Raw genomic sequence first — 41,615 nt, forward strand, 5'->3', positions numbered from 1 at the left:
AAAAAGTGCGGTCAAAATTGACCGCACTTTAGGAATTTAATCTTCTTTAAATTCTCTCATCATTTCTTCTGCTTTTTTCACCATTTCAGCTGAGCCGACGAAAAGTGGCACACGTTGGTGAAGCTCAGTTGGTTGAATATCTAAAATTCGATTGTAACCATCAGAGGCAATACCGCCGGCTTGTTCTGCTAAGAATGCAATTGGATTGCCTTCATAAAGTAGACGAAGTTTACCATTTGGATAGTTGGTTGCGCTTGGGTAAATATAGATACCACCTTTTAATAAATTACGGTGGAAGTCAGCTACTAATGAACCGATATAACGTGAAGTATAAGGGCGGTTAGTCGCTTTATCTTCCTCTTGGCAGTATTTAATGTATTTTTTTACCCCTTGTGGGAATTTGAGATATTGTCCTTCATTGATGGAATAGATTTTGCCCTCTTTTGGCATTTGCATATTTTCATGAGAAAGACAGAAGGTACCGATTGATGGGTCATAAGTAAAACCATTCACGCCGTGGCCTGTGGTGTAAACCAACATAGTGGACGAACCATACACGATGTAACCCGCAGCCACTTGTTTATTACCCGGTTGCATAAAGTCTTCTAAGGTAACTGGTGAGCCAATTGGGGATACACGACGATAAATAGAGAAGATTGTCCCAACTGAAACGTTTACATCAATATTGGATGAACCATCAAGAGGATCGGTCAAAATAATATATTTCGCATTACGAGCACGTTCAGTATCAAAAGCGATAAAGCTTTCTTCTTCCTCTGAAGCAAAACCCGCCACTTCTTCACGTGACATAAGGGCTGCATTCATGGTGTTATGGGCGAATAAGTCCAATTTCATTTGGCTTTCACCTTGTACGTTTTCGATACCAGACTGACCAAGGATATTGGTTAAACCAGCTTTGTTAATATCACGATGAATGATTTTTGCTAATAAACGAATAGAAGACAAAATACCACTAAGTTCCCCTTTGGCGTTTGGGTACTCTGCTTGGCGTTCAACAATAAATTCACTCAATGTTTTCATTTTTATTCCTTTTTTATCATTGTTAAGTAACAGATATTTAAATTATACGCTATTTCATAATTTTGATTGAGATCAAAATATGAATAATGAGATCTGCATCACACTTTATTTTCAATACAAAGCCTTGACAAAAGCTATAAATATCCTTTAAAAGAGAAGCGTAACAAAAAAATAACAAACAACACAACATCACAATACAAAGGGTATTCTATGAATATAACCCCGATAAGCGAGTCAGCGGTGGTTTGCTCTTTACCGCCCCCAGCTTCACTCCAACAACAACGCCAACTCTGGGCGTTTGCCAATCAACTACAGTCTGAGCAAGATATTGTAGAAGTTGTCGTGGGAATGAATAATCTTACGGTCTTCACTGATTTTTATATGGATTTTGGTCCGTTTATTCAACGCTTGGAACAACATTGGACAGAATTGAAAGTATCCACTTTTCAAGGTCGTCATATTGAAATTCCGGTAATTTATGGCGGTGAATTAGGTCAAGATTTATGTGAGGTCGCCAAATTACATAACACCACACCGGAACGGATCGTTCAAATGCACAGTGATCCTATCTATACCGTGTATATGATTGGTTTCCAACCTGGCTTTCCCTATTTAGGTGGTTTGCCCAAATGCTTACACACACCTCGTCATGCTACACCAAGAACACTTGTTCCCGCAGGTTCAGTCGGCATTGGTGGAGCTCAAACCGGCATCTATCCCTTTGCTTCTCCAGGAGGGTGGCAATTAATCGGTCATACCAAGCTAGCACTCTTTGATAAAAACCAAGCTCAACCCACTTTATTGCAAGCAGGTGATACGGTGAAATTTGTCGTGGAGGGCATTGAACTATGATTCATGTTATTGATGTGCAATCCCGTGCCACAATTCAGGATTTAGGCCGTTTTGGTTTACGTCGATTTGGCATTAGTCATTGTGGGGCGATGGATAAATTAGCATTACGTGCAGGTAATATTTTACTCGGGAATGCTGAAGGAGCCCCAGCAATCGAAGTGCCTTTAGGTGGCATTACATTACAATTTCATCAAGATATGAATTTTTGTGTCACGGGGGCATTTTATGAAATGACTTTAGATGACAAACCGATTTTTGCCTATTGGCGTTATCAGGCAAGAGCAGGGCAAGTTCTGAAAATGGTACGTGCAAAAATTGGTATGTATGGCTATTTATGTGTTCAAGATGGTTTTATCTTGCCCCAAGAATTGAACTCTTGTAGTACGGATCTTAGAGCTCAAATAGGTGGCATAGAAGGGCGTTGTTTACAAGTGGGCGATCAATTGCAAACGGTAAATGATCCTATTTTGCGTAGTGAAATTGGGATTGCACCCATTCCACTTAAGCATACGATCCATGCGTTACCGTCCTCTGAATATCAAGCGTTTAAACGAAAATCTCAATATTATTGGTGGCGAAGTAAATGGACGTTGCAAAGCAGCAGTGATCGCATGGGCTATCGTTTTCAAGGGCAAAAATTAGAATTAAAGCAACCGCTGGAAATGCTGTCTCACGCGATTCAATTTGGTAGCGTACAAGTTCCACCAAGTGGTCAACCAATTATTTTGATGGCGGATGCACAAACTACGGGCGGTTATCCAAAAATTGCCAATGTGATCGATGCGGATCTTGGTGCGTTGGCACAGGTACGTTTAGGATCAACCATTCAATTCGAGGCTGTTAGTTTAGAACAGGCCGCAAAATTACGTCGTAAAAATGAGATATACCTCGATCAAATTAGGAGAATTGTCGATGAAAAAAATTGATTTAAATGCCGATATTGCCGAAGGTTTTCCTTTTGATGAGGCATTATTGAGATTACTTTCTTCTGCCAATATTGCTTGCGGTTTACATGCCGGTGGAGCAAAAGAAATGCAAAGTGCGGTCAGATTTGCGAAAGAAAATCAGGTACGTATTGGTGCTCATCCTGGCTTTCCAGATCGAGAAAACTTTGGGCGTACTCAGATGGATTTACCTGAGCAGGAATTAATTGCGCATTTGCGTTATCAGCTTGGCGCATTAAAAGCGATTTGTGATGGGGAAGGGACGGAAATTAGTTATGTTAAGCCGCACGGTGCTTTATATAACCAAGCGGCAAAAGATGAAAAGCTTTCTCGCCTAATAGCTCAAACCGTTTATCAATTTGATCCAAATTTAAAATTAATGGGATTAGCAGGCAGCTTAATGTTACGTATAGCGGAAGAAGAAGGTTTGCAAACTATTTCAGAAGTATTTGCAGATCGTCATTATATGCCTGATGGGAGTTTAGTGCCTCGTTCGCAACCGAATGCAATGGTGGAGTCAGATGAGGAAGCCATTCAACAAGTGTTACAAATGGTAACAGAAGGTCAAGTCAAAGCCATTGATGGAAGCCTTGTGCCAGTAAAAGCAGAAAGTATCTGTTTACATGGCGATAATCAACATTCTCTACAGTTTGCGGCACGCATTGTGGAAGAATTAGAAAAAAATCATATAGCAATAACGGCATAAGCCGAATAAACATAACACACAACATCAACTTAACAAGGGAGGTGCTTTATGGCATCAATCAGTCACCGTAGAAATGCGGTGCTGGGGGCGGCATTTTTAATGGCGACTTCAGCAATCGGTCCAGGCTTTTTAACTCAAACGGCAACATTTACAAACACCTTATTAGCCAGTTTTGGCTTTGTGATTTTATTATCAATTTTGTTAGATATTGGTGCTCAGCTTAATATTTGGCGAATTGTGGTGGTATCAGGAAAGCGAGCACAAGATATTTCTAATGCAGTTTTCCCTGGCGCAGGATATTTCCTTGCTGCACTTATTGTGATGGGTGGACTCGCGTTTAACATTGGTAATGTGGGTGGCGCAGGCCTTGGTTTAAACTCGATGTTCGGTATTGCTCCGGAAACGGGTGCCATCATTAGTGGTATTATTGCCATTTTAATTTTCTTGCGTAAAGAAGCGGGATTATTAATGGATCGATTTGCCCAATTAATGGGTTTTATCATGATTGCACTCACATTTTATGTCATGTTTAAAACGGAGCCGCCTGTTGTTGAGGCTGCATATCGTACCTTTATTCCTGAACAAATTGATCCGATTGCTATTGTGACATTAGTTGGAGGGACCGTAGGGGGCTATATTACCTTTGCAGGAGCGCATCGTTTATTAGATGCCGGTATTCAAGGTGAAAAAGCCATGGCAGAAGTGAGTCGCAGTTCTGTCTCGGCTATTTTGATCGCCTCAACAATGCGAATTGTGTTATTCCTCGCGGTACTCGGCATCGTGGTAAAAGGCGTTCCACTTAATCCTAAAAACCCCGCTGAAACACCTTTTGAATATGTGGCAGGCAATTTCGGTCAAGTGTTATTTGGCGTCGTGATTTGGGCGGCTTCGATTACATCAGTGATTGGTGCGGCTTATACTTCAGTTTCCTTCCTAACCAGCCTTTGTCCAACTATTGAACGTAACCGTAATCGTTGGATTATCGCCTTTATCGTGATTTCTACGGTTGTTTTGGTGACAGTTGGAAAACCTGCAGCGGTATTAGTCTTTGTGGGTACATTGAATGGTTTAATTCTCCCAATAGCACTCGCATTAATTCTACTAGCAGCTTACCGAAGTGACATTGTTGGAAATTATAAACATCCAATTTGCTTAGCTTTTGCGGGCTGGTTTGTTGTGATTATCATGGCGATATTAAGTGGAAAAACCATAATTTCTTATGTGTCTAGTTTTCTTAGCTAACGATAAAATACCCGCGAAAGTGCGGGTGTTTTTTTTATTTATTTCTTGATTACATGGCTTGCGCAAACGTTTGCTTTTTAGCTTTCTTAGTATTAGAATGCCTCGATTTTTTTATTCGGAAGGAGACTATTTAATGAGTTCAGAAAATTTTAGTTTAAAACCCGTTCCCCATAATGAGCGAAAAGGTGCGATAGCATTAACATTTGTTATGTTAGGTTTGACATTCTTTTCAGCGAGTATGTGGACGGGAGGAACATTAGGGACATCGTTAACTTATAATGATTTCTGGCTTGCCGTTATTTTAGGTAACTTAATGTTAGGTATTTATACCTCTTTTCTTGGTTATATCGGGGCTAAAACAGGGTTAACTACGCATATTTTAGCGCGATATTCATTTGGTATTAGAGGTTCGTGGTTGCCCTCTTTATTACTTGGTGGCACTCAAGTTGGTTGGTTTGGTGTTGGCGTGGCGATGTTTGCAATCCCAGTGAATAAAGTAACGGGTATTGATGTGAATTATTTAATTCTTGGCTCAGGTTTATTGATGACGATTACGGTCTTCTTTGGTATTTCAGCGCTGACGATTCTTTCAACTATCGCAGTGCCTGCCATTGCTATATTAGGTTCTTATTCGGTTTATCTTGCCGTTACGAATGCCGGTGGTTTAGAAGTATTGCAACATATTGTGCCAAAAGAAAATATTTCTCTCTCAATGGCTATTACATTAGTTGTAGGGTCCTTTATTAGTGCAGGCTCATTAACTGCCGATTTTGTTCGATTTGGTCGAAAAGCAAAGCAAGCAATCATTATTAGTATGATTGCTTTCTTTTTAGGTAACTCATTAATGTTTATTTTTGGTGCGGCAGGCGCAGCAGTGACAGGAATGGCAGATATTTCTGATGTGATGGTTGCTCAAGGCCTTATTATTCCAGCCATTATTGTGCTCGGTTTAAACATTTGGACGACAAATGATAATGCGCTTTATGCTTCGGGTTTAGGTTTTGCGAATATTACGGGATTAAGTAGCCGCACTTTATCTGTCGTTAATGGTATTATCGGAACTTTATGTGCTTTGTGGTTATATAATAATTTCGTCGGCTGGCTGACTTTCTTATCTTCAGCAATTCCTCCTGTTGGTGGTGTTATTATTGCTGATTATATTTTACGTCGTAAAGCCTATGAAAATTTTGAACAAGCAAAATTCTTAAATATAAATTGGACTGCTATCGTTTCAGTTATTGTTGGTGTGGCTTGTGGTAAATTATTATCAGGCATTATCCCTGTGAACGCGGTGATTGGTGGGGCAGTTACCTATTTGGTTTTAACACCATTACTCGGTAAAAAATTAGCGATGAAATAAGGAAAAAGAATGTTAGTTAAAAATGTACATATTCATAATCGCGAAGGGTTATGGCAGATTTTAATTGAAGAAGGAAAAATTAGTCGAATTTTTTCTCAAAATGAGGTTTTTAATTATTCAGGTGAGATACTCGATGGTGAAGAAGGTATTATTTATCCTCCATTCGTAGAGCCTCATATCCATTTAGATGCGACACAAACCGCAGGACAGCCTAATTGGAATCAATCGGGTACTTTATTTGAAGGGATTGAGCGTTGGGCTGAGCGTAAATCATTATTAAGCCATGAAGATGTAAAATCTCGAGCATGGAAGACATTAAAATGGCAGATTGCAAATGGGGTTCAGTATGTTCGTACTCATGTTGATGTCTCTGATCCAACATTAACAGCATTAAAAGCCATGCTTGAAGTCAAAAAAGAAATCGCCCCTTGGGTAGATTTACAGATTGTAGCGTTTCCACAAGAAGGTATTTTGTCTTATCCAAATGGCGAGAAACTATTAGATCAGGCTATGGAGATGGGCGCTGATGTTGTTGGCGGTATCCCTCATTTTGAATTTACCCGTGAATATGGTGTAGAGTCGATGCATATCGCTTTTGATATTGCTCGCAAGTACAACAAGCAGATTGATATTCATTGTGATGAAATTGATGATGAGCAGTCTCGTTTTGTGGAAACGGTCGCGGCATTAGCTTTGAAATATGACATGGGTGAAAAAGTGACAGCAAGTCATACAACGGCGATGCACTCATATAATAATGCTTATGCATCACGCCTTTTCCGATTACTAAAAATGTCAAAAATTCATTTTGTGGCAAATCCATTAGTGAATATTCATCTTCAAGGGCGCTTTGATACCTATCCAAAACGTCGTGGTGTAACACGAGTAAAAGAGATGCTCAAAAATAATATCAATGTTTGTTTTGGGCATGATGATGTGTTTGATCCTTGGTATCCACTCGGTACAGCGAATATGCTACAGGTATTACACATGGGATTACATGTTTGCCAGTTAATGGGATATGGTCAAATTAATGATGGTTTGAAATTGGTCACTGAAAATAGTGCGAAAGCATTAGGTTTAACAGATTATGGAATCCAAGAAGGTAACAGTGCAAACTTTATTGTATTGCCTGCAGAAAATGGCTTTGATGCCGTACGCCGTCAAGTTCCTACACGTTATTCTATTCGTCATGGTAAGGTGATTTCTGAGACACAGCTAGCAAAAACTACCATTCATTTATCCGATAGCGAACAAGTAAACTATCGTTAATTACTGAAAGTGCGGTCAAAATTTAAGAGAAATTTGAACCGCACTTTTTCTTTTTAAATGTTATATCAATTCCATTCATATAAAATCACAATAAAATTCACATCCATCTAGACGTCTAAATCTTTAATGAAGACGTTAATTTTGTTACACTCAGTCCATCATTAAGATGAATTAAATATAGGAAAGCAAAATGAGTAAACTTTTTCCAAATGCCACTATTCGTACTTCTGCGCCATATCGTTTTGATATTGTTGGCAGTTTTTTACGTCCAGAGACTTTAAAACAGGCTCGTTACCAATGCAGCTGTGGTGATATTTCTTGTGCTGATTTAACGCAAGTTGAAGATGCAGAAATTGCTAAATTAGTTGAGCATCAAAAAAATGTCGGATTGCATGCAGTGACCGACGGCGAATTTCGTCGTACTTTTTGGCATTTAGATTTCTTAGCTGCATTAGATGGCGTGAAAGAAGTGGATGCTGAAAAATTTTCAGTGCAATTTAAACACGATAATGTACGCCCAAAAACGTTAAAAATTGTGGATAAGATCGGTTTTTCAGAGAGCCATCCATTTGTTGAACATTATCGCTCATTGCAAAAAATGGCAGGGGAGACTGAAGTCAAATTAACGATTCCTTCTCCGTCAATGCTGCATTTAATTTGTACAGTACGTGCCACAGATTATCAGCCGATTGAACGGTATAAAGATAACAATCAGTTATTATTAGATGATATTGCTGAGGCTTATATTGATGCGATGAATATCTTCTATAAATTAGGCTGCCGTAACTTACAGTTGGATGATACCAGTTGGGGCGAGTTCTGTGCGGAAGATAAACGTAAAACCTATACTGAACGCGGTTTAGATTTAGATCAAATTGCTAAAGATTATGTGTATATGTTAAACAAAATCGTGGCTGCGAAACCAGCTGATTTAGCGATTACAATGCATATTTGCCGTGGTAACTTCCGTTCAACTTGGTTCTCGGCAGGTGGTTATGAGCCTATCGCAGAAACTTTATTTGGTCATTGTAATGTAGATGGTTTCTTCTTGGAGTATGACAGTGATCGTGCAGGCGATTTCAAACCTTTACGCTTTATTAAGAATCAACAAGTAGTGTTAGGATTAGTAACCTCAAAATCGGGTGAGTTAGAAAACCGTGATGAAATTATTGCTCGTATTAAAGAAGCGGCACAATATGTGGATATCAATCAACTTTGCTTAAGCCCACAATGTGGTTTTGCTTCAACAGAAGAAGGCAATATTCTGACTGAAGAACAACAATGGAAGAAACTCGACTTTATCCGTAGTATCGTGGAAGAAGTTTGGGGTAAATAATCTAGCTTAGAATGTAAAAGAGATAATCGTAAAGGCGGTTATCTCTTTTTTTTCATGAAAGTGCGGTTAAAAATGACCGCACTTTTACACAATAAAAAAGGAAGTCTATCGACTTCCTTTTATGTTATTTCAACTTAATTATTTTTGACGCATCGCAGGGAATAGGATCACATCACGGATAGATGGTGCATTAGCATAAAGCATTGCTAAGCGGTCGATACCTAAACCTTCACCTGCTGTTGGTGGTAAACCGTGTTCAAGTGCCACAACGAAGTCATCATCTTTAAACATTGCTTCATCATCACCCGCTTCTTTTGCTGCAACTTGTGCATCAAAACGTTCGTTTTGGTCTTCGGCATCGTTTAATTCTGAGAAACCGTTACCAATTTCACGTCCGCCGATGAACAATTCAAAACGGTCTGTCACTTCTGGGTTTTCATCATTACGACGTGCAAGCGGAGAAATCTCAGCTGGATGTGCCATTAAGAAGGTTGGTTGAATTAAGTGATGTTCAGCCACTTCTTCAAAGATCGCATTCACGATAGAGCCTAAGCCCCAAGATTTTTGTACTTCGATACCCAAGCGTTCAGCGGTTGCTTTTGCACGATCGAAGTCATAAAGATCTTCTTTTACGATACCTTTATCTGCACCGTATTTAATGGTTGCATCATGTAATGTGATACGCTCAAATGGTTTGCCGAAGTCAAATTCTAAATCACCGTATTTCACAATGGTTGTACCAAGAATATCAATCGCTAATTTACGTAATAATTCTTCGGTATTATCCATTAAATCGTGATAATCCGCATAAGCTTGGTAGTATTCAAGCATGGTGAATTCTGGATTATGACGGACAGAAACCCCTTCATTACGGAAGTTACGGTTTAATTCGAAAACACGTTCAAAACCACCAACCACTAAACGTTTTAAGTAAAGTTCTGGCGCAATACGAAGATACATATCAACGTCTAATGCATTGTGGTGAGTGATAAATGGACGAGCAGATGCACCGCCTGGAATCACTTGTAACATTGGAGTTTCAACTTCCATGAAACCTTTAGAAATAAAGAATTCACGAATACCTGCAACGACTTTTGAACGAATAATAAACGTGCGGCGAGATTCTTCATTAGAAATTAAATCTAAGTAACGTTGGCGGTAACGCGCTTCCATGTCTGTTAAACCATGGAATTTGTTTGGTAATGGACGAAGTGCTTTGGTTAAAAGTTGAACTTCCGTTGTTTTAATGGTTAATTCATTGGTTTTGGTTTTGAAAAGTGTACCTTTCACCCCAATGATATCACCTAAATCCCAGTTACCTACATCTTCAGCATAAACGCCTTCAGGAAGGTTATCACGAGCAACGTATAATTGAATTTTGCCACTCATATCTTGCAAGGTAATAAAGGTGGCTTTACCCATTGCACGACGAGTCATAATACGACCAGCAACGGTCACTTCAATGGCTTTTTCTTTTAATGCTTCACCATCTTCAGCTTCGTACTTATCATGTAAATCTTGGGCAAGGGCGTCACGACGAAATTGGTTTGGAAATGCATTACCTTTTGCGCGTAATGTGGCTAATTTTTCACGGCGAACGAGCATTTCACCATGGAGATCTAATTCTTTTACTTCTTGCTCTGACATATCCTTTACCTCGTTAATTTTTACTTAGAATGTGATTTATTTAATAATAAACAGAATTTTCCTATTCTACCTATAGCATTGTTTTTTGTTAAGCCTTTTTTAATTAAGTTATCCTTTTTATCCAGAAAGTTGTCGAAATTGGAGTGGTAGAGATGGAATAGTGCTACTTTTTCACATAAGATAATTTTATCTTTGGCTCTTGAATCCGGTTTACCGTGTATGTAAACAAAAGAGCGGTCAATTTTCCAAAGGTTTTAAACTCTGAAAATACTGACCGCTCTTTACGTAGAGTGATTAATTAAAGATCGAAATCGCCAAAATCATTAGTATCGACTTTAGAGTCAATTTGACCAACAAGGTAAGAACTTACTTCAACTTCTTGTGGCGCCACTTGTACGTTGTCAGAAACAAGCCATGCGTTAATCCATGGAATTGGGTTAGAACGCGCGCCAAATGGTAATGGAAGACCAACGGCTTGCATACGGATATTGGTGATGTATTCTACATATTGCACCAAGATGTCTTTGTTCAAACCGATCATCGAACCGTCTTTGAACAAGTAATCCGCCCATTCTTTTTCTTGCTCTGCTGCGGCTAAGAATAAATCATAGGCTTCTTGTTTACATTCTTCCGCAATTTCGGCCATTTCAGGATCGTCTTGACCTGCAGCCATAATATTTAAAATATGTTGCGTACCGGTTAAGTGTAATGCTTCATCACGTGCGATAAATTTAATAATTTTCGCATTGCCTTCCATTAATTGACGTTCCGCAAAGGCAAAGGAGCACGCGAAAGACACATAGAAACGAATGGCTTCAAGCGCATTGACGCTCATTAAGCAAAGGTAAAGTTGTTTTTTCAAATTACGCAATGTGACGACGCATTCTTTGCCATCCACGGTGTAAGTGCCTTCGCCGTACAGGCTGTAAAGTTGGCTGTCGCGGATTAAATCGTCATAGTAAGAAGAAATATCGCGTGCGCGTTTGATGATTTCTTCGTTCGTCACGATGTCGTCAAACACAATAGACGGATCGTTCACAATGTTACGAATAATGTGGGTGTAAGAACGAGAGTGGATGGTTTCGGAGAACGTCCATGTCTCGATCCAGGTTTCTAATTCCGGAATCGACACTAACGGCAACAACGCCACGTTCGGGCTACGACCTTGAATAGAATCTAATAAAGTTTGATATTTTAAGTTACTGATGAAAATGTGTTTTTCATGTTCAGGTAACGCGGCATAGTCGATACGGTCTTGCGACACATCCACTTCTTCTGGACGCCAGAAGAAAGAAAGTTGTTTTTCAATGAGCTTTTCAAACGTCTCATATTTTTGTTGATCGTAACGGGCAACGTTAACGTTTTGACCAAAGAACATCGGTTCTTTTAATTGGTCGTTTTTGTTTTGTGAGAAAGTGGTGTATGCCATTTTTGTTTGTCCTTTAATCTTATGAGTAAAGTGCGGTCAGTTTTTAAAATGTTTTTTCATACTGGCGCAAGCGTCTTCGCTTGTGCCTTTAGTTTATTTACTTAGCACAAGTGTGGACGCTTGCGCTATCGGCTGGGATTGCGATACATTGATATTTCAATTGATACTGGATTTTTCCCTAACTCGTTATTTATTTCTATGAATTTCTGATTAAATTTTTTCAAATAATATTTTTTTACAAGAGGACATTTTTTATATAAAAAAGCATAAAATTTCCATTTTCCTCCTAAATATTTAGACAAATACTTAACAAAAGATTCATCCTTTAAATTTGGTGCTTTGTCTATTCTAATTAGTTGCAAACCTTTAGAGCCGAATCTAAGCAAATATCTAGGATCATTATTCTCAAAAAAATCTTGTGAACCATTGTAATCATATAATATATTTGCTTTTTTTTCGTACACTCCCTCCTCAGGTCGGAGTATATTAGATATTGCTCCTGAATAATTAAATATCAAGTATGAGTCTCTATTTCTAATTTGATGGTTATTTACTTCGCCTTTATTTGGTAAAAAGTTAATTCCTGCATCGTAGTAGTTACTACAGATCTTTTCATCATTACCTCCTCTTAAAGAGGCTTCAGTATAGAATATTTTATCTTGTAGAATAGACAAAGAATTATAAAAAAATGTTTTATGTTTTAATATCATAATTTTCTCTTAGTCCTTAAATCTTACAGGCACCACCTGCACAGCCATCATCTAAATCTTCCTGGCTGTCTTCAGCACCATCACGAGTGTTTTGATAGTAGAGGGTTTTTAAGCCGTATTTGTAAGCGGTTAAAAGATCTTTTAACAACACTTTCATTGGCACTTTACCATCTTCAAAACGTTTTGGATCGTAGTTGGTATTTGCAGAGATTGCTTGATCCACGAATTTTTGCATAATGCCTACTAAGTGTAAGTAGCCATCATTGCTTGGAATATCCCAAAGTAATTCGTAGTTGTCGCTTAAGTTCTCATAATCCGGTACGACTTGTTTTAAGATACCATCTTTTGACGCTTTAATACTTACATGACCACGTGGTGGTTCGATACCATTTGTTGCGTTAGAAATCTGTGAAGAGGTTTCTGACGGCATTAATGCGGTTAAGGTCGAGTTACGTAAACCAAACTCTTTGATTTCTTGACGTAACGTTTCCCAATCATAATGCAATGGTTCTTGCGTTAAGCTATCGATATCGTTCTTATATGTATCGATTGGTAAAATACCTTTTGCGTAATTGGTTTCATTGAAGTATTCACATGCACCTAATTCTTTTGCTAAGTTCATAGAAGCTTTCAATAGATAGTATTGAATCGCTTCAAACGTACGGTGAGTTAAATCGTTCGCTGAACCATCAGAATAACGTACGCCATTTTTCGCTAAGTAATACGCATAGTTAATCACACCGATACCAAGTGAACGACGACCTAATGAAGAACGTTTCGCCGCAGGAACAGGGTAGTCTTGGTAATCAAGTAATGCATCTAATGCACGTACTGCGAGATCGGCAAGATTTTCTAACTCATCTAAATCATCTAATTTACCCAAGTTGAACGCAGAAAGTGTACAAAGCGCAATTTCACCATTTTCATCATGGAAATGTTGTAATGGTTTAGTTGGCAATGCAATTTCTAAACATAAGTTAGATTGGCGCACTGGTGCAACAAGCGGATCAAACGGTGAGTGAGTATTACAGTGATCCACGTTTTGGATATAAATACGACCAGTTGATGCACGTTCTTGCATCAATAAAGAGAATAACTCAACGGCTTTTACAGAACGTTTGCGGATATTTGGATCCTGTTCGTATTTCACGTAAAGTTCTTCAAATTTATCTTGATCAGCAAAGAAGGCTTCATAAAGTCCAGGCACGTCTGAAGGGCTAAATAAAGTAATATCTGCGCCTTTAATTAAGCGTTGATACATTAATTTATTTAACTGTACGCCGTAGTCCATATGACGCACACGGTTATCTTCCACACCACGGTTATTTTTCAATACTAATAAGCTTTCAACTTCTAAGTGCCAAATCGGGTAGTAAACTGTCGCCGCACCACCACGTACGCCACCTTGTGAACAAGATTTTACAGCACTTTGGAAGTGTTTATAGAATGGAATACAGCCTGTATGGAATGCTTCACCACCACGAATAGGGCTACCTAACGCACGAATTGCACCTGCATTCACCCCGATACCTGCACGTTGTGAAACGTATTTTACGATTGCTGCAGAGGTAGCATTGATAGAGTCTAAGCTGTCACCACATTCAATCAATACGCAAGAGCTGAATTGACGCGTAGGCGTACGAACCCCCGCCATAATAGGCGTTGGTAAAGAAATCTTAAAGGTTGAGGTTGCATCGTAGAAACGACGAATGTAATCCAAACGGGTTTCTTGTGGATATTTTGAGAATAAGCTCGCTGCAACTAATAAATAAAGAAATTGTGCAGATTCATAAATCTCACCAGTTACACGGTTTTGAACTAAGTATTTTCCTTCTAATTGTTTCACAGCAGCATAAGAAAAGGTCATATCACGCCAGTGATCAATAAACCCGTCCATTTCATCCCATTCTTCACGAGTATAGTCGGCTAAAAGGGCAGGATCATATTTGCCCATGCGCACTAATTTTTTCACATGATCGTATAAACGAGGCGGATCAAAATGGCCATATGCTTTTTTGCGTAAATGGAAAACCGCAAGACGTGCAGCAAGGTATTGATAATCAGGGGTATCTTTGCTGATTAGGTCTGCTGCCGCTTTAATAATCGTTTCGTGAATATCAGACGTACGAATGCCTTCATAAAATTGAATATGAGAACGCAATTCAACTTGAGAAACAGAGACGTTTTCCAAGCCTTCAGCCGCCCAAGTAATCACACGGTGAATTTTGTCTAAATTGATTTGTTCAAGCGTACCATCGCGCTTCGTAACCATTAATCCTTTGTTCATGGAAGATAAACCTACTAGAGAAATGAATTGAATAAAACACAAGATATAGTGTTATGGAAAATGACGCTGCACAAGATAGAGTGTTTTAAAATTGAATTCAAGCAGTAAATTTTTTACTTAGATTATTGACAAAAGATAAGTCATTTAAAATAAATAACTTATCTTTGAAGTGATGTTTTTTTAGGCGGGATCTTTTTTGTAAATTTTTGTAAAGAAAAAAGTGCGGTCAAAAACGAGATGATTTTTGACCGCACTTCAACGTTCGAAAATTTAATTAATTCAAGTATTTAAATACTTTGACGACTTTTTGAACACCAGAAACTTTACTTGCAATTTCTGCGGCTGAGTTACCTTGTGATTGAGTCACATTACCCAGTAAGAATACTTCACCATTTTCGGTGATCACTTTCACATCTGTGGCTTTTACATTATCGCCAACGAAGAGTTTTGATTTGATTTGTGTGGTAATCCAACTGTCTTTAGTAATTTGACCAAAGTTAATTTTATTGCCTACACGTAATTCATTATAGACGTCATTCACACCGTCCACGCCTTTTGCAAGACTGGTTGCGGTTTCTTTGACGCTTTCACTCGGCACTTGACCAATTAATAATACACGTCCGCTATAAGAAACGGCATGTACACGACCTTCTGATTTAATTTGTGCATCTTTATCTAATGCATTTTCAACTTTTACTTCTAACGTTTCATCATCGACTTGCGTACCCATTGTGCGAGGATCCGTTGCAATTTTTGCGCCTGCCGCTGCACCACCAAGCACTGCAGCCACACAGCCTTGTAACATAATCGATGCACCAAGTACGAAGGCGAGTTTTTTAAATGGGGTTAATTTCATTATTAATCTCCTTTTTATAAATGAGTGAGTTAACTAGTTAGTCAATTAATTTTAGAAATAGTTTGGTTGGAAAAGCCTTTAATGTCAAGCTCTTGGGAAAAGCGTGCTATCAACAAGCTCACACAGTGCATTTATGACGAATAAATGATTTTCCAAAATGCGCGCTTCTTTCGTCGCGGGAATAGAGATTTCTAAATCCGCTTCAGCTAATACACCTTGAATCGCATCATTGTTTGCACCGGTTAAGGCAATGACCTGAATTTCTTTGTTGACGGCATTCGCAATCGTATTCAGTACCGCTTTTTCTGTTCCAAGCGGCGCAAAGGCGATCAATAAATCGCCAGGCTTCGCGATAGCGTTAAATTGATGCTGATACAGTTGATCGATAGGTTGATCAAAAACCAGTGAAGAACCGACCGCACTTTCAAGGCTAAGGTGTACGGATGGCAAACTAGGGCGCTCAAAATCATAACGATTAAGCAAATTTGACACTAAGAATTGCGCATTCGCGTAAGAGCGAGCGACACCACAGGCAATCACTTTATGACCACTTAACAAACATTGCATCACCATTTGTGTGGCTGTTGCAATATTTTCTGATAATAGACTCGAAGCAGAGATTTGAATCTGAATACTTTCGCTATAAATATCTTTAACTTTTTGTAACATAATCGGAAAAGGTTAATCGAGAAAATTAGGAATCCATTGGATATCACTGGCGGTTTTTCCAAAGGCGATAAGATCAAAACGACAATCCGCATCTTCAAGGCTTAGGTTGCGTTGGGCAAGCCATAAATTTGCGGCATTTAGCCATTTTTGTTGCTTTTGCCAATCCACACTTTCAACAGCGGATCCGAATGCTGAGCTGGATCGTTGACGAACTTCAACAAATACAATGGTTTGCCCGTCTTGCATAATGAGATCTAATTCACCGCATTTAAAATGTTGATTCGCTGCGATGAATTTAAGCCCCTTAGCCTCTAAGAAAAGGCGGGCTTGATGTTCAAAGCCCGCCCCTTGTTGACGTTTTAATGAAAACATGGATTAGTTCGCAACCGCTACCACGTTACCATCTTGTACTTGATACCATGTCATATCGCGGTCCACATCACAGTTTGAATCCGCGCTAAGCTGACCGGTTAAACCGCTTAAGGTATAACCTGGTACTTGGCGTAATTCATTAAAGTGATTGATGAGCAACCATGCATCAGAACCCATTGCATATAAACGCATTAATTGGAATTCACCACCGGTTGAGCCAGCCACTTTTTGATATTGTGAAGAATCGCTTTGTTTAAAGAATGGAATATCGCTAAATTGAACGCCATTCATTTTTGCATAGTATTCCGGTGTATTACTTGCCGCGTTAGAACGAGAGCTTGCATAGATACGGACATTCGGATTGCTGGTATCTAAATAACCTTTGATTTCAGCCAATTCATCTGGTGAAGAGATGACATAAAGTGCACTTGTATCTTGCGGCGCACCTTGGAAGAAGTAGGTAATATCAGCCGGTAAGTTATAGTAGCGAATATTCGCATCTGTACCTGCTAAACGTTGCCAACGTACGTTGAACGCATTACCCACACGTTGTCCTAAATCATTTTGCGGCATTGCCACAATTGGGTTACGAACACCATCTTTCCACATTTTGTTCGCCGCAGATTCTGCTTCATCTTCCGGCGATAAACCGTAATAACAGACTTTGTTAATCGCTTGTGTATTTGCTGTGGCATTTAATGTGAGTACATCCATGCCTTGCACAGCACTTGGATTCGCAATGATGGCATCGACGTTTTGTTTAAGTAATGGACCTACTAACGCTTTAATACCCGATGCTTTTGCTTGTGCAAGAATGTCATTAATCGGGGTCGTTGATGAGTCAAACACTTGTACTGGAATGGTTGAATCACCTTTTGCATCATTGAAACCTGATTGAATCGTTGTACCTAAAATTTGGCCATCACCGCTTAAAGGTAAGACTAAACCAATTTGAGCTAAATTCGTTTGTTGGAAATTCAACAAGCTTTCTAGCTCTTTAGGGAAAAAGGTTGACGCAACGTGATTTGGATAAGCGGATTTCCAGCTTTGTAACGCTTGACTTAATTGTACCGGCTGACGAATATTGTCATTATAGGCTTTAATTAAGGCAAGCCAACCGCCTAATGCCACGCTACCTTCATCTGAGGCATTATTGATAACAGCAGTATTTGCAGAACGGAGTAACGACCAAGTTTTATCAACATTATCTTTACGACGTTGCATGTCTGTTAAGTTTTCATCCATTTTGATACGCGCTTTCACCGCTTCAATCACGTCTTTACGATTTTCAGCTGTTTGAGCAAAGGTTTCGTAATAACGAGATTTTTGTGATGGACTTAATTTAGTCAGATCGAGTGCACGCAATTTACCTTCAGCAACATCATTATTGCCTTTTGCTGCGGCGATGTGGGCTTCAATTAACGTACGATCTAATTGTTGTGCTTCGTTTAAGTCAACTAACTCCGTTAATAGCTCTTCCGCTTGGGGTACTTTATTTTCAGAAATTAATACACGCGCCGCTAAGAGTTTGTAAGTTTGTTGATCTTCTTTATCCTGTGTTTGCCCTAATTTGTTTATATAAAATTCAGAACTCGCATTGGCATCACGCTGTAATGTTTGGGTAAAGCTGCTGCCAAATAAGTTAGAACAACCTGCTAACGCAACAGACAATAAAATTGGCATTAAACGTTTTTTAAAACGACCGCCTTGTAATAGAATAGACATATTCGCTCCATAATGAATAAATCAATAATGGGCGATCTTACTTATCTCACAATGTAAAAGCAAACAAAAATGAATGATTTAACCGGAATTTTATATATTGTCGCTACGCCAATCGGGAATTTACAAGATATTACACAACGTGCTTTAGAGACTTTTTCGCAAGTGGATTTAATTGCCGCGGAAGATACGCGCCACAGTGGTTTATTGCTTAGTCATTATGGTATCAAAAAGCCTTTTTTCGCTTTGCATGATCACAATGAACAAGAAAAAGCTCATATTTTGGTAGAAAAGCTAAAACAAGGTACGAATATTGCATTAATTTCAGATGCGGGAACCCCTTTAATTAGCGATCCAGGTTTTCATTTGGTGCGTCAATGTCGTGAGGCAGGCATTAAAGTGGTGCCACTACCCGGTGCTTGTGCGGCAATTACGGCATTATGTGCATCGGGCATCGCATCTGACCGTTTTTGCTTTGAAGGTTTTTTACCTGCGAAAACCAAAGCGCGTAAGGATAAGTTAGAAAACGTTGCGGAAGAAGGCCGCACTTTAATCTTCTATGAATCAACCCACCGTATTTTAGATACCCTTGCTGATATGCAAGATGTATTAGGGGGTGATCGTTATGTTGTGCTTGCCCGTGAAATTACGAAAACGTGGGAAACCATTGCAGGAGATAAATTAAGTGATCTTCGTCAATGGTTAAGTGAAGATCCGAATCGCACGAAAGGTGAGATGGTGTTAATTGTGGAAGGTAAACCAAAATCAGAAGATAGTGACGAATTTTCACCACAGGCAATTAAAGCACTCACTTTGATTGCTAAAGAACTTCCTTTAAAAAAGGCTGCGGCGATTGTGGCAGAACTTTATGGTTATAAGAAAAATGCCTTATACCAATTTGGATTGGATAATTTAGGTTAGTCAAAAACTATCCCCCTATTTAGCAAAGAGGGGCGAGGGGAGATTTAGCAGAATTAATTTTTATAAATTTCGGAGAACAAATGTTAAAACAGGTTTCAGATACCTTACTTGCACCAAGCAATTTATCTCATCAATCATTGCTTAATATTTTTGATGTGATGTCACATCGTCATATTGATTATGCAGATCTTTATTTTCAATTAAGCCAAGATGAAAGCTGGGTATTAGAAGACAGCATTATTAAAGAAGGTGGCTTTCATATTGATCGCGGTGTTGGTGTACGCGCAGTTTCTGGCGAGAAAACAGGCTTTGCGTATTCTGACCAAATCAATTTAGCGTCATTACAACAATGTGCAGAGGCCGTAAAAGGTATCGCACAAATTAAAGAAGGCAATTTAATTTCGCCTCAAGCATTTAATGCGGTGAATGCAGTTCAGCGTTATGCGGCGATTAATCCGTTAGAAAGTTTAAGCAAAGAGAAAAAGATCGAGTTATTGCACCTCGTGGATCGCACGGCTCGAGCTGAAGATCCTCGTGTCACTCGTGTCTCAGCTGCATTAAGTTCAATTTATGAAGAAGTATTAGTGGTCGCAACAGATGGTACACTTGCCGCAGATATTCGCCCGCTTGTGCGTTTATCCATTTCGGTTCTCGTGGAAGAAGATGGTAAACGTGAGCGGGGTAGTTGTGGTTCAGGTGGACGCTTTGGCTTAGATTGGTTCTTTGAAGTAGTAAATGGGGATATTCGTGCCGTTAATTTTGCAAAAGAAGCCGTTCGTCAAGCTCTTGTGAATCTAAGTGCAGTCGCGGCACCAGCAGGATTAATGCCGGTGGTATTGGGAGCCGGCTGGCCCGGTGTGTTGCTTCATGAAGCAGTAGGACACGGTTTAGAAGGGGATTTCAACCGTAAAGAAAGTTCCTTATTTACGGGTAAAATTGGTGAGTTAGTGACGTCGCCATTATGTACGATTGTGGATGACGGTACATTACAAAACCGCCGTGGTTCTTTAACCATTGATGATGAAGGTGTACCAAGTCAGTGTAACGTTTTAATCAAAGATGGAATTTTGCAAGGCTACATGCAAGATAAACTCAATGCACGATTAATGGGCGTGAAACCAACGGGGAATGGCCGTCGTGAATCTTATGCGCATTTACCAATGCCTCGAATGACGAATACCTATATGTTAGCGGGGCAAAGCAAATTTGACGATTTAATTGCTTCTGTGGATCGCGGTATTTATGCACCGCACTTTGGTGGTGGGCAAGTGGATATTACCTCAGGTAAATTTGTGTTCTCAACTTCTGAAGCTTATCTCATTGAAAAAGGTAAAATCACGAAACCCGTTAAAGGTGCAACGTTGATTGGTAGCGGTATCGATGTGATGCAAAAAGTTTCCATGGTCGCAGATAAAACCGATTTAGATCTTGGTATTGGTGTATGCGGCAAAGATGGCCAAAGCGTGCCGGTCGGCGTTGGTCAGCCAGCCTTGAAAATAGATGAAATCACCGTTGGTGGAACCAATTAAACATAAGCCCGATAATCATATCGGGCTTTTTATTTCCTTCGTATCTAAGTGCGGTCTGTTTTTTATCTATTTTTGATTAGTCAGTTTCTGATGAATAATCATTGCGTTAGGTTAAAAGTTAAACACAGCTCACATTTATCTCGATTCTTTTATGATCCCTATCACAATATCTTGTAAAACCAGTTAAAAAAATTCCCCAAATAACCTTAATAAGTGATACATTTACCGTCGCATGACTTTTTGTCATTTAAGAGACAGGGACAGGCGTGAGTTTGTCTGAAATTTCATCAACCAGAGGGAAACATTTATGTTAATTGGTGTACCTAGAGAACTGCTTGATAGCGAAAATCGTGTGGCGGCGACGCCAAAAACGGTTCAGCAGATCTTAAAACTGGGCTTTGACGTCATCGTAGAACACGATGCGGGATTCAAAGCAAGTTTTGAAGACCAAGCATTTATCGACGCCGGCGCAAAAATTGGCTCAAGTTCAGAAGTGTGGCATTCGGATGTGATTTTTAAAGTGAATCCACCAACGGATGCAGAAATTGATCAAATGAAGGAAGGTGCAACACTTGTGAGCTTCATTTGGCGCGCACAAAATCCGGATTTAATGAAAAAACTCACGTCGAAAAAAATTAATGTATTAGCGATGGATTCTGTGCCACGTATTTCCCGTGCACAAGCGCTTGACGCATTAAGCTCTATGGCGAATATTTCTGGTTATCGTGCGGTGATTGAAGCAGCTCATGAATTTGGTAGTTTCTTCACCGGACAAATTACTGCAGCAGGTAAAGTACCACCGGCAAAAGTGTTAGTTATTGGTGCGGGTGTTGCAGGTCTTGCTGCTATTGGTGCAGCGAATAGCCTTGGAGCGATTGTACGTGCTTTTGACTCTCGTCCTGAAGTAAAAGAACAAGTACAAAGTATGGGCGCGTCTTTCTTAGAAATTGATTTCAAAGAAGAAGGCGGTAGTGGCGATGGTTACGCGAAAGTAATGTCAGAAGAATTTAACCGTCGTGCGATGGAGCTTTATGCGGAACAAGCGAAAGAAGTGGATATCATTATTACCACTGCAGCGATTCCGGGTAAACCAGCCCCTCGCTTAATCACAAAAGAAATGGTTGATTCCATGAAACCGGGTTCTGTGGTGGTGGACTTAGCCGCAGCAACAGGCGGTAACTGTGCTTACACTGAAGCTGGCAAAGTGGTCACCACTGAGAACCAAGTGAAAGTGATTGGTTACACCGATTTCCCAAGCCGTTTACCAACACAATCTTCCCAACTTTACGGTACAAACTTAGTTAATTTATTAAAACTACTTTGTAAAGAAAAAGACGGCAAGATCAATATCGATTTTGAAGATGTGGTATTACGCGGTGTGACAGTGGTTCGTGATGGTGAAGAAATTCCACCAGCGCAAATCCAAGTGTCAGCACAACCAAAACAAGATGCGAAAGCAGCACAAAGTGCGGTTAAAAAAGAGGAGGAAAAACCAGCAGATCCTCGCATCAAATACGGTGTGATGGCAGGTGTAGGTGTGTTATTCCTCTGGCTTGCGTCTGTGGCGCCTGCTGCATTCCTTTCTCACTTCACCGTATTCGTATTGGCTTGTGTAGTCGGTTACTACGTGGTTTGGAACGTTAGCCACGCTTTACACACTCCACTTATGGCGGTAACCAATGCGATTTCAGGTATCATCATTGTGGGTGCATTACTACAAATTAGACAACCAACAGGCAACTTCTTTATTGATGCATTAGCCTTTGTGGCAATCTTGGTGGCAAGCATCAACATCTTTGGTGGTTTCCGTGTAACCCAACGTATGTTGGCGATGTTTAGAAAAGGTTAAGGAGAAGACGATGTCTGAAGGTTTAGTACAAGCAGCCTATATTATCGCTGCATTACTTTTCATTATGAGCTTAGCCGGTCTTTCTAAACATGAAACGGCAAAAGCTGGTTGTTGGTATGGTATTGTCGGTATGACAATAGCCCTTGTTGCAACCATTTTCGGCCCGCAATCAGAAGGTACATTATGGATCATTATTGCGATGATCATCGGTGGCGTGATTGGTGTTCAACGCGCATTAAAAGTTGAAATGACTGAAATGCCTGAACTCGTTGCGATCCTTCACAGCTTTGTAGGTTTAGCAGCAGTGCTCGTAGGCTTTAACAGCTACGGCTTAACACTCGAAACTGACCCTGTGTTAATGAATATCCATAACGTTGAAGTATTCTTAGGGATCTTCATCGGTGCGGTAACATTCACGGGTTCTATCGTCGCATTCGGTAAATTAAGCGGCAAAATCAATTCAAAAGCGTTAATGTTGCCACATCGCCATAAATTAAATTTAGCAGCGTTAGTAGTATCTGCTTTATTGATGATAGCCTTCTTAAATAATCCAGATAGTATCTTCCCAGTGTTACTCATGACAGCGATTGCACTTGCATTCGGTTGGCACCTAGTGGCATCTATTGGTGGTGCGGATATGCCGGTTGTGGTTTCAATGCTTAACTCTTATTCTGGTTGGGCAGCGGCTGCAGCGGGTTTCATGTTGAGCAATGACTTGCTTATCGTCACCGGTGCATTAGTGGGTTCTTCTGGTGCGATTCTTTCTTACATTATGTGTAAAGCGATGAACCGCTCATTTATCAGCGTTATCGCAGGTGGTTTTGGTAATGATGTTCAAGTATCTTCTGATGAAGAACAAGGTGAACACCGTGAAACGACTGCAGAAGAAGTGGCTGAATTACTTAAAAATGCAAGCTCTGTGATCATCACGCCAGGATATGGTATGGCGGTAGCACAAGCGCAATATCCAGTAGCTGAGATTACGGCGAAATTGCGTGAGCGTGGCATTAACGTGCGTTTTGGTATTCACCCTGTTGCAGGTCGTTTACCGGGTCATATGAACGTACTTTTAGCGGAAGCGAAAGTGCCTTATGACATCGTGCTTGAAATGGATGAAATCAATGACGATTTCGCGGATACTGATGTGGTATTGGTGATCGGTGCAAATGACACTGTAAACCCAGCTGCAATGGAAGATCCAAACAGCCCAATCGCAGGTATGCCAGTGTTAGAAGTATGGAAAGCTCAAAACGTTATCGTATTCAAACGCTCTATGGCGGTAGGTTACGCAGGCGTTCAAAACCCATTATTCTTCAAAGAAAACACTCAAATGCTCTTTGGTGATGCAAAAGAACGTGTTGATGACATTCTTACTGCATTAAACAAATAAGCAAAAACTGAAGTAAAACTGACCGCACTTTGAGAGATTAAAGTGCGGTTTTTTGTCTATTGAGTTTTTCTCATAATTATTTAAAATCATTCAGCATTTTATTTTTTTAGAGATTTTCATGAATAAGCACATCCTTTTTCTATTCCTTTTTTCTTTTTCAACTTCTACTTTAGCACTATTTCCAATTGAGAATGATTGGGCAAAGCATCACTTACAAGGAAAAGTGAAATCAATTAAATCTAAGGAAGAAGGTAATTCAGCCTTACCAGATAATCGAAGTATAAGTTATCTGGATGTCTTCTATAATGAACAAGGTTTTTTAATTAAAGAAAAGGAGCAGGGCGTTCTTTTTGACAAAGAAAAAATCACAATGCGTCACTATAAGTATGATGCTCAGAATCGATTATTGGAAATTCAAGATGACAATGTAACTGAAACCAATCCTGAGCTGAAAACTTTTAGCGCATTTTATCGTTATGTAGATAACCCAGATGGTAGTGGTGTCGTGCAGTTTGTAGAATATAAGAACATACCTGATTTTTCATCATCATATAAAGAACGTTTTTATGATAAAGCGGGTACTTTGCTCAAAACTCAAGAGTATGATGTAGAGAATAAAACAACATCAGATATAAAAAAATACGATTATGAAAATGGTAAACTGAGTAAAATATGCCGTATTGAAAATAATGTAGAAAGGGATTGTGATACTTATCATTACGAAAATGATGGTTCATTTACCGAATCTTTAAACGTTTTTATCAATAGTGTGAAAAATTATTTTGATAAAGATCATCGCTTATTAAAAAGTGAAATTTTTAGTGTTGGAAAACGCATCAACTGGGTAACCGTATCATACCAATTTGATAAACATGGCAATGTTATTGAAGAGATAATCTATAACAAAGATGGGGCATGGAAAACCAAAAAGACTTATCAATATGAGTATTATGAATAGGATTCAATATAAGCGCTGACAGTAAAAATGGGGTTGTTTTTTATCCGATGTGTCTTACTAAAAAAATATAAAAGTGCGGTCAAAATTGACCGCACTTTTTTACATTAACGTTGAATCAAATAGCGTAATTTGGTGCCATCTTGTTCTACGCTTAATAGTGTGTAACCGTGGTTTTTCGTATCAACAGGAATGTTGTTGATAGATTGGGCACAGTCACTTAATAGCTCTAAAATTTCGCCTTTTTGTAATTGTGGCATGGTTTCGAGCATCACGATCGCTGGATATGGGCAAGGTTCACCTAGCGTATCTAACGTGTAATCTGGGGTGATGTCTTTTGGATCTTTATCTAATTTTTGAACAACGGTAAATGCCATAATAATATCCTCTTTTTTGAATGAATTCGTTAATATTTAATTAGCAACCACAAGCTTGTGGATTCACTGCCGCAATTTTTGCTTTGGCTTTTTTCAAGAAGTGGCGTTCCCACCAAACGACAGCGATTAAGCAAACAATAAGCAAGCCGTAATTCACTAATAAACCGCCAACAGGGCCAAAGGATTTCAATAAGTTAAGTTTTTCGTAATCTAACGCAAGCACAGGGGCAAGATCGTCCCATGCGTAGGCTAAATAGGTTGAGCCAACAACATTACCCACGCCTACCCACATAAAGTGAACTTGGCCTTCCATTGAACGATACATCCAACCGGTTTCACATCCGCCGGCTAACACAATACCGAAGCCAAATAATAAACCACCGATAATTGCATTTGGACCCGCCCACATGATTTTGGCTGGCACGCCTAATTGAATGTAGCTGAATACGCCAAGCGTACCCACAAGAATACCGAAGATGATGGCTTTTGCCATATAAGCACGGCCCGTTACCCATAAATCACGAAAGGCAGAAGTAAAACAGATTTGAGCACGTTCAATTAATAAGCCGAAAGCTAATCCACAAAGCATCGCAAAACCCAGTTTGATGGAGTTTGTCATCACATAAAGTGAAGCAATTAGGTAAGCAAAAAAGACCATCATACCAATCCAAAAACGACGAGTCGCTTGTTTGGGATCCGTTTCTTGTAATTTTGCCGCGCCTTTTTTCAATTCTAATTTCACGCGAAATATCGGAAGTAAGGTGACTTTTACCCCCGCGTAAGTGCCAATGGCTGTCGCAATCGTGAAGAACCAAGCGTGGACAGAAAATTGTGGAATACCGGTGAAGAGAGATGCAAGGTTACAACCCATCGCTAAACGTGCACCAAACCCCGCTAATGCACCACCAATGAGGGCTTGAACAATACGACGTTTGTGTGGTTGATTACGCCATTTTACGTTGTTTGCCCAAAGTGCGGCAGAAATACAACCCGCGAACATACCTAAAATCATCACGCCATCAATACGGGTGAAGATCGTACCTTGCATACCGATAATTTTATAATAGCTCCAGTCGGACACATCGATGCCTAGTGCTTGTAAAGCATGACCGCCCCAACGGGTAAATTCCCCCGTAACCGCCCAATAAGTGCCAGTTACCCCAAAGTAATAAGCTGAAATGAGCCCCGCAGCAATAACTGCGGCAACAGGATTCCAGTATTTAATCAGATAATTTTGTTTGAATTGTTGCAAAATCTCTTTCATGAGTGAGTTAATCCTTAAACTGAAATAATGATTTGCAAGTGCGGTATAAAATGAAGAGATTTTTGAAGTGTCTGCCATTTTCCTATACACAAAACTTGCGATATAAGACAAATGAATTGTCGAGCAAAATAATAACATTTGTTTTTTAGTAATGCACGAGGGAAGAGATAATTATTTTGGATAATTTGCGCGTTAAGATGGAAGAATAAAGTCAATTTATAGCACTTATTTTTCCCTCAATATCAATTTTTCAATTAAAAAAACGAAGGCTATACTAATAAGCATCGTAAGCCCACCTGAAATGATGGCTAATAAACAAATTATCCAAGTAGACTTGTCTATATTAAGGAAGGTAAAGAAATATAAACCAAATAGTAGGGAAAATGCACACCATAATCTCCAACTTAATTTGGGATATTTATTGAATAGAAATTCAAATAATCCTTCAAAAAATAAACGGAAAAAACATTCAAAGATAATATTACCCATAGTTTTTTTCAATGATAAGTCATCATAATGATTCGTTTAGATAAACTTTATATCAGCCCAAATGTTAAGAGAAAGTTAAACAGGCAATTTCATTTCTCGGATACGCATGGTTAATCCATCGATCAACAACAAGCGTCCACATAAATTTGAACCGATTTTTAACCGCACTTTGAGCGCTTCTAAGGCTTGAATTGAACCCACAATCCCTACAATTGGCGCCAGTACGCCTGCTTCTACACAACTTAAAACATTTTGTCCAAAAAGTTGGCTGAGTTGGCGATAGGTTGGCGTATGGGGTTCGTAAGTAAAGACAGAAACTTGTCCTTCTAAACGAATCGCCGCACCTGAAATTAGCGGAATCTTCGCTTTCTCACAACCACGATCGAGCGCATTACGAATATCCACGTTATCGGTACAATCGAGTACCACATCAAAGTGCGGTATGATTTCCGCGAGTTTTTCTTCGGAAAGTTGTGCATTGATGGTTTCAATTTCGACGTGAGGATTAATCTGTTGTAACGCAATTTTTGCCGATTCCACTTTAGGCATATTTAATCGGCTATCGGTATGCAACACCTGACGTTGCAAATTAGAAAGCGATACGGTGTCGAAATCCAATAAGGTTAAATGACCCACGCCAGCGGCTGCAAGATATTGGCTTGCAGCACAGCCTAAACCGCCCAGGCCGACAATTAACATTCGGCTGTCTTTCAGCTTTTCTTGTCCGTCAAAATCGACCGCTTTTAAGATAATTTGGCGATTATAACGCAGTTCTTCTTCGTAGCTTAATTCAGCCATTATTGCCCCAATAGGTGATTAAACGGTTCAATGGTGACGATTTCGCCCGCAGCGACATTGCCGCGATCTTTTTCGAGGCGAATAAAACAGTTACTTTTCACAAAAGAACTGAATAAATGCGAGCCTTGGAAACCCACAGGTTGCACTTCGAGTTGACCATTTTCATTGATTTGATAGAAACCACGTTGGAAATCTAAACGTCCTGGTGATTTTTTCAAATTAGTTTGGGCAATCGCTTGAAAGTGCGGTTGTTTTTTCGGGTGTTTTTTACCGCTTAATTTGGCGATAGCCGGTTGAACTAATTGATAGAATGTCACTAATGCAGAAACGGGATTGCCAGGTAAACCGCAGAACCAAGCATTTTCTAATTTACCGAAAGCAAATGGCTTGCCGGGTTTCATTGCGATTTTCCAGAAGTTCACTTGACCGACTTTTTCTAAAACAGTTTTAGTGAAGTCAGCTTCACCCACCGAAACGCCACCGCTCGTGATAACAAGATCAGCTTGCGCTTGTGCTTTCACAAAAGCCGCTTCAAATTCGGCTTGGTTATCAGGCAGAATACCAAAGTCGAGCACATCACAATTTAATTTTTCTAGCATTAATTTCACGGTGAAACGGTTGGTATCGTAAATTTGTCCCGCTTGTAACGGTTGGCCGACAGGAACTAATTCGTCACCGGTTGAAAGCACAGCCACTTTTAAGCGAGGATAAGCTTTGACTTCAGGAATGCCTAATGAAGCAAGTAAAGGTAAAGATACGGCATTTAACTCATCGCCTTGATGTAATACCACATCGCCTTTTTTTACATCTTCACCAATGCGGCGAATATTTTGATTGGCTTTAGGTAAGGTAGAAAAGGTAACAGAACCATCTTCATTGACGGTGACATCTTCTTGCATCACTACCGCATCAGCACCTTCAGGAATCATTGCACCCGTCATAATTCTGACCGCACTTTGCTCTACCCATTCCCCTTGAAACGGATTACCCGCAAAGGATTTTCCCGCAACAGAAAGTGTCATAGATTGCTGTAAATCAGCTAAACGAACCGCATAACCGTCCATCGCGGAATTATCAAAAGAAGGCACGTTAATCGGAGAAATCACATCTTCCGCACACACTCGATCTGCGGCTTCAGTTAAAGCCAGTGTTTCAGTTTTTGTTGGGAAGGGAAGTTGGTTGAGCATTTGCGCCAAGGCATCTTCAAGTGGCAACATAATCAATCCTTTGGGTTAAGCGAAATAAAAGTGGATATATTGTAGCCCGAAATACAATATGAAGGAAATTAATAAATTAGGGTGATTTTTCGCATTTTACGAATAATTCATCTTTTGTTAAAATGTCGCATTATTTTTTTATAAATGGAAAGTGAATGGACGCGATTTCACCTGATGCGGAAAATGTCCGCCGAGCCTTGGTAGCCAAAGGCATCGAAACACCAATGATTGATCTGACTCAATGTAAAGATGAGCGCCGTACGGCGATTGCTTCGCATATGCGTGAAGTGATGAAATTGATTGGGTTAGATCTGCGTGATGATAGCTTAGAAGAAACGCCAAGTCGTTTAGCTAAAATGTTTATTGATGAAATTTTCAGTGGAATGGACTACGCCAATTTCCCGAAAATGACGAAAATCAAAAACCAAATGAAAGTGAGCGAAATGGTGCAAGTGAATGACATCACGTTGACCAGTACTTGTGAACATCATTTTGTGACGATTGATGGCAATGTCGCCGTTGCATATTATCCAAAAGATTGGGTAATTGGCTTGTCTAAAATCAATCGCATTGTGGCGTTTTTTGCGCAACGCCCACAAGTACAAGAGCGTTTAACCGAACAGCTTTTAACAGCATTTCAAACCATTTTAGAAACTGATGATGTAGCCGTTTATGTGAAAGCGACGCATTTTTGTGTGAAAGCGCGCGGGGTAAAAGATACTCACAGTTATACAGTGACATCAGCCTATGGTGGGGCCTTTTTAGAAGATCGCGAAACTCGTAAAGAATTTTTATCTTCTATTCAGAAATAACAAAAAGCACCGAGTATTCGGTGCTTTTTTGTTTATTAATTGTACTGATATAAGTTAAAATCTGCCCTTTCATTTTTATTTCGATTTTTATTTTTCTTGAGGATTTTCATGGCGAAAGCAAATTCAAAACTTTTTCTTGTTTTATTACTCGGTGTCCTTTCAGCATTTGGACCGTTTGTGGTGGATCTTTATTTACCTTCATTGCCACAACTCGCGAGTTTTTTTGAAACAAGTGCCTCAATGACACAACTTACTCTTACCACAGCTATGATTGGTCTGGCGGTAGGACAGTTACTTTTAGGGCCTCTTAGCGACAAATTTGGGCGAAAAATTCCGCTTATTATTTCATTGGTGATTTATATTATCAGCACGGCCTTAATCGTTTATGCACCAAATATTGAAGCGATGATTGTCCTACGTGTGATTCAAGGACTTTCTTCAGCAGGAAGTGTGGTTATTTCTCGTGCAGTCGCAACGGATCTTTATCGTGGACGTGAAATGACTCGTTTCTTTGGTTTATTAATGACAATTAACGGACTCGCCCCAATTATTTCACCAATCCTTGGTAGTTTATTGTTGGAATACATCAGTTGGAAAGGCGTATTTCTTTTCCTTGCTTTGATTGGGGTGATTGTTTTGCTTTTCTGTTTCCGTTTAAAAGAAAGTTTGAATGTCGAAAATCGCTTACAAGGTTCAATATTTTCCACCTTTTTGACGTTTGGTGTGATTATCAAAAATCGCTTATTTATGAGCTATGTAGGAATTCAAAGTTTCTTGCTTGGTTCCATGTTCGCCTATATTGCGGCTTCGCCATTTATTTTTCAAAGTTTCTACGGGTTAAGTGCATTTATCTTTAGTTTATGTTTTGGTGCAAATGGGGCGGCGTTAGTTATCGGGGCAAATGTTGGCGGTAAATTGCCAAATCGTAAGGCTTTAGCGATTGGTGTTTTTGCTTTTGTGGTGGATGCACTTTATACCATTGCCGTATTAATTATTCAGCCACACTGGTTATTTGTTGAAATTGGTTTCTTTACTATGTTGTTATTAATGGGCGTTGCTTTCCCGGCTATTTCTTCTTTAGCCATGGAAAGTGAACGTCAATATGCAGGTAGTGCATCTGCGTTGTTAGGTTTTGCACCTTTCTTTTTAGGTGGTGTAGTATCTCCGTTAGTAGGTATCGGCAATATTTTCTATTCAACCGCTTTAGTGATTTTAGCCTGTGGTATATTAGCTTTAGCTATTTATTGGGCGATTCGTCATAAAATTCCAAATTCAGCAAAGTAGTGAAAAGTGCGGTCATTTTTGACAGTGTTTTAAAAAAGAAAAAGGCGAACTTCAATAGGTTCGCCTTTTGTTATTTTAGCAATTAGTTTCGAATACTTAACTTCTCAAATTCATCGAAGAATGTTGGGAACGTTTTAGCCGTACATTTGGGATCTAAAATCGTGACGGGGGTATCCGATAACGCAATCAACGCAAAGCACATTGCCATACGATGATCGTTATAGGTCTCAATTTCAGCATGCTTAAATTGAGAAAGAGCAAGCGGTTGAATGCGAATAAAATCTTCACCTTCTTCAACTTCTGCACCGACTTTTCGTAATTCAGTCGCCATAGCGGCAAGGCGATCGGTCTCTTTCACTCGCCAGTTATAAATATTGCGAATAACGGTTTCACCCTTTGCAAATAAGGCAGTTGTAGCAATCGTCATGGCGGCATCAGGAATGTGGTTCATATCCATATCAATGCCATGGAGTTCAGCTTGTTCTGCTTGAATAAAATCATCACCCCAAGTGATTTTTGCGCCCATTTTTTCTAGCACATCGGCAAATAGGCGGTCGCCTTGAATGGAATGCTTACCAATTCCCGTCACTTTTACGTTGCCTTTAATCGCGGCAGCGGCAAGGAAATAAGAGGCGGATGAAGCATCACCTTCTACCATATATTTGCTAGGTGAGACATAGGATTGGTTACCTTTCACCTTAAACACTTGATAATGTTGATTTTCAACTGAAATACCAAAATCTTTCATCATCGCGAGGGTGATATCAATATAAGGTTTTGAAACTAAATCACCCACAATATGGATATCTAAATCGCCTTCAGCAAGAGGCGCTGCCATTAAAAGTGCGGTCAAAAATTGAGAAGAAATTGAACCGTCAATTGTAATCACGCCACCTTTAATCCCTTGATTACGAATCGCAACTGGTGGGTAACCGTCATTTTCTAAATAACGAACATTAGCCCCCGCTTGAAGAAGTGCATCAACTAAATGTTTGATTGGGCGTTCTTTCATTCGAGGCTCACCGGTCAAAATGACTTCGCCTTCAGTGTTACCTTTTAAACAAAGCGCAGCCGTTAAAGGACGCATGGCTGTACCGGCATTACCGAGAAACAGCGACAAGCCATTTTCAACCTGAAATGCACCACCTAAGCCTTCAACTTCACAGCAAGTTTTGTCTTCAGAAAGCTGGTAATTAACCCCTAAAGTTTTAAGGGCATTTAGCATATGACGAATGTCATCACTGTCTAACAAGTTAGTAACCGTTGTGGTGCCTTTAGCTAATGCCGCTAATAATAATGCACGGTTCGATAAACTTTTCGAACCCGGTAAGTTGATTTCACCTTCAATACGGGAAATCGGCTCTAAGGTGATAGCTTTCATTACAAGACCACCGTTTTGTTTTTATAGACAAAAATACGATCGTGTAAGGCAAGATCGAGTGCACGGCTTAATACGGTTTTTTCGACATCACGGCCTGCACGCATCATGGCATCGGCAGAGTAGGTGTGGTCTACGTTAATCACGTTTTGCATGATGATCGGGCCTTGATCTAATTCATTATTAATAAAGTGAGCCGTTGCACCAATGATTTTTACGCCGCGCTCATAGGCTTGTTGATAAGGTTTTGCCCCAATAAATGCGGGTAAGAATGAATGGTGAATATTAATCACACGATTTGGATAACGCGCCACGAATTCAGGATTTAATACACGCATATATTTAGCTAAAACAATATAATCAGGTGCATATTCATCAATTTTTTCAGCGAGCAATTTATCGTGTTCCACGCGCGTGAGTCCTTCATGGCTGACACAATGGAATGGAATATCAAAGCGTTCAACTAATTCGCGTAAATTATCGTGATTTCCAATTACTGCCGCAATTTCTACGTCTAACGCACCGTAATAATTTTTCATTAAAATATCACCTAAGCAGTGTGCTTCTTTGGTGACTAAAATCACGATACGTTTACGTTTTGCGCTGATTAGGTGGCAATTTGTCCCAGCCGGCAAACTATAATTTAAGTCAGCTAACAAGGTTTCTTCATTAAAAATGCCTTCCAATTCAGTACGCATAAAGAAATGTTTCGTTTCAAAATCAACGAACTCATTATTGTGGAGGATATTTAATTGATGTTTGTAACAAATGTTGGTGATTTTAGCGATTAAGCCTTTATCATCAGGACAGTCGGTCAGTAATATTTTCTTTTCTAACATAATGAATGTTTTGCCAGGTAAATAAAAAAAGAGAACCCATAAAAATGGGTTCTACATAGTCGATAATAAAATTAGATTTCAAAAGAAGCTAAAGAAACACCTTTATCTAAGGCCTTTTGAATCACACGAGGTGTACGACCTTGGCCAGTCCATGTTCTCTCTTGACCAGTTTCATCAGTATATTTGTATTTTGCTGGACGAGGTTCACGTTTTTTACGAATTGAAGAAGGTGCAGCACCAATAATTGCAGTTAATTCTTCAGCAGTGATGCCTTCTTGTTTAATTAATTCTTTATATTTTGCAATACGTGCTCGACGTTCTTGTTCTGCTTGTTCAATTTCCGCGGCTTGAGCACGCTTTTCTTCAATTGCAGTTTGTAATTTTAAAAGTGAGCTCTCTGCTTGCTCTAATGTTAAATCACGTACCGCAGCACGTAAACTTCGAAGATTTGTTAAACCTTTTGTCAATTCATTCATAAATAACCCCTATATGATGTGTGAATATTTAATTTATCTCTGTTAGCTATAATAACGAAAAGTAGAAGTTAGGTAAATATTAAACCTTGCAATTAAAACTCAAAATTAATTGGTCAGACTTCATTATGACAATAACGATAAATATTCCCTACTTTGTAATTGAGTATTTATTGTAATAATAGTTCATAAAATGTTAACAATACATGTAACTTTTTTGAAAAAAAGAAAATTTTATCTAAGATGATAAGATTTTATTGGTAATGTTATTCGTTTTAATGTAATCTTTCCACATCCTATACAACAGTAGAGGTGCGGTCATTATAAGTATTTTCCTAGAGTGGATAGCGTTGAAGGGAAAGGAAAGGAATGATTGCCGAAATCGAATAGGCGTCATCTTATTCGGTTGGTCACGTCTTCGAAAGGAACGTGACTGTCATAGTTTTTGTGTGTTAACTATGGAGCGCTACGGTTCGGTCTGGTCATCATTGTGTCTTTTCTTGCCGTTGTCTCCATTAAATTATTAGGTATAACTTAATGGAACTAGTCGATTATTCTTCATCTATTTATTCAATTATACCCGCATTACTTGCGATTATTTTAGCAATTGCAACTCGTCGGGTTTTGGTCTCCCTCAGTGCAGGGATTATTGTCGGTGCGTTAATGTTGGTTGATTTCAACCCATTGAATGCACTTATTTATTTAAAAGATAATGTTGTGGCATTAGTTTATAGTAGCGAAGAAGGCATGAATTCAAATATGAATATCGTCTTTTTCTTAGTTTTACTTGGCGTATTGACCGCACTTTTAACCGTATCAGGCAGCAACCGTGCATTTGCTGAGTGGGCACAAAATAAAATTAAAGGTCGTCGTGGTGCGAAATTATTAGCGGCATCTTTAGTGTTTGTAACCTTTATTGATGATTATTTCCATAGTCTTGCAGTGGGTGCCATTGCACGTCCAGTAACCGATCGTTTTAAAGTTTCTCGTGCTAAATTAGCGTATATCCTTGACTCCACTGCTGCACCAATGTGTGTCATGATGCCGGTATCAAGCTGGGGTGCATACATTATTACACTCGTGGCAGGTCTATTGGCGACATATTCTATTACCTCTTATACACCGATGGGGGCATTCGTTGCCATGAGTTCAATGAACTACTATGCGATTTTCTCATTATTGATGGTGTTCTTTGTGGCTTATTTCTCCTTTGATATTGCATCAATGGCACGTCATGAAAAATTAGCTATGGAGCGAGATTATAAAGAAGAAGTCATTGAAGGTGTGAAAGGTAAAGTTCGCAACTTAATTTTACCGATTTTAGTCTTAATTACCGTCACTGTTTTCATGATGATTCATACGGGTAGTGAGGCTTTAGCGGCAGATGGAAAACCATTTAGCCTCTTAGGTGCATTTGAAAATACAACAGTAGGTATTTCGCTTGTTGTTGGTGGTTCAAGTGCGGTTGCTATGTCAACATTATTGATTATTCTTGAGCGTCAAGTTTCTTTACAAGAATACGGAAAGGCGTGGATTGCCGGTATTAAATCTATGTTAGGTGCAATTGCAATCCTATTCTTTGCGTGGACAATCAATAAAGTGGTGGGTGATGCACAAACCGGTAAATACTTATCTTCTTTAGTGAGTGGCAGTATTCCTGTTCAATTTTTACCTGTGATTTTATTTATCCTTGGTTCAGCAATGGCATTCTCAACCGGGACAAGTTGGGGGACATTTGGCATTATGTTACCAATCGCAGCTGCAATGGCGACCAACTCTGCTCCAGAGTTATTACTTCCTTGCCTATCTGCCGTCATGGCTGGCGCGGTATGTGGCGACCACTGTTCACCGGTTTCGGATACAACGATTCTGTCATCAACTGGAGCAAAATGTAACCACATGGATCACGTCACGACACAATTACCTTATGCGGCAACTGTTGCGACAGCAAGTGCTGTGGGCTACATTGTGGTTGGCTTTACAGAATCTGGTTTAGCTGGATTTGTGACAACAGCAGCTGTTTTAGTAGCTTTGGTGTTTATCGTGAAAAAACGTTAATCATAAAAGATAAAAAGAAAGGGCGTACTTATGTACGCCCTTCTTGTATTTATTGTGAAAATTAGAGTAATGGACTAAACAAGAAAAATAACCGCTCTATGATTCGATGATAGAAAGGACGATTGATCCATTCTTGCATATTGAGTGCAGAAGAATTCGCTAAATAATTTTCATGAAGTGTAGCGACTTCATTGGCAAAATTACGATCTTCTACAGCAACAGTGATTTCAAAGTTAAGCAAGAAGCTACGTAAATCCATATTTACTGTACCAACGAGTGCAAGTTTATTATCGATTAACACACTTTTAGTATGCAGAAGCCCTGCTTCAAAATGATAAATTTTGACGCCAGCTTCGAGTAAATCATCAAAGAATGTTCGACTCGCCCAACGAACCATCAAGGAGTCATTGTTTTTAGGTAAAATAAGCGTGATATCAACACCACGGAATGCGGCAATACGTAATGCTTCAGCAATATTGTGACTTGGCACAAAGTAAGGTGATGTGATCACAATGCTTTCTTTTGCCGCATAAATAACTGTTGCAAGAGATTGCGCAATTAAGTCATCTGGGAACGCAGGACCGCTCGCAATGACTTGCACAGAATGGGTGTCATTATCATCAATTTCCACGAGCGGGTAATTTGGTAATAACAGGGGTAATTCTTCTGTCGTTTCAATTTCCCAATCCCAAGCATGTAAGCTATTTAAAATTGGCGAAACAGGACCGTTGATTCGCACCATCACGTCTATCCAATTGCCTACGTTGCTATCTTGCTTGAAGAAATTCGGATCTACCATATTCATACTACCTGTATAGGCAATTTGATTATCAATGATGATGATTTTACGATGTTGACGTAAATCAATTCGGCTGAAGAACATCCGGAATAAATTTACATGTAGCGCTTCGGTAATTTCAATGCCTTTTTCTCGCATTTCTTTACAAACAGGGCTTTTCAAAAAAGCATTACTGCCAACGGAATCGAGTAAAAGACAAACTTTAACTCCACGTTGCACGGCTTCCTCTAAGGCTTGTTTCACTTCATTAATCATGCCATCATTGCTCCAAATATAGAACACCATATTAATGGAATGATGTGCTTGTTGAATATCACGAATGATACTTCGGATGATGCTTTCTGGTGTATCAAGAATATGTAATTCATTACCTCGAATGTTTGGAATACCTAAGCGATGGTGGACTAGTTTAAATAAGGCACGATAACGAGGATCCTGGGAATGTGCGACCAGATCTTTTTGCCCAGACAGTTGCTGAAGCCATTGTGTATATTTAGGTTTTAATGATTGAAATACTTTGGCTCGTCGAGTACCGAGTTTTATCTCACCAAAAATTAAATAAGCAATAACGCCAATCAGTGGCACAAGATAGATAATCATCAGCCATGACAACGTAGCAGAAACCGCTTGTTTTTTGACGAGCAAACGCAAGGTGACAGAAATAACTGCCACCCAAATTAACACGGGAATAATATAAACCAGTATAATATGTTCAAAATTCATTAATTTTTAACCGCACTTATGAAATTAGACATTGTTTATCAGACCGATGATTTTATCATTATTTACAAGCCTTGTGGGTTGAGCGTGCATAAAGATCAAAGCGAAATTGGTTTAACCACTTTGCTTGCCGAGCAGCTTGGCGTGCCACAAGTTTGGCTTGTTCATCGATTAGATAAAGTGACATCAGGTTTACTTATTTTGGCACTAAATGCCGAAAGTGCAGCTGAATTTTTCCGACTTTTTTCTGAACACCATATCCAAAAGACTTACCTTGCACTCAGCAATCAAAAGCCCAAAAAGAAACAAGGATTGATTGTCGGCGATATGCAAAAGGCTCGTAATGGAGCTTGGAAACTTTGCCAATCGAAAGAAAACCCCGCAATTACGCGTTTTGAAAGTGTAAGTTGTGAGCCTAATTTACGGTTATTTATCTTAAAGCCACAAACCGGTAAAACCCATCAATTGCGTGTTGCGATGAAAAGCTTAGGGAGCCCAATTTTAGGGGATCTGCTTTATGGTAAAAACACTGAAAATATTGACCGCACTTATTTGCACGCTGCAAGATTGCAATTTGAATTTAAAGGTCAGGCATTTGATGTGTTTACTCTTCCTAAAGAAGGGGAGTGGTGGCATCTTGACGGTGTCATGTCTCAGATTCAAAAATTTGGCTCAGTAAACACTGAGCCAACGATATAAACTTTATTGATTATTTCGCTAATCCGATACCTGTATAGCCACGTTCACGCATGGTAGCTTCTTTTGATTTACGAATTAAGGTTTCAATTGTCATGCCTTGCACGAGAATTGAGAATGCCACTACTGCATACGTCATACCTAAAATAAGATCGCGAACATCCATTTCTAATCCTTCAATATAAAATTGACCACTTGGAATAGAAAGTGCCATAGCCAGAGCTAATCCGCCTCGTAAGGCGCCCCAAGTGAGCACTTTCATGGTGTAAGGGTTGTATTTACGGTAGCGTTTCATGACTTGGAATGGCAACCAAACACTTACATAGCGACAGATTAAGCACACTGGAATAGCAAGGAAAATTAAGATTAACCCTTGCCAAGACACATGAATTAATAAAATTGCTAAACCGATCAAGATGAAGAGTAAGGAATTGAGAAAGTGATCGATCATTTCCCAAAAGTGATCTAAATAGCGTTGGCTTTGTTGAGAAAAGCCGGTGTATCTTGTCCAATTCCCGATTAAAATCCCGGCGACAACCATCGCTAATGCCCCTGAGACGTGTAAGAGATTAGCAAGCATAAAGCCCGCAGTGGGTACGATTAAGGTCAAAAGAATTTCTAATGAACCATCATCGGTGGCTGAAATCAGATAATGGGCGAAGAGACCTAAAACCAATCCAAATGCAATCCCACCTAAAGCTTCTTTAAAAAATAAATGGAGAATGCCGCTTGCTGTCGGTTCATGTCCGCCAAATGCGACGGCAAAAACCGTAGTGAAAATTACCAAGCCAATCCCATCATTAAAAAGTGATTCGCCTTCCACTTGCATAGATAAGCGCTTTGGTGCTTTTAAGTTTTTGATAATGGCAAGTACGGCAATCGGGTCATCAGGCGATATGAGGGCACCAAATAAGATGCAGTAAATTAAATCAATATGCCAGCTGAAAAGTAAGGCAACGCCATAAAGTAGAAAACCAATAAAAAAGGTGGAAGCAAGCGTTGAGAACAGCGCGAAAGTGGTAATTTCCCATTTTTGATTGTTTAAGACTGGAAGTTTAATGCCCAAGGCACCGGCAAAGAGTAAAAAGCCTAAAATCCCGTTCAATAAGAAATCTTTAAAATCAATACGTTCAATAACACGAGTTGCAATATCATCTAAATTAAACCAGTTGAAATAACCTAGCAAAACGAGAAATAGTGATCCCGCCATTGAAGTGGCTGTGATAGCAATCGTATATTGGATATTATCATTCAGCTTACGGGTGATAAAACTAATAAGAATGGCTATTGTGGTAAGGAAACACAAGTAAGTATAAGTATTCATAAAATGATCCGAGTGAGTAATAAAAACATTGTAAGTATAAGCAAGTTACTTTTATTTATAAAGTGCGTTTCTAGGAAAAGTTTTAATGAGAAAGAAGGATAAAATTTATTTGATTGCAACTGAAGAGTAATTACATTAATAGACGTAACTTCTTCCGTTACAAGAGGAAAAGTGCGGTTAAGATTTCAATTATTTTGTATAATAGACTCAATTTTTTAAATTAGGAACAAAAATGAAATTTATCTCTTTTAATATTAATGGTTTACGTGCTCGCCCTCATCAACTTGAAGCAATTATTGAAAAATACCAACCGGATGTGATTGGTTTACAAGAAATCAAAGTAGCGGATGAAGATTTTCCTTATACAATTACTGATAATTTGGGTTACCACGTTTTTCACCATGGACAAAAAGGTCATTATGGTGTCGCCCTGTTAACTAAAAAAGAACCAAAAGCCGTGCGAGGTGGTTTTCCAACGGATAATGAAGATGCGCAAAAACGTATTATTATGGCGGATTTAGAAACTCCGTTTGGTTTGTTAACGGTAATTAATGGCTATTTCCCACAAGGAGAAAGTCGTGCTCATGAAACGAAGTTTCCGGCAAAAGAAAAATTTTATGCGGATCTTCAACGTTATTTAGAGCAAGATCACGATAAAGCTAATCCAGTTTTAATTATGGGTGATATGAATATCAGTCCAAGTGATTTAGATATTGGTATTGGCGATGAAAACCGCAAACGTTGGTTACGTACCGGTAAATGTTCATTCTTACCCGAAGAGCGTGAATGGTATCAACGCTTATATGATTATGGATTGGAAGACACGTTCCGCAAATTAAACCCAACAGTCAATGACAAGTTCTCGTGGTTTGATTATCGCTCAAAAGGTTTCGATGACAACCGTGGATTACGTATCGATCATATTTTAGCCAATCATCAATTAGTAGAGCGTTGCGTGGATGTCGGTATTGCATTGGATATTCGTGCGATGGAAAAACCGTCAGATCACGCACCAATCTGGGCAGAGTTTAAATAGGAAAGCAGCATGGATATGGCAAATTGGCAGAATTACCGTTCGCAAGTGAATGGCATGCCTGCCGTGTTTACCGCAAATATTGAAGATTTAGATGTTTACCATGGTAAACATCTCAGTAAGGTTGTGCAATTTACCGTGCCTTATCTGGGGGATGAGGATGGTTTACCGAATGAAGACGAATATGAAAAATTGATTAATCGCCTTTTTAAAATCCTTGCACAATTGACCGCACTTCCAAATGTATTCTTTGCAGGGCATTTTATTTGCAACCATCAGGCAAAAATGCATTTCTATTGTGAACACGATGCTTTGCTTAAAGAAACCCTTCAGCAACTCGATTTTGTCTCAGAAATCAATGTGCAGGATGATCCTAATTGGGATACTTATTTCGATTTCTTATTGGCTTCACCATTGGAAATGAAATTAAATGCGACGGAAGAGATTTTGAGTATGCTGAACAGCAAAGGGCGTAATTTAAGTGATACTTATTTGATTGAGCATACTTTCCATTTTGATGAAGAAGAAAAAATGTTCCCCTTTATGGATGAACTAACACTTGGAAAAGTATCTTTCAATACCTTGAAATATTCTAGCCAAGCTATTCAAACTGAAGAAGATGAAACGCCTTACTTTATGGTGAAATTGGAGCAAGAGCTTTCATTAGACAGTAATGAGATCTTCGAGTGGGTAGAGCGCTTTGAAAAATTAGCTATGGAGTTTTCTGGCGACTATATTGGCTGGGAATGTGATAATTTAATGGATGACAGATCATCATTAAATTAGCCAGATAATTCATTAAATTAGCCAGATAATTCATTAAATCAGTATAGATTAGATAAAAATAAAGCCCATCAACACGATGGGCTTAAATTCTTTTGGCTACAAATTTAGGATTCGTAAAAGGAGACAAACGAAAGCTAAACCAAAAGAGAAATTTGGCTCCTCCTGCGGGACTCGAACCT

At 39.3% G+C, this 41,615-nt stretch carries 36 protein-coding genes and 1 riboswitch; of the genes, 18 read left to right on the plus strand and 18 right to left on the minus strand.

Features of this window, described 5'->3' with window-relative positions; translation table 11 throughout:
* Nucleotides 1–36 precede the first annotated feature (36 nt).
* Entirely contained in the window at nucleotides 37–1,041 is a 1,005-nt protein-coding gene (fbp, locus tag HMPREF3263_RS08135) for a class 1 fructose-bisphosphatase (protein WP_005697242.1), read from the minus strand.
* A 210-nt stretch (nucleotides 1,042–1,251) separates the two neighbouring features.
* On the opposite strand from fbp, the gene pxpB reads away from it, so the two are divergent.
* The 7 genes from pxpB (at nucleotide 1,252) to HMPREF3263_RS08170 (ending at nucleotide 8,753) form a co-directional block, all read left to right on the plus strand.
* The gene (pxpB, locus tag HMPREF3263_RS08140; protein ID WP_005697236.1) at nucleotides 1,252–1,893 is read left to right on the plus strand and encodes a 5-oxoprolinase subunit PxpB; all 642 of its coding nucleotides are present in this window, start codon (nucleotides 1,252–1,254) and stop codon (nucleotides 1,891–1,893) included.
* Nucleotides 1,890–2,819, plus strand: coding sequence for a 5-oxoprolinase subunit C family protein (locus tag HMPREF3263_RS08145; RefSeq protein ID WP_005697275.1), 930 nt, complete (start codon nucleotides 1,890–1,892; stop codon nucleotides 2,817–2,819). The genes pxpB and HMPREF3263_RS08145 overlap by 4 nt, the downstream gene beginning before the upstream one ends.
* Nucleotides 2,806–3,543, plus strand: a complete 738-nt coding sequence (gene pxpA, locus HMPREF3263_RS08150; protein ID WP_005697253.1) for a 5-oxoprolinase subunit PxpA — start codon at nucleotides 2,806–2,808, stop codon at nucleotides 3,541–3,543. The genes HMPREF3263_RS08145 and pxpA overlap by 14 nt, the downstream gene beginning before the upstream one ends.
* Before the next feature lie 48 nt (nucleotides 3,544–3,591).
* A complete protein-coding gene (locus HMPREF3263_RS08155) occupies nucleotides 3,592–4,785 on the plus strand; it encodes an NRAMP family divalent metal transporter (RefSeq protein ID WP_005697261.1) in 1,194 nt (397 codons plus the stop codon).
* Between the two features lie 133 nt (nucleotides 4,786–4,918).
* Complete coding sequence (gene codB / locus HMPREF3263_RS08160; RefSeq protein WP_005697289.1) at nucleotides 4,919–6,145, plus strand: cytosine permease; 1,227 nt, start codon at nucleotides 4,919–4,921, stop codon at nucleotides 6,143–6,145.
* Between the two features lie 9 nt (nucleotides 6,146–6,154).
* The gene (locus HMPREF3263_RS08165; protein WP_005697255.1) at nucleotides 6,155–7,417 is read left to right on the plus strand and encodes a cytosine deaminase; all 1,263 of its coding nucleotides are present in this window, start codon (nucleotides 6,155–6,157) and stop codon (nucleotides 7,415–7,417) included.
* A 190-nt stretch (nucleotides 7,418–7,607) separates the two neighbouring features.
* The gene (locus HMPREF3263_RS08170) at nucleotides 7,608–8,753 is read left to right on the plus strand and encodes a 5-methyltetrahydropteroyltriglutamate--homocysteine S-methyltransferase (protein WP_070853187.1); all 1,146 of its coding nucleotides are present in this window, start codon (nucleotides 7,608–7,610) and stop codon (nucleotides 8,751–8,753) included.
* 138 nt (nucleotides 8,754–8,891) lie between these two features.
* Here the strand turns inward: HMPREF3263_RS08170 and lysS are convergent, their stop codons facing one another.
* The 8 genes from lysS to HMPREF3263_RS08210 form a co-directional block, all read right to left on the minus strand.
* Complete coding sequence (lysS, locus tag HMPREF3263_RS08175; RefSeq protein ID WP_070853188.1) at nucleotides 8,892–10,400, minus strand: lysine--tRNA ligase; 1,509 nt, start codon at nucleotides 10,398–10,400, stop codon at nucleotides 8,892–8,894.
* Nucleotides 10,401–10,698: 298 nt separating this feature from the next.
* Nucleotides 10,699–11,829, minus strand: coding sequence for a class Ia ribonucleoside-diphosphate reductase subunit beta (gene nrdB, locus HMPREF3263_RS08180; protein ID WP_005637108.1), 1,131 nt, complete (start codon nucleotides 11,827–11,829; stop codon nucleotides 10,699–10,701).
* Nucleotides 11,830–11,954: 125 nt separating this feature from the next.
* Nucleotides 11,955–12,539: a hypothetical protein gene (locus HMPREF3263_RS08185; protein WP_065242675.1), complete on the minus strand. Its 585-nt coding sequence runs from the start codon at nucleotides 12,537–12,539 to the stop codon at nucleotides 11,955–11,957.
* Nucleotides 12,540–12,555: 16 nt separating this feature from the next.
* Nucleotides 12,556–14,826, minus strand: coding sequence for a class 1a ribonucleoside-diphosphate reductase subunit alpha (gene nrdA / locus HMPREF3263_RS08190; RefSeq protein ID WP_005696316.1), 2,271 nt, complete (start codon nucleotides 14,824–14,826; stop codon nucleotides 12,556–12,558).
* Nucleotides 14,827–15,100: 274 nt separating this feature from the next.
* On the minus strand, nucleotides 15,101–15,682 hold the full coding sequence (dolP, locus tag HMPREF3263_RS08195) for a division/outer membrane stress-associated lipid-binding lipoprotein (RefSeq protein ID WP_070853189.1): 582 nt from the start codon (nucleotides 15,680–15,682) through the stop codon (nucleotides 15,101–15,103).
* 84 nt (nucleotides 15,683–15,766) lie between these two features.
* Nucleotides 15,767–16,351: a D-sedoheptulose-7-phosphate isomerase gene (locus HMPREF3263_RS08200; RefSeq protein WP_049365806.1), complete on the minus strand. Its 585-nt coding sequence runs from the start codon at nucleotides 16,349–16,351 to the stop codon at nucleotides 15,767–15,769.
* Between the two features lie 12 nt (nucleotides 16,352–16,363).
* A complete protein-coding gene (locus tag HMPREF3263_RS08205; protein WP_070853190.1) occupies nucleotides 16,364–16,723 on the minus strand; it encodes a YraN family protein in 360 nt (119 codons plus the stop codon).
* 3 nt (nucleotides 16,724–16,726) lie between these two features.
* Nucleotides 16,727–18,448, minus strand: a complete 1,722-nt coding sequence (locus HMPREF3263_RS08210; protein WP_070853191.1) for a penicillin-binding protein activator — start codon at nucleotides 18,446–18,448, stop codon at nucleotides 16,727–16,729.
* A 69-nt stretch (nucleotides 18,449–18,517) separates the two neighbouring features.
* Between HMPREF3263_RS08210 and rsmI the strand changes: the two genes are divergently transcribed.
* From rsmI to HMPREF3263_RS08235, 5 genes are all read left to right on the plus strand, one after another.
* Complete coding sequence (rsmI, locus tag HMPREF3263_RS08215) at nucleotides 18,518–19,366, plus strand: 16S rRNA (cytidine(1402)-2'-O)-methyltransferase (RefSeq protein ID WP_070853192.1); 849 nt, start codon at nucleotides 18,518–18,520, stop codon at nucleotides 19,364–19,366.
* Nucleotides 19,367–19,446: 80 nt separating this feature from the next.
* A complete protein-coding gene (gene tldD / locus HMPREF3263_RS08220; RefSeq protein ID WP_070853193.1) occupies nucleotides 19,447–20,895 on the plus strand; it encodes a metalloprotease TldD in 1,449 nt (482 codons plus the stop codon).
* A gap of 307 nt (nucleotides 20,896–21,202) precedes the next feature.
* Nucleotides 21,203–22,744 (plus strand): Re/Si-specific NAD(P)(+) transhydrogenase subunit alpha, encoded by a 1,542-nt coding sequence (gene pntA, locus HMPREF3263_RS08225; RefSeq protein ID WP_070853194.1) that lies wholly within the window; start codon nucleotides 21,203–21,205, stop codon nucleotides 22,742–22,744.
* A gap of 10 nt (nucleotides 22,745–22,754) precedes the next feature.
* Nucleotides 22,755–24,134: a Re/Si-specific NAD(P)(+) transhydrogenase subunit beta gene (gene pntB / locus HMPREF3263_RS08230; protein ID WP_005697267.1), complete on the plus strand. Its 1,380-nt coding sequence runs from the start codon at nucleotides 22,755–22,757 to the stop codon at nucleotides 24,132–24,134.
* A gap of 118 nt (nucleotides 24,135–24,252) precedes the next feature.
* Nucleotides 24,253–25,092, plus strand: a complete 840-nt coding sequence (locus tag HMPREF3263_RS08235) for a hypothetical protein (RefSeq protein ID WP_005697243.1) — start codon at nucleotides 24,253–24,255, stop codon at nucleotides 25,090–25,092.
* Between the two features lie 104 nt (nucleotides 25,093–25,196).
* On the opposite strand, the gene yedF is transcribed toward HMPREF3263_RS08235, so the two are convergent.
* From yedF to moeA, 4 genes are all read right to left on the minus strand, one after another.
* The gene (yedF, locus tag HMPREF3263_RS08240) at nucleotides 25,197–25,466 is read right to left on the minus strand and encodes a sulfurtransferase-like selenium metabolism protein YedF (protein ID WP_005696304.1); all 270 of its coding nucleotides are present in this window, start codon (nucleotides 25,464–25,466) and stop codon (nucleotides 25,197–25,199) included.
* A gap of 40 nt (nucleotides 25,467–25,506) precedes the next feature.
* Nucleotides 25,507–26,730, minus strand: a complete 1,224-nt coding sequence (gene yedE, locus HMPREF3263_RS08245) for a selenium metabolism membrane protein YedE/FdhT (RefSeq protein WP_005697669.1) — start codon at nucleotides 26,728–26,730, stop codon at nucleotides 25,507–25,509.
* A gap of 564 nt (nucleotides 26,731–27,294) precedes the next feature.
* On the minus strand, nucleotides 27,295–28,017 hold the full coding sequence (gene moeB / locus HMPREF3263_RS08250) for a molybdopterin-synthase adenylyltransferase MoeB (protein ID WP_005697635.1): 723 nt from the start codon (nucleotides 28,015–28,017) through the stop codon (nucleotides 27,295–27,297).
* Nucleotides 28,017–29,234 (minus strand): molybdopterin molybdotransferase MoeA, encoded by a 1,218-nt coding sequence (moeA, locus tag HMPREF3263_RS08255; RefSeq protein ID WP_005697625.1) that lies wholly within the window; start codon nucleotides 29,232–29,234, stop codon nucleotides 28,017–28,019. Before moeA ends, moeB begins: the two co-directional genes overlap by 1 nt.
* Nucleotides 29,235–29,389: 155 nt before the next feature.
* Here moeA and folE point away from each other — a divergent pair, with 155 nt between their 5' ends.
* Entirely contained in the window at nucleotides 29,390–30,046 is a 657-nt protein-coding gene (gene folE / locus HMPREF3263_RS08260; RefSeq protein ID WP_005697616.1) for a GTP cyclohydrolase I FolE, read from the plus strand.
* A gap of 108 nt (nucleotides 30,047–30,154) precedes the next feature.
* Nucleotides 30,155–31,330: a multidrug effflux MFS transporter gene (locus HMPREF3263_RS08265; protein WP_005697599.1), complete on the plus strand. Its 1,176-nt coding sequence runs from the start codon at nucleotides 30,155–30,157 to the stop codon at nucleotides 31,328–31,330.
* An 82-nt stretch (nucleotides 31,331–31,412) separates the two neighbouring features.
* Here the strand turns inward: HMPREF3263_RS08265 and aroA are convergent, their stop codons facing one another.
* The 3 genes from aroA to HMPREF3263_RS08280 all read right to left on the minus strand — a co-directional run bounded on the left by aroA (nucleotide 31,413) and on the right by HMPREF3263_RS08280 (nucleotide 34,023).
* Entirely contained in the window at nucleotides 31,413–32,711 is a 1,299-nt protein-coding gene (aroA, locus tag HMPREF3263_RS08270) for a 3-phosphoshikimate 1-carboxyvinyltransferase (RefSeq protein WP_005697638.1), read from the minus strand.
* Nucleotides 32,711–33,547 (minus strand): formyltetrahydrofolate deformylase, encoded by an 837-nt coding sequence (purU, locus tag HMPREF3263_RS08275; RefSeq protein ID WP_049366999.1) that lies wholly within the window; start codon nucleotides 33,545–33,547, stop codon nucleotides 32,711–32,713. The genes aroA and purU overlap by 1 nt, the downstream gene beginning before the upstream one ends.
* Nucleotides 33,548–33,618: 71 nt before the next feature.
* The gene (locus HMPREF3263_RS08280; RefSeq protein WP_049366998.1) at nucleotides 33,619–34,023 is read right to left on the minus strand and encodes an H-NS family histone-like protein; all 405 of its coding nucleotides are present in this window, start codon (nucleotides 34,021–34,023) and stop codon (nucleotides 33,619–33,621) included.
* A gap of 296 nt (nucleotides 34,024–34,319) precedes the next feature.
* Nucleotides 34,320–34,497: riboswitch (Lysine riboswitch) on the plus strand.
* 60 nt (nucleotides 34,498–34,557) lie between these two features.
* Between HMPREF3263_RS08280 and HMPREF3263_RS08285 the strand changes: the two genes are divergently transcribed.
* Nucleotides 34,558–36,078, plus strand: a complete 1,521-nt coding sequence (locus tag HMPREF3263_RS08285; protein ID WP_005696292.1) for a Na+/H+ antiporter NhaC family protein — start codon at nucleotides 34,558–34,560, stop codon at nucleotides 36,076–36,078.
* 61 nt (nucleotides 36,079–36,139) lie between these two features.
* Here the strand turns inward: HMPREF3263_RS08285 and cls are convergent, their stop codons facing one another.
* The gene (gene cls, locus HMPREF3263_RS08290; RefSeq protein ID WP_049370459.1) at nucleotides 36,140–37,600 is read right to left on the minus strand and encodes a cardiolipin synthase; all 1,461 of its coding nucleotides are present in this window, start codon (nucleotides 37,598–37,600) and stop codon (nucleotides 36,140–36,142) included.
* Between the two features lie 18 nt (nucleotides 37,601–37,618).
* On the opposite strand from cls, the gene HMPREF3263_RS08295 reads away from it, so the two are divergent.
* Nucleotides 37,619–38,296, plus strand: a complete 678-nt coding sequence (locus HMPREF3263_RS08295) for a TIGR01621 family pseudouridine synthase (RefSeq protein WP_005697646.1) — start codon at nucleotides 37,619–37,621, stop codon at nucleotides 38,294–38,296.
* A 10-nt stretch (nucleotides 38,297–38,306) separates the two neighbouring features.
* Here the strand turns inward: HMPREF3263_RS08295 and HMPREF3263_RS08300 are convergent, their stop codons facing one another.
* The gene (locus HMPREF3263_RS08300) at nucleotides 38,307–39,617 is read right to left on the minus strand and encodes a cation:proton antiporter (protein WP_005697618.1); all 1,311 of its coding nucleotides are present in this window, start codon (nucleotides 39,615–39,617) and stop codon (nucleotides 38,307–38,309) included.
* Nucleotides 39,618–39,849: 232 nt separating this feature from the next.
* Here HMPREF3263_RS08300 and xthA point away from each other — a divergent pair, with 232 nt between their 5' ends.
* A complete protein-coding gene (gene xthA, locus HMPREF3263_RS08305) occupies nucleotides 39,850–40,653 on the plus strand; it encodes an exodeoxyribonuclease III (protein ID WP_005697619.1) in 804 nt (267 codons plus the stop codon).
* A 9-nt stretch (nucleotides 40,654–40,662) separates the two neighbouring features.
* Nucleotides 40,663–41,436, plus strand: a complete 774-nt coding sequence (locus HMPREF3263_RS08310) for a TIGR01619 family protein (RefSeq protein ID WP_005697627.1) — start codon at nucleotides 40,663–40,665, stop codon at nucleotides 41,434–41,436.
* The last annotated feature ends 179 nt before the right edge of the window (nucleotides 41,437–41,615 follow it).

This window comes from Haemophilus sp. HMSC61B11 (assembly GCF_001838615.1).
In the GTDB taxonomy this organism is placed as follows: Bacteria; Pseudomonadota; Gammaproteobacteria; order Enterobacterales; family Pasteurellaceae; genus Haemophilus_D; species Haemophilus_D parainfluenzae_AD.

Coding starts and splice junctions, on each gene's coding strand:
- pxpB (WP_005697236.1), top strand. CDS start 1,252: ATGAATATAACCCCGATAAGCGAGTCAGCGGTGGTTTGCTCTTTACCG.
- HMPREF3263_RS08300 (WP_005697618.1), bottom strand. CDS start 39,617: ATGAATACTTATACTTACTTGTGTTTCCTTACCACAATAGCCATTCTT.
- HMPREF3263_RS08170 (WP_070853187.1), top strand. CDS start 7,608: ATGAGTAAACTTTTTCCAAATGCCACTATTCGTACTTCTGCGCCATAT.
- HMPREF3263_RS08185 (WP_065242675.1), bottom strand. CDS start 12,539: ATGATATTAAAACATAAAACATTTTTTTATAATTCTTTGTCTATTCTA.
- pntA (WP_070853194.1), top strand. CDS start 21,203: ATGTTAATTGGTGTACCTAGAGAACTGCTTGATAGCGAAAATCGTGTG.
- HMPREF3263_RS08285 (WP_005696292.1), top strand. CDS start 34,558: ATGGAACTAGTCGATTATTCTTCATCTATTTATTCAATTATACCCGCA.
- HMPREF3263_RS08145 (WP_005697275.1), top strand. CDS start 1,890: ATGATTCATGTTATTGATGTGCAATCCCGTGCCACAATTCAGGATTTA.
- nrdA (WP_005696316.1), bottom strand. CDS start 14,826: ATGAACAAAGGATTAATGGTTACGAAGCGCGATGGTACGCTTGAACAA.
- HMPREF3263_RS08210 (WP_070853191.1), bottom strand. CDS start 18,448: ATGTCTATTCTATTACAAGGCGGTCGTTTTAAAAAACGTTTAATGCCA.
- codB (WP_005697289.1), top strand. CDS start 4,919: ATGAGTTCAGAAAATTTTAGTTTAAAACCCGTTCCCCATAATGAGCGA.
- moeB (WP_005697635.1), bottom strand. CDS start 28,017: ATGGCTGAATTAAGCTACGAAGAAGAACTGCGTTATAATCGCCAAATT.
- xthA (WP_005697619.1), top strand. CDS start 39,850: ATGAAATTTATCTCTTTTAATATTAATGGTTTACGTGCTCGCCCTCAT.
- HMPREF3263_RS08310 (WP_005697627.1), top strand. CDS start 40,663: ATGGATATGGCAAATTGGCAGAATTACCGTTCGCAAGTGAATGGCATG.
- dolP (WP_070853189.1), bottom strand. CDS start 15,682: ATGAAATTAACCCCATTTAAAAAACTCGCCTTCGTACTTGGTGCATCG.
- HMPREF3263_RS08205 (WP_070853190.1), bottom strand. CDS start 16,723: ATGTTTTCATTAAAACGTCAACAAGGGGCGGGCTTTGAACATCAAGCC.
- aroA (WP_005697638.1), bottom strand. CDS start 32,711: ATGAAAGCTATCACCTTAGAGCCGATTTCCCGTATTGAAGGTGAAATC.
- pxpA (WP_005697253.1), top strand. CDS start 2,806: ATGAAAAAAATTGATTTAAATGCCGATATTGCCGAAGGTTTTCCTTTT.
- HMPREF3263_RS08295 (WP_005697646.1), top strand. CDS start 37,619: ATGAAATTAGACATTGTTTATCAGACCGATGATTTTATCATTATTTAC.
- yedF (WP_005696304.1), bottom strand. CDS start 25,466: ATGGCATTTACCGTTGTTCAAAAATTAGATAAAGATCCAAAAGACATC.
- HMPREF3263_RS08200 (WP_049365806.1), bottom strand. CDS start 16,351: ATGTTACAAAAAGTTAAAGATATTTATAGCGAAAGTATTCAGATTCAA.
- yedE (WP_005697669.1), bottom strand. CDS start 26,730: ATGAAAGAGATTTTGCAACAATTCAAACAAAATTATCTGATTAAATAC.
- cls (WP_049370459.1), bottom strand. CDS start 37,600: ATGAATTTTGAACATATTATACTGGTTTATATTATTCCCGTGTTAATT.
- pntB (WP_005697267.1), top strand. CDS start 22,755: ATGTCTGAAGGTTTAGTACAAGCAGCCTATATTATCGCTGCATTACTT.
- tldD (WP_070853193.1), top strand. CDS start 19,447: ATGTTAAAACAGGTTTCAGATACCTTACTTGCACCAAGCAATTTATCT.
- nrdB (WP_005637108.1), bottom strand. CDS start 11,829: ATGGCATACACCACTTTCTCACAAAACAAAAACGACCAATTAAAAGAA.
- folE (WP_005697616.1), top strand. CDS start 29,390: ATGGACGCGATTTCACCTGATGCGGAAAATGTCCGCCGAGCCTTGGTA.
- HMPREF3263_RS08265 (WP_005697599.1), top strand. CDS start 30,155: ATGGCGAAAGCAAATTCAAAACTTTTTCTTGTTTTATTACTCGGTGTC.
- HMPREF3263_RS08155 (WP_005697261.1), top strand. CDS start 3,592: ATGGCATCAATCAGTCACCGTAGAAATGCGGTGCTGGGGGCGGCATTT.
- purU (WP_049366999.1), bottom strand. CDS start 33,547: ATGTTAGAAAAGAAAATATTACTGACCGACTGTCCTGATGATAAAGGC.
- HMPREF3263_RS08165 (WP_005697255.1), top strand. CDS start 6,155: ATGTTAGTTAAAAATGTACATATTCATAATCGCGAAGGGTTATGGCAG.
- fbp (WP_005697242.1), bottom strand. CDS start 1,041: ATGAAAACATTGAGTGAATTTATTGTTGAACGCCAAGCAGAGTACCCA.
- HMPREF3263_RS08235 (WP_005697243.1), top strand. CDS start 24,253: ATGAATAAGCACATCCTTTTTCTATTCCTTTTTTCTTTTTCAACTTCT.
- HMPREF3263_RS08280 (WP_049366998.1), bottom strand. CDS start 34,023: ATGAATGAATTGACAAAAGGTTTAACAAATCTTCGAAGTTTACGTGCT.
- lysS (WP_070853188.1), bottom strand. CDS start 10,400: ATGTCAGAGCAAGAAGTAAAAGAATTAGATCTCCATGGTGAAATGCTC.
- moeA (WP_005697625.1), bottom strand. CDS start 29,234: ATGTTGCCACTTGAAGATGCCTTGGCGCAAATGCTCAACCAACTTCCC.
- rsmI (WP_070853192.1), top strand. CDS start 18,518: ATGAATGATTTAACCGGAATTTTATATATTGTCGCTACGCCAATCGGG.